General features: G+C 68.2%; 54 protein-coding genes and 1 tRNA gene (2 of these 55 running past the window's edge). 31 read left to right on the top strand and 24 right to left on the bottom strand.

The genetic code is table 11. From position 1 onward, the window contains the following. The 3 genes from HD596_RS13270 to HD596_RS13280 form a co-directional block, all read right to left on the bottom strand. Window positions 1-19, bottom strand: the start of a protein-coding gene (locus tag HD596_RS13270) for a glycosyltransferase family 87 protein (protein ID WP_313043852.1). The gene continues 1,304 nt to the left of window position 1, outside the view; only the first 19 of its 1,323 coding nucleotides appear in the window; it begins with the start codon at window positions 17-19; its stop codon lies beyond the left edge, outside the window. Next, window positions 16-2,421 (bottom strand): transglycosylase domain-containing protein, encoded by a 2,406-nt coding sequence (locus tag HD596_RS13275; RefSeq protein WP_185069547.1) that lies wholly within the window; start codon window positions 2,419-2,421, stop codon window positions 16-18. The genes HD596_RS13270 and HD596_RS13275 overlap by 4 nt, the downstream gene beginning before the upstream one ends. A 425-nt stretch (window positions 2,422-2,846) precedes the next feature. Beyond that, window positions 2,847-3,233: a DUF5318 family protein gene (locus tag HD596_RS13280; protein ID WP_185069548.1), complete on the bottom strand. Its 387-nt coding sequence runs from the start codon at window positions 3,231-3,233 to the stop codon at window positions 2,847-2,849. A 134-nt stretch (window positions 3,234-3,367) separates the two neighbouring features. On the opposite strand from HD596_RS13280, the gene HD596_RS13285 reads away from it, so the two are divergent. Continuing rightward, window positions 3,368-3,958 (top strand): PadR family transcriptional regulator, encoded by a 591-nt coding sequence (locus HD596_RS13285; RefSeq protein WP_185069549.1) that lies wholly within the window; start codon window positions 3,368-3,370, stop codon window positions 3,956-3,958. Between the two features lie 13 nt (window positions 3,959-3,971). Continuing rightward, window positions 3,972-5,051 (top strand): inositol-3-phosphate synthase, encoded by a 1,080-nt coding sequence (locus HD596_RS13290; RefSeq protein WP_185069550.1) that lies wholly within the window; start codon window positions 3,972-3,974, stop codon window positions 5,049-5,051. A 48-nt stretch (window positions 5,052-5,099) separates the two neighbouring features. Here HD596_RS13290 and idi read toward each other — a convergent pair whose 3' ends face one another. Then, window positions 5,100-5,684, bottom strand: coding sequence for an isopentenyl-diphosphate Delta-isomerase (gene idi / locus HD596_RS13295; protein WP_313043855.1), 585 nt, complete (start codon window positions 5,682-5,684; stop codon window positions 5,100-5,102). Between the two features lie 106 nt (window positions 5,685-5,790). Between idi and HD596_RS13300 the strand changes: the two genes are divergently transcribed. Next, on the top strand, window positions 5,791-7,095 hold the full coding sequence (locus tag HD596_RS13300; protein ID WP_185069552.1) for an MFS transporter: 1,305 nt from the start codon (window positions 5,791-5,793) through the stop codon (window positions 7,093-7,095). On the opposite strand, the gene HD596_RS13305 is transcribed toward HD596_RS13300, so the two are convergent. Continuing rightward, window positions 7,046-8,446: a CCA tRNA nucleotidyltransferase gene (locus HD596_RS13305; protein WP_376775843.1), complete on the bottom strand. Its 1,401-nt coding sequence runs from the start codon at window positions 8,444-8,446 to the stop codon at window positions 7,046-7,048. The two genes, HD596_RS13300 and HD596_RS13305, sit on opposite strands and share 50 nt — an antisense overlap. Before the next feature lie 153 nt (window positions 8,447-8,599). On the opposite strand from HD596_RS13305, the gene HD596_RS13310 reads away from it, so the two are divergent. From HD596_RS13310 to trxA, 8 genes are all read left to right on the top strand, one after another. After that, window positions 8,600-9,127: a YbaK/EbsC family protein gene (locus HD596_RS13310; RefSeq protein WP_185069554.1), complete on the top strand. Its 528-nt coding sequence runs from the start codon at window positions 8,600-8,602 to the stop codon at window positions 9,125-9,127. Between the two features lie 50 nt (window positions 9,128-9,177). Beyond that, the gene (locus HD596_RS13315) at window positions 9,178-11,307 is read left to right on the top strand and encodes a DUF6049 family protein (protein WP_185069555.1); all 2,130 of its coding nucleotides are present in this window, start codon (window positions 9,178-9,180) and stop codon (window positions 11,305-11,307) included. Further along, complete coding sequence (gene murJ, locus HD596_RS13320; protein ID WP_246554416.1) at window positions 11,304-12,911, top strand: murein biosynthesis integral membrane protein MurJ; 1,608 nt, start codon at window positions 11,304-11,306, stop codon at window positions 12,909-12,911. Before HD596_RS13315 ends, murJ begins: the two co-directional genes overlap by 4 nt. 166 nt (window positions 12,912-13,077) lie before the next feature. Then, window positions 13,078-14,589: a protein kinase family protein gene (locus tag HD596_RS13325; RefSeq protein WP_185069556.1), complete on the top strand. Its 1,512-nt coding sequence runs from the start codon at window positions 13,078-13,080 to the stop codon at window positions 14,587-14,589. Between the two features lie 15 nt (window positions 14,590-14,604). Beyond that, window positions 14,605-15,240 (top strand): RNA polymerase sigma factor SigM, encoded by a 636-nt coding sequence (gene sigM, locus HD596_RS13330; RefSeq protein ID WP_185069557.1) that lies wholly within the window; start codon window positions 14,605-14,607, stop codon window positions 15,238-15,240. Next, window positions 15,230-16,132, top strand: coding sequence for an anti-sigma factor family protein (locus HD596_RS13335; RefSeq protein ID WP_185069558.1), 903 nt, complete (start codon window positions 15,230-15,232; stop codon window positions 16,130-16,132). Before sigM ends, HD596_RS13335 begins: the two co-directional genes overlap by 11 nt. Window positions 16,133-16,264: 132 nt before the next feature. Beyond that, a complete protein-coding gene (gene trxB, locus HD596_RS13340) occupies window positions 16,265-17,197 on the top strand; it encodes a thioredoxin-disulfide reductase (RefSeq protein WP_185069559.1) in 933 nt (310 codons plus the stop codon). A gap of 14 nt (window positions 17,198-17,211) precedes the next feature. Then, window positions 17,212-17,526 carry a thioredoxin gene (trxA, locus tag HD596_RS13345; RefSeq protein WP_185069560.1) on the top strand — a complete coding sequence of 105 codons (315 nt, stop codon included), beginning with the start codon at window positions 17,212-17,214 and terminating at the stop codon, window positions 17,524-17,526. A 107-nt stretch (window positions 17,527-17,633) separates the two neighbouring features. On the opposite strand, the gene HD596_RS13350 is transcribed toward trxA, so the two are convergent. After that, window positions 17,634-18,251, bottom strand: coding sequence for a GNAT family N-acetyltransferase (locus HD596_RS13350; RefSeq protein WP_185069561.1), 618 nt, complete (start codon window positions 18,249-18,251; stop codon window positions 17,634-17,636). Window positions 18,252-18,406: 155 nt separating this feature from the next. Between HD596_RS13350 and HD596_RS13355 the strand changes: the two genes are divergently transcribed. The 3 genes from HD596_RS13355 to HD596_RS13365 all read left to right on the top strand — a co-directional run bounded on the left by HD596_RS13355 (window position 18,407) and on the right by HD596_RS13365 (window position 23,564). Next, entirely contained in the window at window positions 18,407-19,753 is a 1,347-nt protein-coding gene (locus HD596_RS13355) for an aminotransferase-like domain-containing protein (protein WP_185069562.1), read from the top strand. A 515-nt stretch (window positions 19,754-20,268) separates the two neighbouring features. Then, the gene (locus tag HD596_RS13360; protein ID WP_185069563.1) at window positions 20,269-21,225 is read left to right on the top strand and encodes a D-alanine--D-alanine ligase family protein; all 957 of its coding nucleotides are present in this window, start codon (window positions 20,269-20,271) and stop codon (window positions 21,223-21,225) included. A 1,292-nt stretch (window positions 21,226-22,517) separates the two neighbouring features. Continuing rightward, window positions 22,518-23,564 (top strand): threonine aldolase family protein, encoded by a 1,047-nt coding sequence (locus tag HD596_RS13365; protein WP_313043863.1) that lies wholly within the window; start codon window positions 22,518-22,520, stop codon window positions 23,562-23,564. A gap of 618 nt (window positions 23,565-24,182) precedes the next feature. Here the strand turns inward: HD596_RS13365 and HD596_RS13370 are convergent. The 9 genes from HD596_RS13370 to rpmH all read right to left on the bottom strand — a co-directional run bounded on the left by HD596_RS13370 (window position 24,183) and on the right by rpmH (window position 31,612). Then, window positions 24,183-25,145, bottom strand: a complete 963-nt coding sequence (locus tag HD596_RS13370; RefSeq protein WP_185069564.1) for a ParB/RepB/Spo0J family partition protein — start codon at window positions 25,143-25,145, stop codon at window positions 24,183-24,185. A gap of 248 nt (window positions 25,146-25,393) precedes the next feature. Continuing rightward, window positions 25,394-25,588 (bottom strand): hypothetical protein, encoded by a 195-nt coding sequence (locus HD596_RS13375; protein WP_185069565.1) that lies wholly within the window; start codon window positions 25,586-25,588, stop codon window positions 25,394-25,396. A gap of 1,730 nt (window positions 25,589-27,318) precedes the next feature. Beyond that, window positions 27,319-28,245: a ParA family protein gene (locus tag HD596_RS13380; RefSeq protein WP_221519306.1), complete on the bottom strand. Its 927-nt coding sequence runs from the start codon at window positions 28,243-28,245 to the stop codon at window positions 27,319-27,321. 137 nt (window positions 28,246-28,382) lie between these two features. Next, window positions 28,383-29,054: a 16S rRNA (guanine(527)-N(7))-methyltransferase RsmG gene (gene rsmG, locus HD596_RS13385; protein WP_185069566.1), complete on the bottom strand. Its 672-nt coding sequence runs from the start codon at window positions 29,052-29,054 to the stop codon at window positions 28,383-28,385. Between the two features lie 283 nt (window positions 29,055-29,337). Continuing rightward, a complete protein-coding gene (locus HD596_RS13390; protein ID WP_185078456.1) occupies window positions 29,338-29,826 on the bottom strand; it encodes a Jag family protein in 489 nt (162 codons plus the stop codon). Between the two features lie 20 nt (window positions 29,827-29,846). Continuing rightward, the gene (yidC, locus tag HD596_RS13395) at window positions 29,847-30,770 is read right to left on the bottom strand and encodes a membrane protein insertase YidC (RefSeq protein WP_185069567.1); all 924 of its coding nucleotides are present in this window, start codon (window positions 30,768-30,770) and stop codon (window positions 29,847-29,849) included. Window positions 30,771-30,774: 4 nt separating this feature from the next. Continuing rightward, entirely contained in the window at window positions 30,775-31,056 is a 282-nt protein-coding gene (gene yidD / locus HD596_RS13400) for a membrane protein insertion efficiency factor YidD (RefSeq protein ID WP_185069568.1), read from the bottom strand. Next, window positions 31,053-31,394, bottom strand: a complete 342-nt coding sequence (gene rnpA / locus HD596_RS13405; protein ID WP_221520410.1) for a ribonuclease P protein component — start codon at window positions 31,392-31,394, stop codon at window positions 31,053-31,055. Before rnpA ends, yidD begins: the two co-directional genes overlap by 4 nt. Window positions 31,395-31,474: 80 nt before the next feature. Continuing rightward, on the bottom strand, window positions 31,475-31,612 hold the full coding sequence (gene rpmH / locus HD596_RS13410) for a 50S ribosomal protein L34 (RefSeq protein ID WP_043614899.1): 138 nt from the start codon (window positions 31,610-31,612) through the stop codon (window positions 31,475-31,477). 447 nt (window positions 31,613-32,059) lie between these two features. Between rpmH and dnaA the strand changes: the two genes are divergently transcribed. From dnaA to HD596_RS13455, 9 genes are all read left to right on the top strand, one after another. Continuing rightward, the gene (gene dnaA / locus HD596_RS13415; protein WP_185069570.1) at window positions 32,060-33,637 is read left to right on the top strand and encodes a chromosomal replication initiator protein DnaA; all 1,578 of its coding nucleotides are present in this window, start codon (window positions 32,060-32,062) and stop codon (window positions 33,635-33,637) included. A gap of 523 nt (window positions 33,638-34,160) precedes the next feature. Further along, window positions 34,161-35,300, top strand: a complete 1,140-nt coding sequence (gene dnaN / locus HD596_RS13420) for a DNA polymerase III subunit beta (RefSeq protein ID WP_185069571.1) — start codon at window positions 34,161-34,163, stop codon at window positions 35,298-35,300. Between the two features lie 46 nt (window positions 35,301-35,346). Further along, complete coding sequence (gene gnd / locus HD596_RS13425; protein ID WP_185069572.1) at window positions 35,347-36,294, top strand: phosphogluconate dehydrogenase (NAD(+)-dependent, decarboxylating); 948 nt, start codon at window positions 35,347-35,349, stop codon at window positions 36,292-36,294. Window positions 36,295-36,329: 35 nt separating this feature from the next. Continuing rightward, window positions 36,330-37,574: a DNA replication/repair protein RecF gene (recF, locus tag HD596_RS13430; protein ID WP_185069573.1), complete on the top strand. Its 1,245-nt coding sequence runs from the start codon at window positions 36,330-36,332 to the stop codon at window positions 37,572-37,574. Then, complete coding sequence (locus tag HD596_RS13435; protein WP_313043869.1) at window positions 37,564-38,064, top strand: DciA family protein; 501 nt, start codon at window positions 37,564-37,566, stop codon at window positions 38,062-38,064. The genes recF and HD596_RS13435 overlap by 11 nt, the downstream gene beginning before the upstream one ends. Before the next feature lie 352 nt (window positions 38,065-38,416). Next, window positions 38,417-40,360: a DNA topoisomerase (ATP-hydrolyzing) subunit B gene (gene gyrB / locus HD596_RS13440; protein ID WP_185069574.1), complete on the top strand. Its 1,944-nt coding sequence runs from the start codon at window positions 38,417-38,419 to the stop codon at window positions 40,358-40,360. Between the two features lie 21 nt (window positions 40,361-40,381). Beyond that, the gene (gyrA, locus tag HD596_RS13445) at window positions 40,382-42,880 is read left to right on the top strand and encodes a DNA gyrase subunit A (protein WP_185069575.1); all 2,499 of its coding nucleotides are present in this window, start codon (window positions 40,382-40,384) and stop codon (window positions 42,878-42,880) included. A gap of 3 nt (window positions 42,881-42,883) precedes the next feature. Continuing rightward, window positions 42,884-43,639, top strand: coding sequence for a DUF3566 domain-containing protein (locus HD596_RS61665; protein WP_246554418.1), 756 nt, complete (start codon window positions 42,884-42,886; stop codon window positions 43,637-43,639). Window positions 43,640-43,766: 127 nt separating this feature from the next. After that, window positions 43,767-43,840: transfer RNA gene (locus tag HD596_RS13455), tRNA-Ile, on the top strand. Between the two features lie 78 nt (window positions 43,841-43,918). Here the strand turns inward: HD596_RS13455 and HD596_RS64750 are convergent. From HD596_RS64750 to HD596_RS13470, 4 genes are all read right to left on the bottom strand, one after another. Next, window positions 43,919-44,704, bottom strand: coding sequence for a site-specific integrase (locus tag HD596_RS64750; RefSeq protein WP_313043875.1), 786 nt, complete (start codon window positions 44,702-44,704; stop codon window positions 43,919-43,921). A gap of 361 nt (window positions 44,705-45,065) precedes the next feature. Further along, window positions 45,066-45,272 carry a helix-turn-helix domain-containing protein gene (locus tag HD596_RS13465; RefSeq protein WP_185069576.1) on the bottom strand — a complete coding sequence of 69 codons (207 nt, stop codon included), beginning with the start codon at window positions 45,270-45,272 and terminating at the stop codon, window positions 45,066-45,068. After that, the gene (locus HD596_RS61670) at window positions 45,269-45,610 is read right to left on the bottom strand and encodes a replication initiator (RefSeq protein ID WP_246554428.1); all 342 of its coding nucleotides are present in this window, start codon (window positions 45,608-45,610) and stop codon (window positions 45,269-45,271) included. The genes HD596_RS13465 and HD596_RS61670 overlap by 4 nt, the downstream gene beginning before the upstream one ends. Before the next feature lie 92 nt (window positions 45,611-45,702). Beyond that, on the bottom strand, window positions 45,703-46,749 hold the full coding sequence (locus HD596_RS13470) for a replication initiator (protein WP_246554429.1): 1,047 nt from the start codon (window positions 46,747-46,749) through the stop codon (window positions 45,703-45,705). A gap of 112 nt (window positions 46,750-46,861) precedes the next feature. On the opposite strand from HD596_RS13470, the gene HD596_RS13475 reads away from it, so the two are divergent. Further along, complete coding sequence (locus HD596_RS13475; RefSeq protein WP_185069577.1) at window positions 46,862-47,737, top strand: GntR family transcriptional regulator; 876 nt, start codon at window positions 46,862-46,864, stop codon at window positions 47,735-47,737. Window positions 47,738-47,827: 90 nt separating this feature from the next. Then, on the top strand, window positions 47,828-48,349 hold the full coding sequence (locus HD596_RS13480; protein ID WP_185069578.1) for a cytidylate kinase family protein: 522 nt from the start codon (window positions 47,828-47,830) through the stop codon (window positions 48,347-48,349). 514 nt (window positions 48,350-48,863) lie between these two features. Here HD596_RS13480 and HD596_RS13485 read toward each other — a convergent pair. Next, window positions 48,864-49,244 (bottom strand): hypothetical protein, encoded by a 381-nt coding sequence (locus HD596_RS13485; protein WP_185069579.1) that lies wholly within the window; start codon window positions 49,242-49,244, stop codon window positions 48,864-48,866. Between the two features lie 44 nt (window positions 49,245-49,288). Continuing rightward, on the bottom strand, window positions 49,289-49,624 hold the full coding sequence (locus HD596_RS13490; protein ID WP_185069580.1) for a hypothetical protein: 336 nt from the start codon (window positions 49,622-49,624) through the stop codon (window positions 49,289-49,291). Window positions 49,625-49,784: 160 nt separating this feature from the next. On the opposite strand from HD596_RS13490, the gene HD596_RS13495 reads away from it, so the two are divergent. Together HD596_RS13495 and HD596_RS63725 are read left to right on the top strand one after the other, a co-directional pair. Then, window positions 49,785-50,450 (top strand): DUF5919 domain-containing protein, encoded by a 666-nt coding sequence (locus HD596_RS13495; RefSeq protein ID WP_246554433.1) that lies wholly within the window; start codon window positions 49,785-49,787, stop codon window positions 50,448-50,450. 100 nt (window positions 50,451-50,550) lie between these two features. Then, complete coding sequence (locus HD596_RS63725; protein WP_185069581.1) at window positions 50,551-51,018, top strand: NUDIX hydrolase; 468 nt, start codon at window positions 50,551-50,553, stop codon at window positions 51,016-51,018. 995 nt (window positions 51,019-52,013) lie between these two features. On the opposite strand, the gene HD596_RS13505 is transcribed toward HD596_RS63725, so the two are convergent. Then, window positions 52,014-52,946, bottom strand: coding sequence for an NAD-dependent epimerase/dehydratase family protein (locus HD596_RS13505; protein WP_185069582.1), 933 nt, complete (start codon window positions 52,944-52,946; stop codon window positions 52,014-52,016). 235 nt (window positions 52,947-53,181) lie between these two features. Between HD596_RS13505 and HD596_RS13510 the strand changes: the two genes are divergently transcribed. Next, the gene (locus HD596_RS13510; protein ID WP_185069583.1) at window positions 53,182-53,820 is read left to right on the top strand and encodes a TetR/AcrR family transcriptional regulator; all 639 of its coding nucleotides are present in this window, start codon (window positions 53,182-53,184) and stop codon (window positions 53,818-53,820) included. A 140-nt stretch (window positions 53,821-53,960) separates the two neighbouring features. Here the strand turns inward: HD596_RS13510 and HD596_RS13515 are convergent, their stop codons facing one another. Then, window positions 53,961-54,155, bottom strand: a complete 195-nt coding sequence (locus HD596_RS13515) for a hypothetical protein (RefSeq protein ID WP_185069584.1) — start codon at window positions 54,153-54,155, stop codon at window positions 53,961-53,963. 134 nt (window positions 54,156-54,289) lie between these two features. On the opposite strand from HD596_RS13515, the gene HD596_RS13520 reads away from it, so the two are divergent. Together HD596_RS13520 and HD596_RS13525 are read left to right on the top strand one after the other, a co-directional pair. Next, complete coding sequence (locus tag HD596_RS13520) at window positions 54,290-55,204, top strand: alpha/beta fold hydrolase (RefSeq protein ID WP_185069585.1); 915 nt, start codon at window positions 54,290-54,292, stop codon at window positions 55,202-55,204. A gap of 9 nt (window positions 55,205-55,213) precedes the next feature. Further along, entirely contained in the window at window positions 55,214-55,822 is a 609-nt protein-coding gene (locus HD596_RS13525; protein WP_185069586.1) for a TetR/AcrR family transcriptional regulator, read from the top strand. Between the two features lie 29 nt (window positions 55,823-55,851). Here the strand turns inward: HD596_RS13525 and nhaA are convergent, their stop codons facing one another. Continuing rightward, window positions 55,852-57,132, bottom strand: a complete 1,281-nt coding sequence (gene nhaA, locus HD596_RS13530) for a Na+/H+ antiporter NhaA (protein WP_185069587.1) — start codon at window positions 57,130-57,132, stop codon at window positions 55,852-55,854. A gap of 258 nt (window positions 57,133-57,390) precedes the next feature. Between nhaA and HD596_RS13535 the strand changes: the two genes are divergently transcribed. After that, a protein-coding gene (locus HD596_RS13535) for a hypothetical protein (RefSeq protein WP_185069588.1) crosses the window boundary here: on the top strand, window positions 57,391-57,425 show its beginning. The gene runs 292 nt beyond the window's last position; only the first 35 of its 327 coding nucleotides appear in the window; it begins with the start codon at window positions 57,391-57,393; its stop codon lies off the right edge, out of view.

Raw genomic sequence — 57,425 nt, forward strand, 5'->3', positions numbered from 1 at the left:
GTACCTCCGTGCTCGTCACCGGTCCTCGGGTCTGGACATCGGCGACCATCCCGAGGGTCTCGGTTCGGGCGCCCGGCCGCCGCCGGGCCCGCCGACGTCGCCGGTCTGCGGGAAGCCCTGGTCACCGCCGTCGCCGTTGTTGCCGTTGCCGTTGTTGCCGTTGTTGCCCGGGTCGTCGATGGTGACGTCGTCGTCGGGGTTGGCGTTGTCGTCACACGGGCTGACGAGGCAGTCCTGGTTGCCCTGGTCGTCGAAGGGGTTGTCCCCGCTGTCGAACGGGTTGTCGGGCGTCTTCGTCGGCTTGGGCTCAGGGCTCGGCACGATGTTCTCGGCCAACCCCACATCGGCCTTCTGCGGGAACTGCTCGATCGGCAGACCCTCGTGAGCCGCCAGCATGAACCTCTGCCACGTGAGCGTGGGCGCGTCGGCACCCTCGAAGCCCAGGCCCACCTCGTACGGACTGCTGTAGGGATTCTGGATGTTGTACCTGGTGCTTTTCTTGTTGCGGGGCGTCACCGGGCAGGTGCGGTTCGCATTGGGCTTGACGACCGTGCCCGTCTTCGTCTTGCACACCTCGCGGTAGAAGCCGACCGCGGTGGAGATCTGCGGCGTGTAGCCGACGAACCAGGCGCCGTTCTCGTCGTTGTTCGTGCCGGTCTTGCCGGCGGCCGGCCGGTTGCCCAGGCCCTTGCCCCGCGCGGTGCCGCTCCGCAGCACCTCCTGCATGGCGACCGTGGCGTCGGCGGCGACACCGGGGTCGATGACCCGCTTGGAGGCGAGCTGCTCGCCGTAGACGACCTGCTTGCCCAGCCTGACTTCCTGCACCACGTGGTACTTGGTGTACTTGCCCGCGTTGGCGAAGATGGAGTAGCCGGCGGCCTGCTCGACCGGCGTCACCAGGGCGCTGCCGATGGCGAACTGGTAGTGGTGGTCTCTGACGTCGTCTTCCATGCGCTTCTGATTGAACCCGGCCGCCTCGACGAGGTTCTTCACGTCGTCGATCTTGCCGGGCAGCGCGTATGCCATCGACACGTACGCCGTGTTGACCGAATCGGCAGTGGCCTTGATCACATCGACGGCCGGGCCGACGTTGTGGCTGTTCTTGAATCCGCCCCGCGCCTGGCCCGGCAGCTCCTTCGGCACCGTCTCGTTGCCCGGCACGTAGCTCTTCAGCGAGTAGCCGGCCTGCAGCCAGGCCGCCAGCACGTACGGCTTGAACGCCGACGCGGCCTGCTTCTTGGCGTCGAAGGGCTCGTTGAACGGGTCCGTGACGTAGTTGCTTCCGCCGTAGAACGCCAGAACGCGGCCGTTCTTCGGGTCCACCGCGGCCAGGCCCGCGTGGTACTCCTTGGTCATGCTGTCCGTCGTGCTCTTCACGGCGGTCTCCGCGGCCTTCATGAGCTTCTTGTCGAAGGTGGAGATGATGTGGTAACCGCCGCTCCTGACCGCGTCGGGGCTGAGGCGGCGGCGTTCCTCCAGCTCCTGGAGGACCTGCGTCACCATGTAGCCCCTGAGGCCGCCGAGCTCGTTGCTGTCGCTGTCCTTGCGGAGCGCGGGGAACTTGGCGGTCTGCGGCAGCTTGCCGTATCTGTCCGGCCACTGCTCGGCCATGTACTGGATGGTGGTCTTCCAGCGGGCCTTGAGCTCGGGAGCATCGGGCGCCCAGTTGGGCTGCTGGATGCGCGCGGCAAGGTAGGCGCCCTGCTCGGGCGTCAGCTTGGCGGCGGTGGCGTCCTTGTCGAAGTACGCCTGCGCGGCGGCCTGGACGCCGTAGGCCTTACCGAAGTTGACGGTGTTCAGGTAGGTCTTCAGGATGTCGTCCTTGGACAAGGTCTCGTCGAGCTTGACCGCGACGAAGATCTCCATGATCTTGCGCTTGATGGACACTTCCTGGCTGAGGCCGTCGTAGTAGTTACGGGCCATCTGCTGGGTGATCGTCGACGCACCCTGGAGCTGCTGCCCGGTCGCGGTCATGTACAGCGAGCGGAACATGCCGGAGATGGAGATGCCGGAGTCCTCGTAGAACGTCTTGTTCTCGATGGCCACCGCGGCGTCCCTGACGCTCTGGGACATCTTGGAAATGTCATCGATGATCTCGCGCTTCGTGCCGAGCTTGGCGATCTCGGTCTTGCCGTCCCGGTAGTAGATGGTGCTCTGCTGCGCGAGCGCGTCGGACTTGGCCTGGTCGGCGGTCGGCACCGGCGTGTTGGCGTACGCGACCATGATCATGCCGAAGAGGCCGGCCGCGAGCACCACGAACCCGGCCACGACGATCTTCCAGCTGGGCACGAACCTGCGCCAGCCGCCCCTGCCGCCGCCGCCCTTCTTGGTCGGCGGACCGGGAGGCTCGGGCGGCCCGCCGTCGCTCCTCCTGCGCGAGCGCCGCGGCGTGTCGCTGACGATCGTCTCCTGGTTGCTCATCGAGCGCGCCTCCTGCCGGGCGCGCGTGCGCGGCCCCGGCTGGTCACCGCGCGTAGCCGGCACGTCGCCCCGCCCAGGAGGGCCGTCGCCGCGCGTGGGCGGTCCGTCGCCGCGCGTGGGCGGTCCGTCGCCCCGCCTGGGAGGGCCGTCACCGCGCCTGGGAGGCTCGTCGTACGGCTGCGCGGCCATGGCCCCGGTCTGCTCGTAAGCGGCTTCCGGACGACGCTGCGGCTGCGGCGGGCCACTCCAGCTCGACTCACCGGTTTGCGGAGGAGAACCCTGGGGCACAGAACGGGATGAGCTGGATCGACGGCGCCTTCCCGGGCGGGCCGTCCCCTCATTCATGCTGTTACTCACACGTCCTCGCATCGTCGTCGGAAACATAAACGGCGGTTGGGCGTGAGGTTTCTCGCCGCCCTCGGTCTTCACACTTGGCTGACGAGGTCAGGCGGTCCGTTTCCGAGGACGTATGAAACCGTCAGGTGGTTCCAGGAACAACCTTGGCAGACCTCGACAACGTACACGCGGAACTCATCGTAATCATGCGCCATTGCGACGAGTTCCGATGTGACCTTTGCCTGGCCGGCATGCCTACCGAGCGAATCGCCGTAGACGTAGGTCACATTGGTGACGTTCTCCCTTTCGCATACCGGGCAGAGGCGTTCGGTCGGCTCGCCGAAGTGGCGGGCCGCGCGAAGGAGGTAGGGCTGTGCGTCACACACGTCGCCCCGCGAGGTGCGCCCCATGCGCAGGGAGCGGACCACCGCCCGTTTCGCAAGGCCGTAATCCACCACCCTTCGCTGTGACCACATGGGCGCCAGACTACGGCGTTTTGCGGCTTCATCCCAACGACTTGGCAGATTCACAGATTGCCGCCATATAGCGACCCGACGTATCCTGAGGATGTATCGGCTCGATACATCGACGCGAGAGGGGGCGGGTTCCGATGGGCGGCGGACAGGGCAGGGTCTTGGAACTGGCCGTGCTCGGGTCGCTGCACGAGACGCCCCTACACGGCTATGAGCTGCGCAAACGGCTCAACGCCCTGCTGGGGATGTTCCGTGCATTCTCCTACGGGTCGCTGTACCCCTGTCTGCGATCTCTCCTGGCTCAGGGCCTCATCGCGGAGGAGCAACCCGCTCCCACCACGATCGTCGGCGGCAGATCGAAGATCGTTTACAAGCTGACGGCCGAGGGCAAGGAACGGCTGCAGGACATGCTGACGCAGGCCGGCCCCTCCGCCTGGGAGGACGAGAGCTTCGGCGTGCACTTCGCGTTCTTCCGCCACACGGAGGCGGAAGTGCGGCTGCGCATTCTCGAAGGCCGCCGTAGCCGGCTGGAGGAGCGACTCGACGCGGTGCGCACGGCTCTGGCGCGCACCAGGGAGCGCCTCGACAGTTACACGCTCGAGCTGCAGCGGCATGGGCTCGAGTCGGTCGAGCGCGAGGTGCGCTGGCTCAACGAGCTGATCGCGACAGAGCGTCGGGCCTCGTCGGAAGAGGGGCCCGCAAGAGATACCACGTCAACTGATGAGTAAGGGAGCGAGTGCGATGGGTTCGGTTCGCGTGGCCATTGTCGGTGTCGGCAACTGCGCGTCGTCGCTGGTCCAGGGCGTCCACTACTACAAGGACGCCGACCCGGACATCCGGGTGCCGGGCCTCATGCACGTGAAGTTCGGCGAATATCACGTCGGTGACATCGAGTTCGTCGCCGCGTTCGACGTCGACGCCAAGAAGGTCGGGCGCGACCTGTCGGAGGCGATCGTCGCCAGCGAGAACAACACGATCAAGATCTGCGACGTGCCGCCCACCGGGGTGACCGTCCAGCGTGGCCATACCTTCGACGGGCTGGGTGAGTTCTACCGGGAGATCATCGAGGAGTCCGACGAGACTCCCGTCGATGTCGTCCAGGTGCTGCGTGACAACCAGGTCGACGTCCTGGTCTCCTACCTGCCGGTGGGCTCGGAGGACGCGGACCGCTTCTACGCCCAGTGCGCCATCGACGCCGGCGTGGCGTTCGTGAACGCGCTGCCGGTCTTCATCGCCTCCGACCCGGAGTGGGCCGAGAAGTTCGCCAAGGCCGGGGTGCCGATCGTCGGCGACGACATCAAGTCGCAGGTCGGCGCCACCATCACGCACCGCGTGCTGGCCAAGCTGTTCGAGGACCGCGGGGTGGAGCTGCTGCGCACGTACCAGCTCAACTTCGGCGGCAACATGGACTTCATGAACATGCTGGAGCGCAAGCGGCTCCAGTCCAAGAAGATCTCGAAGACGCAGTCGGTCACCTCGCAGATCCCGCACGAGATGGGCAAGGCCGACGTGCACATCGGGCCGTCGGACCACGTGCCGTGGCTGGACGACCGGAAGTGGGCGTACGTGCGGCTCGAGGGCCGCTCGTTCGGCGACACGCCGCTCAACCTCGAGTACAAGCTGGAGGTCTGGGACTCGCCGAACTCGGCGGGGATCATCATCGACGCGGTGCGGGCCGCCAAGATCGCCCTCGACCGCGGGATCGGGGGGCCGATCCTGTCGGCGTCCTCGTACTTCATGAAGTCGCCGCCGGAGCAGTTCTCGGACGACGAGGCCCGGGACTACGTCGAGAAGTTCATCCGGGGCGAGGTCGAGCGCTGACCCCCCGTCGGCGCCGCGCCCGTGGACACGGGTGCGGCGCCGCGCCGGCTACGGCCGGGCCGCCGGGGGCAGCTCGGCGGGCGAGGCGGGATGCCAGGTCAGCGGGTCGGCGCCGAGGTCGGCCAGCAGCGGCACCTGCTCCTGGCACCAGGGCGAGACGGCCAGCAGCCCGTTGCGCACGCCCTCGGCGAACTCCTTCCACGGCATCCACATCGTCTCCCCCACCTCGGCGGGGTTGGGGACGGCGGGCGAGGTCACGGTGACGCGGTAGACCGGGCAGAGCTCGTGCTCGACGATCCCGTTGGCCATGACGGCGCGGTAGGAGAAGGCCGGCAGCATGAGGTCGACGCGGTCCATCGCGAGCCCCAGCTCGTAGGAGAGCCGGCGCTCGACGGCCCGCTCCAGCGGCTCGCCCGGCAGCGGGTGGCCGCAGCAGCTGTTGGTCCAGATCCCCGGCCATGTGAGCTTGCTGTCCGCTCTCCTGGTCAGCAGCACCCGGCCCTCGTGATCGAAGACATAGCTGGAGAACGCCAGGTGAAGAGGGGTCTCGCGACCGTGCACCGCCAGCTTGGGCGCTGTGCCGAGTGCGTGGCCGTCGCGGTCGACCAGCACAACGTGTTCCTCAGTCGTCACGCTATGAAGCGTACGAGACGCGGTGACCGTTCGGAACCCACGGCCCACCTGCCGCATCGTGACTCTCGCGCATCCTAGGCGATGAGGGGAGGGCTAGGCTGGCCGCGTGTCATTTGTGGCCGACCTACGCGTGGTCCTGCGGGGCAATGATTTCCGGCGGTTGTTCGCCACCCGCCTGATCTCCCAGTTCTCCGACGGGATCTTCCAGTTCGGGGTGGCCGGGTTCGCCTTCTTCAGCCCGGAGAGCCAGACGACGGCGCTCGCGGTGGCCGCCGGGCTGGCCGTGCTGCTGCTGCCGTACAGCGTGCTCGGGCCCTTCGTGGGCGTGTTCATCGACCGCTGGTCACGGCGGCAGATCCTGGTGGTCGCTCCGATCGTGCGCGGCGCGCTGCTGCTGGTGGCGGCGGCGCTGGTGGCCGCCGACGTGCCGGACCCGGTCTTCTACGGGGCGGCGCTGGCCGTGCTGGGCGTCAACAGGTTCTTCCTGGCCGCGCTCGGCGCCTCGCTGCCGCACGTGGTGCCGCCCGACCGGCTGATGGCCGCCAACGCGGTCGTGCCCACGTCGGGCACCGTGGTCACGTTCGTGGGCGTGGGGCTCGGTTACCTGCTGCGCAAGGTGTTCGGCGCCGAGGACCACGGCGTGGCGCTGCTCCTGGTCGTCTCGGGCGTGGTGTTCGGCCTGAGCGCGCTGGTCGCGCGGACGATGGACCGCGGCCTGCTCGGCCCCGAGTCCGACCCGAGCCGGCCGCAGGCGCGCGAGGCCCTGCGCAACGTGGTCGGCGGCCTCACCGACGGCGCCAGGCACCTGGTCAAGCACCGCGTCGCGGCCTCCACCATGGGCGCGATGGCCGCCCACCGGTTCTTCTACGGCATAGCCACCGCGCTCGGCATCATCCTCTACCGCTACTACTTCTACAACGGCGACGCCGACGCCGCGCTCGGCGGGGTGAGCCTGGTCGTGGCGACCTCCGGCGTCGGCTACGCCATCGCCGTGGTCATCACCCCGTACGCCACCGAGCGGTTCACGATCGAGCGCTGGGTGCCGATCGCGTTGAGCACGGCCGGGGTGCTGACGGCGGCGCTGGTGCTGCCGTTCCAGGAGTGGGGGCTGCCGGTGGCGGGGTTCGTGCTGGGCGTGGCCGGGCAGAGCGTCAAGATCTGCGCCGACACCACGGTCCAGCGCGACGTCGAGGACATCTACCTGGGCCGGGCGTTCTCGATCTACGACATGCTCTTCAACGGCATGTACGTCCTCGCCGCGGCCCTGTCGGCGGCCATCCTGCCCGCCGACGGCAAGTCCTACACGGCCGTCGTGATCGCCGCCGTCGGCTATCCCCTGGCCGCGCTCGCGTACCGGATGATCACGCGCCCGCGCCGCTCGACCTCGCCCACTCCAACAGCGCCTCGGTAGCCGCCTCCTTGCCGATCAGGCCCTTGTCGAGCCTGATCTCGAGCAGGAACTTGTACGCCCGCCCCACCACCGGCCCCGGCCCGACGCCCAGGACCCGCTGGATCTCGTTGCCGTCGAGCTCGGGCCGGATCTTGGCCAGCTCCTCCTCGTCGGCGAGCCTGGCGATGCGCTCCTCGAGCTGGTCGTAGGTCCGCGACAGCGTCACCGCCTTGCGCTTGTTGCGCGTGGTGCAGTCGGCCCTGGTCAGCTTGTGGAGCCGGTCCAGCAGGTGGCCGGCGTCGCGCACGTAGCGGCGTACGGCGCTGTCGGTCCACTCCCCCGTGCCGTAGCCGTGGAAGCGCAGGTGCAGCTCCACCAGCCGGGCCACGTCCGAGACCACGTCCTTGGGGAACTTCAGCTCCGTCATGCGCTTCTTGGTCATCTGCGCGCCGACCACCTCGTGGTGGTGGAACGACACCCGCCCGCCCGGCTCGTGGCGGCGCGTCTTCGGCTTGCCGACGTCGTGCAGGAGCGCCGCCCAGCGCAGGATCCGGTCGGGCTTGCCGTCCTCCTCCTGCGCGATGGCCTGGTCGAGCACGGTCAGCGTGTGCTCGTAGACGTCCTTGTGCCGATGGTGCTCGTCGATCTCCAGCCGCAGCTTGGGCAGCTCGGGCAGCACGTGCGCGGCCAGCCCGGTCTCGACCAGCAGCCGCAGGCCCTCGCGCGGGTTGGCGCCGCAGACGAGCTTGTCAAGCTCCTCGCGGATGCGCTCGGCCGAGACGATCTCGATGCGCCCGGCCATCGCGGTCATCGCCGCCACGGCCCCCTCGTCCACCGTGAACCCGAGCTGCGAGGCGAACCTGGCGGCCCGCAGCATGCGCAGCGGGTCGTCGCCGAAGGACCGCTCGGGGGTGCCCGGCGTGCGCAGCACCCTGGCCTTCAGGTCGTCGAGCCCGCCGTACGGGTCGACGAACTCGTGGCCCGGCAGCCGCACCGCCATCGCGTTGACCGCGAAGTCGCGCCGTTCGAGGTCCTCGTCGAGCGTCTCGCCGTACATGACCTCGGGCTTGCGCGACTTGGGGTCGTAGGACTCGCTCCGGTACGTCGTGATCTCGATCAGCCAGCTGCCCTTGCGCAGGCCCACCGTGCCGAAGTCGATGCCGATGGTCCATACGGAGTCGGCCCAGTCCCTGACGAGCTCCAGCACCCGCTCGGGGCGGGCGTCGGTGGTCAGGTCGAGGTCGTTGCCGATGCGGCCGAGCAGCAGATCGCGTACGGGGCCGCCGACCAGGGCCAGCTCGTGGCCCTGCGCGGCGAACAGGCGGCCGAGCTCGTCGGCCACCGGGGCGATCTTGCGGAACAGGTCCGTCATGGCCCGCCGTTGGCTGTCAGTCAGAGTTGAGTCGGACAAGCGGGTAGGTCCTTCTGGGAGCATTCCGGAACATATCCCCCGAGCCACACCAGGTCCGGGTTACCGTCGGTCCAAGGACCGTCGGGGGCCAGGGAACGAGGCAAGGAGGACTATATGAAGGACGCCCTCGCGATCCACCGCTGGCTCCTCGCCCACCAGGTCCATCATGAGATCGTACGCCTTCCGCGTCCCATGACTTGCGCGGCAGATCTGCCTGAGGCGGTCTCCGCGGCGCCGAGCAGGTGTCTGATGGTCACGGTGCTCGAGGTCGCCACGAGGGTCGGCCGCGAGGTCGTCATCGCGGTCACCACCCCCGTGTCGGCGCCGCCACCGGTGGGAGCCGTCGGCGGAGTCCTGGGCGTCCGCCGGGTCCGCCCCGCCCCGGCCCACGTGGTCAACGCGGCCACCGACTACGCCAGCGGGCTGGTGTGCCCGCTGCTCCTGCCCGACCCGCTGCCCAAGTTCGTCGACGACCGGCTGCCGGCCGACTTCCTGACCGACGACGGGCCGATCTTCACCGCGACCGGTGAACGGCATACCGCCCTGACCATGCGCGCACTCGACCTGATGGCACTCCTGCCAGGCAAGATGGTCGACCTCAGGGCGAAAGGAACACGTGAGGCGGTCGCGCGGCGGCACTGAGCCCGTACGATTGCGGGCGTGTGTCGTCGTCCTCCAGCTCGGGCATTCGCGTGATCCGTAAGGCCACGCTGCTCGCCGCGCTGCTCGCCCTCACCGTGGTGGCGACCGCGCCCGGCGCGGCTGCCACGAAGTCCGCGAAGGCGAGCAGGCAGACCCTGGCCGTGTCGATCTCGTCGATCTCGCCTCAGGTGCCGACCGCGCAGACCGATGTGATCAAGTTCACCGGCACCCTCCGCAACGACAGCGGCACGCCGCAGAGCAGCCTGCGCGTACGCCTGCGTTACTCCTCGCAGAAGCTCCCCGACCGCGCCGCCCTGGCCACCTACCAGAGCGACCAGAACCCCGCGACTCTGTGGGGCATCGGCTCCCAGAACTCGTTCATGGACATCCCGGCGCTGGCCGCCGGCGCCCAGGCGCGATGGGAGTTCACCGCGACGCCCGTGCAGCTCGGCTACCGCTCGTTCGGGGTCTACCCGGTGGCCGTGGAGGTGATCCAGAACGGCGTGCAGGTCATGACGCAGCGCACGTACCTCACCTACGCGCCGCCCACGGTGCCGAAGCTGCCGCGCAACAAGCTGGCCATCGCCCTGCCGGTCATCGACCAGCCCCATCGCGGGACCGACCGCGACGCGAAGAGCGGCGCGCCGCTGTTCGTGGACGACAAGCTGAGCCAGTCGATCACCGGCAAGGGGCGCCTGGCCGACCTGGCGCGCATCGCGCAGGCCGCGCCCAAGGCCGTCACCTGGTTCGTCGAGCCCTCGCTGCTCGACGACCTCGACGCGATGAAGAACAAGTACCTGGTCAAGGTCAAGGGCAAGGACGAGACGCAGGAGAAGCCCGCCAACCCCGAGGCCGCCAACTGGCTGACGACCATGCGCACCGCGCTGGCCGGCTCTCCCGTGGTCGCGGTCCCGTACGCCGATCCCGACGTGGCCGCGCTCGCGCACCAGGGGCTGGACACGCAGACCGGCCGGGCGATCGAGCTGGGCCGGCAGAAGGCCGCCGCGCTGCTCCAGCGCGAGGTCAAGACCAACATCAACTGGCCGCCCGCGGGCATGCTCGACGCCGACGCGCTCGACCTGCTCTCGGTCAGCAAGGACCCGGTCGACACGGTCCTGCTCAACTCCACCAACCTGCCGCCGCAGCCCCCCGTGCCGTTCACGCCCGACGCCGCCGGCACGCTCGACTCGGTGAACGGGCCCGTCACCGCGCTGGTCGCCGACGCCGAGCTGAGCAAGCTCTTCGAGCCCGCGGCGCCCACGTCCGTGCTGCTCAGCACGCAGCATTTCATCGCCGAGACGGCCATGATCGCCGCGGAGGCCGGCCAGACCTCGCCCAGGTCCATCGTCATCGCCCCGTCGCGCCGGTGGGACCCCAACCCGACGCTCGTCAACGCGCTGCTGAGGACCGCGAACAAGCTGCCGTGGCTGCGCCTGACCCCGCTGGATTCGATCAAGAAGTCCAAACTGTCGGTCCCGCGCGCCGGGCTGACCTACACCGACCAGGACCGCAAGGAAGAGCTGAGCGCGAAATACCTCACCCCGGTCAAGGACGTCACGTCGAAGGCGCAGCTCACCTCCCTGATCACGGCGGAGAAGACGCCGTCGAGCTTCGACGCGGCGGTCCTGCGGCTGACCTCCTCGGCCTGGCGCAACAGCACCCGCGCGGGCCGCGCGGTGACCAAGCAAGTAAGCATCGCGGTGACGGAGCAGACCGAGAAGATCGAGATCACCGGGTCGGGCCCCAACCGGACGCGCACGCTGGCGGGCAGCAGCGGCCAGGTCCCGATCAGCGTCAAGAACGAGCTGGGCGTGGAGATCGCCCTCTACATCGACGTCACGTCCAACAACCCCGAGCTGCTGCAGGTCGACTTCCCGCAGAAGGAGCCGATGAAGATCGGCCCCCGGCAGAGCGGCATGGTCCAGGTGAAGATGAACGCCGCCCCCGGCACCAGCGGCGACGCGACGGTGACCGTGCAGCTCAAGACCTCCGACAACCAGCCGTACGGCAAGCCGCAGCGGCTGACCATCCGCACCACCGGCTACACCGGGATCGCCTCGGTGATCGTGGGCGCCGCCCTGACCGTGATGCTCGCCGCCGTGGTGATGCGAGTGCTGCGGCGCAGGTCGGAGCGGAAGCTCGCGCACGCGGCCAAGACCCGGGAGAATGAGAACGTATGAGTCGCATGCTTCGGGCCAGCGCCATCATGGCGGCGGGCACGATGGTGTCCAGGGTCACGGGGTTCGTGCGGACCATGGTGCTGGCCTACGCCATCGGCACGAAGGCGCTGGGCGACTCCTACAACGCGGCGTACGCGATCCCGTACAGCATCCTCGACCTGCTGCTGCTCGGCGTGCTGAGCAGCGTCGTGGTGCCGATGATCGTGCGGGCCCAGCAGCACGACGCCGACGGCGGCCGGGCGTACGAGCAGCGGCTGCTGACGATCTCGGCGGTGGCGCTGATCGTGGTGGCGGTGCTGGCGGTGTTCGGCGCGCCGCTGCTGATCGACCTCTACACCGACTGGGCGCCGGGCAGCCCCAAGTTCGAGGTCGCGGTCACGCTGGCCCGCTTCATCCTGCCGCAGCTCGCCTTCTTCGGCGTGGGCGCGGTGGCGGGCGCCATCCTCAACACCCGCGACCGCTACGGCGCGCCCATGTGGGCGCCGGTGGTCAACAACCTGGTCGTCATCTGCGTGTTCCTGGCCTACGCCATGGTCGGCGGCGAGCGCGACAACATCGAGCAGATCAGCACCGGCGACATGGCGCTGCTCGGTCTCGGCACCACGGCGGGCATCGTGGCCCAGGCGGCCATCCTGATCGTGGCGCTCAAGCGGGTCGGGTTCGCCTTCGTGCCCCGCTTCGACGTGCGCAACGCGCGGCTGGGCGAGATGGCCAGGGCGGGCGTCTGGACGATCGGCTACGTGATCGTCACCCAGCTCGGCTTCATGCTGACCACCAACCTGGCCAGCGCGGCGGGCGACGCGGTCGAGGGGCACGGCATCAGCCCGTACACGCTGGCGTTCCAGCTCTTCCAGCTCCCGTACGGCGTCATCGGCGTCTCGGTGATCACCGCGATGCTGCCCAGGATGAGCCGGGCCGTCGGCGAGGGGCGCTTCCACGACGTGCGCAGCGAGTTCGGGTCGAGCGTGCGGCTGATCTGCTCGCTGATGGTGCCGGTCTCGCTGCTGCTCATGGTGCTCGGGCCGGCCATCACCGTGCCCATCTACGGCCACGGCGCCAACAGCGTCGCGGACGCCGTCTACATCGGCAACGTGCTGCAGGTCTACGGGCTCGCGCTGGTGCCGTTCGCGCTGTTCCAGCTGTTGCTGCGGGTCTTCTACAGCTTCGGCGACACCCGTACGCCGGTGTTCGTCGGCGCCGCCACCACGGCGGCCAACGCGGCCCTCATGCTGGTGTTCAACGCGTTGCTGCCGGCCCGGTACCTGGTGATGGGGCTGGCGCTCGCGTACGCCATCGCGTACGCGCTGGGCGCGGTCGGGGCGTGGCTGCTGGCCAGTCGCCGGGTCAGAGGGCTCGGTGGCTGGACCATCGGCATGGCGTTGACCAGGATGTACCTGGCGGCCCTGCCCACCGCTGTGGTGGCGCTCGCGGCGGTTTGGGTAGTCACGGGGGTGTTCGCCGGGCTAGGGTTCGTCAACTCGCTGATCGTCCTTGCGGTCGGCGGGGGCCTCGGGTTGCTGCTCTATCTAGGCGTCGCGCACAGAATGCGCATCCCCGAGGTCAATTCCATCGTTGGGATGGTCGCTGGGCGGGTAGGCCGGTAAAGAACGCGGGCCGAATCCACTCGGCACTAACATGGAGCCCGACACGCGCGAATGGAAGCAGGAGGGGCGTGGGCGGATCCACCCGGCATAGCGTGCCTTCGTGGGACACCACCACGCAGGTGAGTCGAGTCATGAACACGCCCGATCGGCCAAGCGGAGTGAACCTGTGAGCACGTCGGCCGTCGAACCCGGCACCCGTCTGGCCGAGCGCTTCCGGCTCGAGGACCGCGTCAGCGAGTCCGACGGAGCCACGCTCTGGAAAGCCATCGATGAGATCCTCGCGCGTCCGGTGGCCGTCCACACCTTCGCGCCCGACTTCCCCCGCGTCCACGAGGTGGTCACGGCCGCCCGCGCGGCGAGCAGGCTGACCGACCCGCGCCTGACGCAGGTGTTCGACGCCGCGGAGGACGACAAGGCCGCCTACGTCGTCAGCGAGTGGGTCACCGGCGAGTCGCTGACGGACCTGCTCGCCTCCGGCCCGCTGGAGCCCGAGCGCGCGGCCGGGCTGGTGGCCGAGGCCGCCGAGGCGCTCGCGCACGCCCACGAGGCGCAGCTCTACCACCTGTGCCTGCGCCCCTCCCACCTGGTGTGGACGACGGGCAACACGGTCAAGGTGCTCGGCGTGGCCGTCGACGCGGCCCTGTCCGGGCTCACCACCGACCAGCCGGCCCTCGACGACGCCGAGGGGCTGGGCCGGCTGCTGTACGCCGGGCTGACCGGCCACTGGCCGGGCGACGAGGAAGAGGGCGGCCTGCCCGCGGCGCCCATGACCGACGGCCACTTCTGCACGCCCCGGCAGGTCACCGCCGGCGTGCCGAGCTACCTCGACACGGTGACCGTGCGCGCGTGCCTGCCCGAGTCGCGCAAGGGCACGGGCGCGCTGGCCAGCCCGGCCGACGTGGCCGAGGCGCTGTCCGGCGTGGCCAGGCCCATGCCGATCCCGATCGCCTACCCCTCGACCCCCGCGGTGGCCTCCGCCTCCCACACCGAGGGCCTGGACCTCGTCCACCGCCAGCAGCTCACCGTCCCGCCGAGCCCGCCCCCGCAGCCGCGCCGCCCCTCGGGCGGTGGCAGCACGCTCAACCGCGTGCTGATGACGCTGGTCGTGCTGCTCGTCATCGCGGCCGTCGGCGTCGGCGCCTGGACGATCGGCCGCAGCCTGGGCAGCCCGACCAAGCCCGAGGCGTCGGGCTCCAGCCCCAGCACCTCCGCGTCCGCCTCGGCCGAGGTCCAGACCGTCAAGCCGAAGAAGGCCCAGGGCTTCGACCCGCTCGGCGACAACAAGGAGAAGCCCGAAATGGCCGACCTGGCCATCGACGGCAAGCCCGGCACGCTGTGGAAGACGGAGCGCTACGACAGCGCCGACCTGGGCAATCTCAAGAAGGGCGTCGGTCTGCTGCTCGACATGGGCAAGTCCATGCAGATCAGCGACGTGGTCGCTACGCTGTCCGATGCTTCGGGCGCGAGCGTCGAACTCAAGGTGGGCGACTCTCCCGATCTGTCGTCACTGAAGACGGTGGCGACCGAGAAGAACGCCGCAGGTAAGACGACTCTTACCCCTGGTGAGCCGGCAACTGGACAGTACGTTTTGATCTGGTTTACCCGGGTTCCGATGGATGGGGGCGAGTTTCATGGCACCATCTATGAAGTAGTGGTGCACTCTCCCGGATCGGCATAACCAGGAATCTCTCTTGTGAACTCCCCACCCGAGACACCCTCAGCAGCGGAGCGGCCGGCGGTCACAGACGCCGAGCTGCTGACCGCGCACATCAACGGGGATCCTCACGCCTTCAGCGAAATCGTCAAACGGCACCGCGACCGCATGTGGGCGGTCGCCCTGCGTACGCTCGGTGACCCCGACGAGGCCGCCGACGCCGTGCAGGACGCCTTCGTCTCCGCATATCGCAAGGCCGCCACGTTTCGCGGCGAGGCGGCCGTCACGACCTGGCTCCACCGGATCGTGGTCAACGCCTGCCTCGACAGGATGCGCCGTAAATCGGTCAGGCCTGTCGCCGACGACGAGCTGATCGAGGCCGCTGAGCGCGAGACCCCTCTGCCCGACCAGACCGTCGAACGCGAAGTCTCCATGGAGGTCTCCGCAGCATTGAAACTCCTGCCCAGCGACCAGCGGGCGGCTCTCGTCCTCGTCGACATGATGGGTTATTCGGTCGAAGACGCAGCTCAGGTGCTCCAGGTGCCGAGCGGCACGGTCAAGAGCCGGTGCGCTCGGGGGCGCGCGAAACTTGCCCCAATTCTTTCCCATCTGCGGAACCGATCGGACCTCAATCGCGTCTCATCCGCGAAGGGAGCAGAACTTCGTGACGGGTGATACGCACTACGATCTGGAAATCCTGGCCGAGCTGGCCGAGGGTCTCCTAGACGTCGACACGGCGCGCCGGGTCCGCGAGCATCTCGCGGTCTGCGACCCATGCGGGGAGCTACTGGCAGACCTGGCGGCGGTTCGCGAGGTGCTCGCGGCGACCCCCACACCGGCCATGCCGATGGGTGTCGCACTGCGCATCGACAAGGCCCTGGCCGCCGAGGCGGAGTCCCGGCGGGGAGGCGTCGGCCTCGTGGAGACGCCCGACTGGGACGAGCTCATGCGGGACGCCCCGTGGGAACGACCGGTCGAGGTGGCCGCTGAGGCGGCCCCCGAGCCGGTGCGCCTGGGCGTCGTCTCCGACGACGGCACGATCGTCCCGGCCAGGCCATCTCGCCGGCGCCGATGGGCGATGCCCGCGATCGCGGCCGCGGCGGCGGTCGCCGTGGTCGGCACCGCGGTGGCCTCGACCGGGCTGCTCGCGAGCGGCGGCGGAGGCGGCAGCAGCAGCATCGACGTGATGGCCGGCGGCGCCACCGAGACCTCCGCGGTCCCCTCGACCCCGGCCAAGGTCCCCACTATGGCCAGGTCCTACGGGCTGACCGACAGCGGTCACAACTACAGTGACCAGGACCTGCGCCAGCCGCTCGAAGGCATGTTCGGCTTCCAGCGCATGGTGGGTGGCGGCTCCGACGACGACGGCAAGGTCGACAAGTGCGTGAAGCGGGTCTCGAGCCGCTCCAGGCTGCCGGCGTACGCGGTCGACCAGGGCCAGTACAACGGCCAGGAGGCGCTCATCGTGGCCTCGTGGAAGGACAAGGCCAGCCAGAGGCTGCGCATCGACATCGTCGACCCGTTCAACTGCAAGAACCTGCGTAAGCCCACACTGGGCCGCTGGTAAAGGACCTACGCGTCAGAGCCCGCCTCGGCGGGCTCTTTCGCTTTGTGCGAGCGTTGTGTGCGGGGCCGGGAATCAGCGCGGCCTAGGATCTGTTGACGCCGGTGCAACACCAGACGAGGAAGGCGTGGAGCGTTGAGCGACGTTCGTAACGTGATCATTATTGGATCCGGCCCAGCTGGCTACACCGCGGCCGTCTACTCCGCGCGCGCCGAGCTCAAGCCGCTGGTCTTCGAGGGTTCCGTGACAGCCGGTGGCGCTCTCATGAACACCACCGACGTGGAGAACTTCCCGGGTTTCCCCGACGGCATCATGGGCCCCGACCTCATGGACAACCTGCGCAAGCAGGCCGAGCGGTTCGGCGCCGAGCTGGTCGCCGACGACGTGGTCGAGGTGGACCTGGAGGCGAACCCCAAGGTCGTCAAGACCTACACCGACACCTACTACGCCAAGTCGGTCATCCTGGCGATGGGCTCCGGCTACCGCGAGCTCGGCCTGGAGAACGAGAAGCGCCTGTCCGGGCGTGGCGTGTCCTGGTGTGCGACGTGTGACGGCTTCTTCTTCCGCAACAAGGACATCGTGGTCGTCGGCGGCGGCGACACGGCGATGGAGGAGGCCACGTTCCTCACCAGGTTCGGCCGCATGGTGACGGTGGTGCACCGCCGCGACGAGCTGCGCGCCAGCAAGATCATGCAGGAGCGGGCGCTCGCGAACGAAAAGATCCGTTTCGTCTGGGACTCCGAGGTCGTCGACGTGCTCGGCGACTCCCGCGTCGAGGCCGTGCGGCTGCGTAACGTCAAGACCGGCGAGGAATGCGAGCTGGCCACCGACGCGTTGTTCATCGCGATCGGCCACGACCCGCGCACCGATCTGGTCAAGGGGCAGATCGACCTCGACGCGGACGGCTACATCAAGGTGGCCTCGCCGTCCACGGCGACCAACATCGACGGTGTGTTCGCCGCGGGAGACGTTGTCGACCACACCTACCGTCAGGCCATCACCGCTGCCGGCACCGGCTGCGCGGCCTCGCTCGACTCCGAGCGCTGGCTGGCGAACAACGAGAAGTGAGTAAGGAGCGCACCGTGAAGGCTGTCACCGACGCCTCTTTCGAAGCCGACGTCCTCAAGAGCGACAAGGCCGTGCTGGTCGATTTCTGGGCCGAGTGGTGCGGGCCGTGCCGTCAGGTGGCCCCCATCCTGGAGGAGATCGCCAAGGAGCACGGCGACAAGCTGGAGATCGTCAAGCTCAACATTGACGAGAACCCCGACGTTCCGCGCCAGTACGGTGTGCTCCAGATCCCCACGATGAACGTCTACAAGAACGGCGAGGTCGTGAAGCAGATCATCGGCGCCAAGCCGAAGGCCATGCTGCTGCGCGAGCTCGACGGCATCATCTAGCCCGCTCTCCCGCGGCGCGCGCCCGGCCCCCCGCCCCTGGCGGGGGGCTTTCCGCGTTCTCCCGGTCGTACGGACCTGCGAGCCGCTTGTACGGGCCTGTGCGGTCGTCAGACGGGACGTAGCGCCCGTTCCGGACTCATGGAGCCCAGGAGTCGCTCCAAAGCCACCTCGACGTCCTCACGCCACGAGACGGCGGTCTTGAGCTCCAGCCGGAGCCGCGGAAAACGCAAATGCGGACGAACCGTCTTAAAACCAACAGAAAGGAAGTATTCCGCCGGAACTACGCAACTAGGCTCTTCCCACTTGAGGTCGCCAAAAGCTTCAATGGCTTTCACACCACGCCTGGTCAGGTCTTTGGCGACGCCCTGGATCAGCATCCGCCCCAGCCCGCCACCCGAGAACTCCGGAATGATGTGCGCGGTCATCAGCAGCACGGCGTCGGCGCTGACCGGCGAGGTGGGGAAGGCCACCGACCGGGGGCTGTAGAGCGGCGGGCTGTAGAGCACGAACCCGGCGGGCACCCCGTCGACGTAGACGATTTTCCCGCAGCTGCCCCACTCGAGCAGCGTGCCGGAGATCCAGGCCTCCTTCTCCAGCCCCGGATCCCCCGACCGAACCGCCCGCTCCCCGCTCATGGGGTCAAGCTCCCAGAACACGCATCGCCTGCAGCGATGGGGCAGATCTTCGAGATTGTCCAGGGTTATGTTGACCAGCCGGCGCGACAACTACGGCCCCCTGTCGTTGACCCGGAAAAGCCCGCGAAAACCGCGTCCACAGGTGGCATCGTAGCCCAGTGAAGATACCGCCAGCGGACACCACGACGGTCGAGCCCGTCACGGGCGACATGTCCGGTTAGCGTAATCTGGTATTTCAGTCCGATATGACACCTAGGAGGTGGGCCGTGACAGGAGAGCTGGATCACGGTCAGACACCCGCGACCCAAGGGTCGCGCATCGACGCTTACGTCGATCGGTACGCCGCGCGAGCTACCGGGATGGTCGCCTCCGAGATCCGAGCTCTTTTCGCCGTCGCGTCGAGGCCCGAGGTGGTCTCGCTCGCGGGCGGCATGCCGTACGTCACGGCTCTTCCCCTCGACATGGTCGGCGAGCTGGTCTCCGACCTCGTCACCAAGCGCGGCCCCGTCGCGCTGCAGTACGGTTCCGGCCAGGGCGACCCGCACCTGCGTGAGCAGATCTGCGAGGTCATGCGGCTGGAGGGGATCCACGCCGGGGCGGACGACGTGGTCGTCACCGTCGGTTCGCAGCAGGCCCTCGACCTGATCACCCGGATCTTCATCGACCCGGGCGACGTGGTGCTCGCCGAGGGGCCCTCGTACGTGGGGGCGCTGGGTACGTTCGCCGCCTATCAGGCCAAGGTCGTTCACATCGCCATGGACGATCAGGGCATCGTGCCCGAGTCCCTCGCCCAGACCATCTACGCGCTGGAGACGGCCGGGGCGCCCATCAAGTTCCTCTACACGATCCCGACCTTCCACAACCCGGGCGGCGTCACCCTGAACATCGCCCGGCGGCAGCAGGTGCTCGACATCTGCCAGCGGGCCGGGGTGCTGATCATCGAGGACAACCCGTACGGGCTGCTCGGCTTCGACGGGGAGCCCATGCGCGCCCTGCGCGCCGACAACCCGGACGGCGTGGTCTACCTGGGGTCGTTCTCCAAGACGCTCGCCCCCGGCTTCCGCGTCGGCTGGGCGCTGGCCCCGCACGCCATCCGCGACAAGCTCGTGCTGGCCATGGAGTCGGCCGTGCTGTCGCACTCCTCGTTCACCCAGCTCGCCGTGGGCCAGTACCTCGCCACGCAGCCATGGCGGGAGCAGATCAAATCGTTCAGGGAGCTCTACCGCGAGCGCCGCGACGCGCTCCTGGACGCGCTCGAATCCCTGATGCCGCCCGAGGTCACCTGGACCCGACCCGCGGGCGGCTTCTTCGTGTGGGCGACCCTTCCCGAGGGGCTCGACTCGAAGGCCATCCTGCCGCGGGCGGTGGCCGAGCGGGTGGCGTTCGTACCGGGGACCGGGTTCTTCTCGGACGGGAGCGGGGCGCGGCACATGCGGCTCTCGTACTGCTTCCCCGAGCCGGACCGGATCCGGGAGGGGGTGCGGCGGCTGGCCGGCGTGATCGATCAGGAGATGCAGCTGAGGGACACGTTCGGCACCAGCTCGGCCCGCGACCACCTGGGCGTCGACACCCCTGGCCCGGACCTGGCCTGACCAAGGGGGCCGGCGCCGCCTCACCCGCCCGCCGGCCCCACCTCCAGACCCGCCCTACCCAACCCTCTTGGGCCCACCAAGCCGCGCTCCACCCACCGGCTCTCCAGGCTTGGCTACCTGTACTCCACCTCCAGGACCAGCCACCCCTACCCCACTTATTCACCTCCAGGGTCAGCCACCTCTGCCCCACCTACTCACCCCGCGCCAGCCGCCCTTGCCCTACCCGTTCCCAGGACCACCCCCCCCTCGGCCCACCCAGTCACTTCAAGGCCCAGCAACTCCAAGGCCCAGCAACTCCCGCTCCTGCTGCACCCACCACGCTCTGCGGGCATACCCGCGACCCTGCATCGGCGCGCCTCGACCCGACCCGCGAACCTTCACCACCAGGACTCTCACCCGACCCCCGCGAAAGAGCAAATATCAGTCAGGCGCGTCGGGCGCTGGTGGCGTGCCGGGCCTCGGCGGCTTGGCGGTACGGTTGGACAGCGGCGCGTGCGATCAGCGGAGGAGATGTGATGAGCGATCTGGGCCACGTGCTCGTGCTGGCCGGAGGTCTCTCCTATGAGCGAGAGGTGTCCCTGCGCTCCGGTCGCCGAGTCAGCGAGGTGCTGCGTGCGGCGGGCATCGACGTGGAGGCCCGCGACACCGACGCGTCCCTCGTGCCCTCCATCCTCGCGGATCCGCCGGACGCGGTCTTCGTGACCCTCCATGGTGGCGCGGGCGAGGACGGCGCGATCCGTTCCGTCCTCGAGCTGCTCAACGTCCCGTACGTGGGCGCCGACCCGGACGCGTGCCGGGTGGCCTTCGACAAGCCCACGGCCAAGGCCGTCGTGCGCTCGGTCGGCCTGCAGACGCCGCAGTCGGTCACGCTGCCGAAGGAGACGTTCCACGACCTCGGCGCCACGGTGGTGCTGGGCCGCATCATCGAGCGCCTCGGCCTGCCTCTCTTCGTCAAGCCCGCCCGTGGCGGCTCGGCGCTGGGCGCCTCGATCGTGCGCACGGCAGAGGAACTCCCCGCCGCCATGGTCGGCTGCTTCGCGTATGGCGACACGGCGCTGATCGAGCGGTACGTGGAGGGCGTGGAGGTGGCGGTCTCCGTCGTGGACCTCGGCAACGGCCCGGAGGCTCTGCCGGCCGTGGAGATCGTCCCGGACGAGGGCGTCTACGACTACGCGGCCCGCTACACGGCCGGACACACCGAGTTCTTCGCCCCTGCCCGCCTCTCCGCCCAGGCGGCCGCGGCGTGCGCCGAGACGGCGGTGACCGCCCACACGGCTCTCGGCCTCCGCGACATCTCCCGTACGGACCTGATCGTCGACGCCGACGGCATCCCGCACTTCCTGGAAGTCAACGTGGCCCCTGGGATGACGGAGACCTCACTCCTTCCGATGGCCGCCGAGGCCGCCGGCCAAGACTTGGGCGACCTCTGCCGTACCCTCCTCCAAAACGCCGCCACCCGCGCCCACACCTGACCCTCACTCTCCAACACCTCCTCCACAGCGAACCCGTCACCGCGCGCCTGCCCCGGCCCCCAGGCGCGCCCTCCCACCCGTCGACGGCACCCGCATGCAAGCCGCTCTCATCGAGCCACAAGCACGGCCGACTCAGAACTCGCCTCGAGTCCACACACACCCGGCAGCACAGCCCTCCCGGAAGCCGACGTCGAAGACCGACTCGCGAGCAAGCGCGTCCACCGGCAAGCCAACTTGAGACCGAGCCGCCACCACCACGCCCCCGAAGGCAAACAACCAGCACCACCGCCGACTCGGCGACAAGCTCCCCGCCTGCACAGCCAACTTAGACTCACGCCCCCGACAGCACGCCACCCCAGAACGCTCGGTCGACGCCCCAGCCGACCCCCGAACAGGCGTCCGACAGCACGGCGAACGCGGACGCGAGCAACCGCCACCACGACCATCCCCAGAGCAGGCGGCCACCACCACATCCAACAGCACCGCCAACCCCGACGCGGGCACCCCCGGAGCGGACATTCAGGATCACAACTCACACCCACCTGGACGTCCAACACCACGACCAACCCCCACCCGAGCAACCGCCACACGACCACCCCCAGAGCGCACCGTCGGGACACAACCGACACCCAGGCGGACGCCCAACACCACGGCCAACCCGACGCGAGCAACCGCCACCACGCCCACCCCGGAACGGACCGTCAGGACCACAGCCGACACCCAGGTGGACGCCCAACACCACGACTAAGTCAGAGGCGAGCAAGCTGCCCGCCGGAAGACTAACGACCAGACCGCAGCGGACTCAGAGGCGAACATCCGAGAGCGCGGTCGGTTCGAGGGCCGTCCCATTTCCGGCGGAGGGGCCAAATCCTTGAGATAGCAAGCGGCTCAGATCGGGTTCCTCTCGACAGAGGCCGCAGCGGCGCGACACTTGCCGACGCGAAGCACCACGCGCCCTCGGGCAGGGAGACCCCGCCGCCCTCATAGCCGCCAGCGCTTCCCCGCCACCTAGCGCTTCCCCGCCGCTCTCCTTGCTACCTAGCGCTTCCCCGCCATCCTCACCTCTTCCCCCCCGCTGAGCCACCACGGACGCCACCATCCAGAGGAAGAGCGCATGCGTGCGAGCCAGCGCCTGCTGCATCCGGATCGCACGCCTCTCATTCCTCACCAGCCCATCCACAGAACAGGCGGAAGACAGCGGCCCTCACCTCACCGGATCCGCAGCCTACGGGACGAGATCGATCCCCGGACGCCCCAGCACCAGGTTGAGGGCAGATAAGTAGCCTTACCGTGTGCTGACCGATTCGATGTACCCCAAGAGCTTCGCCAGCGACAACCACGCCGGCGTTCACCCGACCATCCTCGAAGCCATCGCCTCAGCCAACCACGGAGACGCTCCCGCCTATGGCGACGACAGCTGGACCTCAGCCTTCGAGGACAAGGCCAAGGAAGTGTTCGGCGCGGAGGCCGAGGGCTTCGCGGTACTCAACGGCGCGGGCGCCAACATGGTCGGGCTGGCCCTCATGCTCGGCCGCTACGACGCGATCCTCTGCGCCGACAGCGCCCACATCGCCACGCATGAAGCAGGAGCCTCGGAACGCCTGCTCGGCGTCAAGCTGATGACGATCCCCACCGAGGACGGCAAGCTCCGCCCGGAAGACATCAAGTCCCGCCTGGGTGGAATCGGCAATCCCCACGAGTCCCAACCCACGGTGGTCTCCATCTCCCAAGTCACGGAGCTCGGCACCTGCTACTCCCCCGCCGAGATCGCCGCCGTGGCGGAGGCGGCACACGAGTCGGGTCTACGACTCCACATGGACGGCGCCAGGCTCGCGAACGCCGCCGCCTTCCTCGACTGCGACCTGAAGGCCATCACGACGGACGCCGGGGTGGACGTCTTCAGCTTCGGCGGCACCAAGAACGGCGCACTGGCTGCCGAGGCGGTCGTCGTCCTCGATCCCTCGCTGGCGCCCGCCGTCCCGTTCCTCCGCCGCCAGTCACTGCAACTCGCCTCGAAAATGCGCTTCATCTCGGCTCAGCTTTCGGCGCTTCTGACGAACGACCTATGGCGCGAGAACGCTTCTCACGCCAACAAGATGGCGGCCCGACTGGCGGACGGCCTGGCCGATGTGCCCGGCGTTTCCTTGGCGCACCCGGTCCAGTCGAACGCCGTCTTCGCCGTCCTCCCACCCGCCGTCGCGGAGACCCTCGGGGGACGCTACCTGTTCCACTACTGGAACGAGCAAGCCGGCATCGTCCGCTGGATGACTGCCTTCGACACGACGCCGGAGAACGTGGACGACTTCCTCGACGACATCCGCAAGGCCGCCGCCGCGTAGCCTCACTCCTTCACCAGCCGCCGTTTCACGTGAAACACGCCACCCTTCCGGCAGCGCGACTCAGCTCCATGTTTCACGTGAAACGCTCCCAGGAACTCACTCGACCCCAAGAGTCGCCGCCCTTGAGGCGATCTACCACCCCGCACCCTCGACCGCGCCAAGCCCCTCGTTTCACGTGAAACATCGACTACCCGAAGCGGGGCTTAGCGTCGGCTTCACATGAACAGCGCCCCGGCGAGCTGACTGCGATCGTTTCACGTGAAACAGCGAATTCAACCCGGGACGCGTCACCCCTTTCCCGCCCCCGCCACAGCGGCAAGCGAGAGCGGACAGCAGCGTCGGGGCTATGGGGGCCGACAGTGCCTGTTTCACGTGAAACAGCGACTCCGCCGCATCTGCCGCCGCGACGGTCTCAGGTGAACAGCGAATCCGGACCAAGCGCGCCAGTCGTTCGCCAGCCGTCACCGCCACAGGCGGCGGGACGGCGACGCGGCAGGACGACAGAGACGGCGAGACGGCGGGACAGCGGGACGGAAGGATGGCGGGACGGCGGGACAGCGAGGCGATCAGGGGCGATCAGCTGGCAAGCCAGCAGTGGCGGTTCACGTGAAACAAGCGTCAGCCTTCGGACTCTCGCATCGCGCGGACAGCTTCCGGCGCCATGGTGCCGATGATCCGCTCAAGGTCGTCGATCGTGGCGAACTCAACGACAATGCGTCCCTTGCGGCGCCCCAGATCCACCTTCACCTTGGTCTCGAAGTGGTCCGAGAGGCGGTCGGCGAGGTGGGTCAGACCGGGAGCGGTGGGCTTGGGCGCCTGGCGCTCACGCGCGGGCTTCTTGGCCGCCTTGGCGCTGCCCATCGCGACGATCTCCTCAACCGCCCGGACCGAGAGGAGCTCCGCCACGATCCGCTTGGCCAGTTCGATCTGCTCATCGGCGCTGGCGAGGCCGAGGAGGGCACGAGCGTGACCGGCGCTGATGATCCCGGCGGCCACCTTCTGCTGAACTTCGGGCGGGAGGTTCAAGAGGCGGAGGGTGTTGGTGATGTGGGAACGGGAGCGGCCGACCTTCTGCGCCAACTGATCGTGCGTCGCCTGGAAGTCATCGAGGAGTTGCTGATAGGCGGCGGCCTCTTCAAGAGCGTTCAGCTGCTCGCGCTGAAGGTTCTCGATGAGGGCATCCCGAAGGAGATCGGTGTCCTGGGTGTTGCGGACGATCGCCGGAACCGGGTCCAAGCCCACCTGCTGGCACGCCCGCCAGCGCCGCTCCCCCATGATCAGCTCGTACTGACCACCACCGACGGATCGGACCACGATCGGCTGCAGGAGCCCGACCTCCCGGATGGACGCCGCCAACTCCTCCAGGCGTTCCCCATCGAAGATCTCACGCGGCTGGCGCGGGTTGGGGACGATCGCGTCGAGCGCGACCTCCTTGAAGTACGCTCCAGCGATCGGCCTAGGGCCGGTCTCCCCCGTTGAACCGTTCGACGGGGTCGGCGCCGTTCCCGTTCCGTCACCGATGGGACCGGTCGGGATGAGCGCCCCCAGCCCCTTGCCCAATCCCCGCCGCTGCTGACTCACTGCGTCTCCTCATCCACCCGGCCGATTCCGGTCACTCCAGGAGAGGTTACCGTCGTGCGCGCGACGGGGCGCCCCCTCGCCACACACCACCCGGTTCTATTTACACCGACACGATCACAAACCAACCCAACGACGGACTTGAACCCATCTCACGCTCGAGACGATCGCCCCACCACCCGATCCGGCGCCACCACCAACGCCCCTCGCCGCACCTGAACGCAGTCCCCCACAGCGCCCACCTAACGCCCTCACCACCTTTCCACCACATCACTGCTCCACACCCGCGTGACCGCCTCACCGCTCCGCTCCACCACCTCGCTGCCCCACCGCTCCGCCACCTCGCCGTCCCACCGCTCCGCCACCTCGCCGTCCCACCGCTCCGCTACCCGCCCTCCCGCCTCGCTGCCCCACCGCGCCGCCGTCCTTCCACCTCGCTGCCCCACCGCTCCGCCGTCCTTCCACCTCGACGTCCCACCGCTCGGCTACCCGCCGTCCCGCCTCGCTGCCCCACCGCGCCGCCGTCCGACCGCCTCGCTGCCTCGCCGTCCCGCTACCTCGCCGTCCTTCCGCTTCGCCGTCCCATTGCCCGCCATTCCGCCGCTCCGCCGTCCCGCCATTCCCCCGTCCTGCCGTCCTTCCACCTCGCCGCCGGCACCTCGCCGTCCCGCCGTCCCGCCGCGCCGCCGTCCTTCTGCGCGCTGCCCCGCTGCCCCGCTGCCCCGCTGCCCCGCTGCCTCGCTGCCCTGCCGCTTCGCCCGCTACGCCGCGACATCAGAGGGGGCAGTTCCGCTTTGCGTGAGAGTCCCACAGCATCGCCGCATCGCCATGAGCCCAGGTGTCGAGGTGGCCGTCGAAGGGGGGTTCATGGGTGCCTTCGTCCGCCGGGTGGCGCGCTTAGACGCTGCGGCTTGGCGCCAGCCGCGCTTGCGGAAGGGCGCCTTCATCCACCGCACGGCACACTGAGACGCCGCAGCTTGACGCCTGCGGTGTTCGCGGGTGCGCTGGTGGTCGGCAACCCGAGCCTGCTGGGAAGGCGGAGCCGCGGGCGCCCATGCGGCAACACAGGGATGCGGTTGTCGAACGTTGGTCGGTTGTCCTCACTTTGCCGGCTCGCAACCGCATTCGCTGCGCCGCGCCGGGCCGCCCCCTGTGCCGCATTCGCTGTGCTGCACTCGCTCGTGGTGCCGCCCTCTGCGCGCACCCCTGTGCTGCCCCGCTGCGCCGCACCCCTGTGCGCATCTCTGTGCCGCATTCGCTGCGCTGCGTTCGCTGCGCTGCGTTCGCTGCGCTGCGTTCGCTGCACTGCGTTCGCTGCACTGCGTTCGCTGCACTGCGCCCCGGTGCCGCATTCGCTGTGCTGCATCCCGTGTACCCCCAGCCCCGCCGTGCCACGGTGCCTGCGCATCGCGGATCATGCCGACGGGTCCGGCCGCAGCGGAGGTCGCTGTGCCACAGTCGCGCGCTGCGGTGATCAGCGTCTCAGGGGCCTGCTGGCGCTCGGTCTCTTCGCCCTGTCCGTCCGGCTGTCCAGCGCCCTTGCTGGCCCGGACGCCCCCATCGTGGTACTCGGTTCCGTGCCGCCCTGGGGCTTCTTGCCGAGCGCGCAGGGCAGCTCGCATCCGGCCGCTTTCGTCTCGGCAGGCTCGGCTTTACCTCCCGTCGCATCGCCGTCTGCTGGTGCCGCTCGGGCGCAGGGGATCGGTGTCCCCTGTCTGGTTGTGCCGCCGGGACGTCGTAATGCCGCCTCGGGTCGGGCCGCTATGGGCGGCAGCTTGCCGTTCGCGCCGGTTTGTCGGCTCGGCGTGCCTGGGACGCCGCGGCAGGGGTTGTGTCTCTACGGCGGTCTTGCGATCGGTGGGAAGGCATGCTGGCGGGCCCTGCCTGGCTCGCTGCTGTTCGTGTCGAAAGCAGGAGGAGGTAGGTGGGGCGCCGGTGAGTTGGGCGGCCGGCGGGTGGGTCGGGCCTGAGGTGGGAGCGGTGGCTGGGGCCAGGGGTCCTCAGCGCTCTAGCGGGGAGCTAAGCGGCGGCAGGACCGTGTGGGACCGTGTGGGACCGTGTGGGGCTGAGTGAGGGCGTGGAATGGCCCCGTGTGTGGGCGTGGCTGGGTGAGGGGTTGGCGGCCGACGGGTGGTTGCGGTGGGGTTTGTGATTTTGGGGTGGGGAGGGGGAACGGTTAGGCGACGATGGCGCGGTGGGCGATTTCGCGGGCGGCGTCCATGTAGGCCATCGCTCCGCTGGAGCCCGGGTCGTACGTCATTACCGACTGCCCATAGCTGGGCGCCTCCGACAGGCGGACGCTGCGGGGGATGACCGTGTTGAGCACCGTGTCGCCGAAGTGTGACCGGACCTCATCTGCCACCTGGGAGGCCAGCCGGGTCCGTCCGTCGTACATCGTCAGGACGATGGTCGAGAGCTTCAGTGTCGGGTTGAGGTGTGCGCGGATCAGGTCGACGTTCCTGAGGAGCTGTCCGAGGCCCTCCAGGGCGTAGTACTCGCACTGGATCGGGATCATGACCTCGTCGGCCGCCACCAACGCGTTCACCGTCAGCAGGCCCAGCGACGGCGGGCAGTCGATCACGATGTAGTCCAGGTCGATCGCGTCGTACGCCGCCAGCGCGCGCCGGAGGCGGGCCTCCCGGGCCACCAGCGAGACGAGCTCGATCTCCGCGCCGGCCAGGTCGATGGTGGCGGGGGCGCAGAAGAGGTTCGGCATGTCGGGGACCTGCTTGACGATGTCCGCCATCGGGAGGTCGTCGACGAGGACCTGGTAGACGTCCGGCACGTCGCCGCGGTGTTCGGTGGCCAAGGCTGTGGAGGCGTTGCCCTGAGGGTCGAGGTCCACCACGAGGACGCGCTGGCCATGCATGGAGAGGGCAGCGGCGATGTTCACCGATGTGGTGGTCTTGCCCACTCCCCCCTTCTGGTTGGCCACCGCGATCACCCTGGTCTTGGACGGGCGCGGCCACGTGCCGTCCCCGCCGTCGGGAGTCTGGGCGGCCGTCGGGGTTGCGGATGTTTCACGTGAAACCACTGAGCTGAGCGCCTCTCGTACCAACGGCGAATCACCAGGATTCAGGGGGGTCTGGGTCACGATGTCCATCCTTTCAACCAGTGATGTGCCGGTGCCGGCGATTGACTGTCGCGACACGCCCGTTTCGGGCCAGCCAACCCCGCTTGGACTCTCGGACGGACGGCTGTCCGGCCAGCCAAGACCGCTTGACGCGACTGGCACGACCGTCACCTCCTTCGTCGACGCCTGGCTCGCTCCGGCGTGCGACCCGCTACCACCCGAACCAATGTTGCAGGCGGCTCGACCTTACCGTGCCCGACGGTCACAAGCTCGGCCGTTCGTGCCCCGATGGCCCGCAATTGGGGCTCCGCCTCGGCGAGCTCCTCGGCGGCGCGCTCCCCCTTCATGGCGATCAGCTCGCCACCCTCGTGGAGCAGCGGCATGGCCCATTTCAGCAGCCGATCGAGCGGCGCCACCGCGCGAGCGCTGGCGACGTCGAACTCCCGCTTGCCCGCCAGCTCCTCCGCCCGGCCGCGCAGCACCTCGACGTTGTCGAGCTTGAGCGCTTCGACGCACTCCTCCAGGAAGACGGTACGGCGAAGCAGCGGCTCCAGGAGCGTGACCCTGATGTCCTGCCGCACGATCGCCAGCACGAGCCCCGGCAGCCCGGCGCCGGAGCCGATGTCCACCAGGTGCACGTCCGGAGGCACGGCCTCGGCCACGACCGCGCAGTTGAGCAGATGGCGATCCCAGATCCTGGGCACCTCACGGGGACCCAGCAGCCCGCGGACCACGCCGGGCCCCGCCAGCAGCTGGGCGAACGCGTTCGCGCGCTCCCAAGCCTCCCCGGCGAAGACGTCCCGCGCTATGTCCGGCGGCGCCGGAAGCTCATCGCTCACTGGTCGGTGGCCCTTTCTGGGGCTGGTGGCCCTTGTTCGGTGGGAAGCCGGGTGGTCTCTCCCCAAGGCTAAAGGTGAGATCACAGTGGAAGACTAGCGGGCCGGTCTGAAGGCGACCTTTCAGCACGCCGCCGTCGGTCTGACCCGGGCCGGATGGAGAGCGTTAACAAGGGGCATGAGCGCATATAGGCGTACGTACAGGGATAAAAGAGCTTAAATGCGAAACGGCCGTCCACCACGCGTGCGTGCGGGCAGACGGCCGGATCGGATGGCGTAACACCCCTCAGGCGGGCAGGACCACCACGTAGCGGTGTGGCTCCTCGCCCTCGGACTCGCTGCGGAGCCCGGCGGCCGCCACCGCGTCGTGCACGATCTTGCGCTCGAAGGGCGTCATCGGGTGCAGCGACTTCGGCTCGCCGGCGTCCTTGACCTGGCTGGCGATCTCGGTGCCGAGCTTGGTCAGCTCGGCCCTGCGCCGCTCGCGGTAGCCCCCGACGTCGAGCATCAGGCGCGAGCGCTCGCCGGTCTGCCGGTGCACGGCGAGGCGGGTCAGCTCCTGGAGCGCCTCCAGGACCTCTCCCCCCGGACCGACGAGCTCGTTGCCCTTGAGCCCCACGACGGAGACCATGGCGCGGTCGCCCTCGACGTCCATGTCGATGTCGCCGTCGATGTCGGCGATGTCGAGAAGGCCCTCGACGTAGTCGGCAGCGATCTCGCCTTCCTGCTCCAGCGCGTTGATATCAGGAGCCTTCTCCTGCTCGGCCTCGGTCATGGCCGGCCTCTCCTTCATGTTCAGGACTTCTTGCTGCCGGTGCGCTTGCTGCGGGACTGGCGGCTTGGCTGCTGCCTAACGATCTTAGGCTCCGGCGGGGGCGGAGGCGCCTGCTCTTCGGGCGTGGTCTTGCGAAGCTTGGCGAACAGGCCGGACTTGGCCTCGATGGGGATCGCGTTGCCCTTGGCGTCGAACTGCGGCATCGGGTGCCGGCTGTAGAACCAGTGCTGCTGGCCCAGGGTCCACAGGTTGGTGGTGACCCAGTAGAGGATCAGGCCCAGGGGGAAGTTCAGGCTGAAGAAGGCGAACAGCGGCGAGATGTACATCAGGATCTTCTGCTGCTGCGCCATGGGGTTGTCCGGCATCTGGGCCATCGAGCGGGTGACGCTCTGCCGGACGGTGAGGAAGGTGGTGAGCGAGCTGATCGCGACGAAGCAACCGATGACGATCTTCTCACCGATGTGGGTGGCCTCGAAGAACGTGGCAGGAAGCGGGGCACCGACGATGAGCGCCTGCTTGGCGCTGTCGACCAGCTCCTGCGACATCCCGAACTTCGGCTGGTCCGCCGCGATCGCCCGCAGCACGGTGAACATCGAGATGAAGATCGGGAACTGGGCCACGACAGGGAGACAGCCGCCGAGGGGGTTGGCGCCCGCTCCTTGGTAGAGCGCCATGACCTCCTGGTTCATGCGCTGCTTGTCGTTCTTGTAGCGCTTGCGGAGCTCCTGGACCTTCGGCGCCAGCTCCTGCATCTTTCGCGACGAGCGCATCTGCTTGAGGAACAGCGGGAAGATCAGGATCCGCATGCAGATGGTCAGCGTGATGATGGTGAGTGCCCAGGTCAAGCCGCTGTTCGGGTCGAGCACCGTGCTGTATGCCTGGTGGATCCAGGTGATGACTTGGGCGACGGCTGTGTACAGCCAGTTGAGCCAGGACAGCTCCACCGAGCTATCTCCCTTGCGTTTCGTGGGACCGGACCGGGCGTGGGGGCACCGGGTCTATACCTCCGGGATGGAATGGGTGGCACCGCCCGATGCGCCGGACAGTCAGCCATATGCCGCGCAAAGCTCCGTGCGTGGCGATCGCCTCGAGTCCATACGCACTGCACGACGGGTAGAAACGGCAGCGTGGACCGAGCATCGGGCTGATGAACGCCCGGTAGAACCGGATCGGGATGATCAGCGCCCGAGCCGCGATGCTCGGCGTCACCCCTTGCGGCTGCTCCGTCATTTTTGTCCACCCGTCGAGGACTCGCGCCGCCTGAGCAAACGTTCCAGTGCGGAGTCGAGCTCGGCGGCCAGGAGCTCGAATCGCGCGGACGCGGCCGGTGGATTGGCGCGTACCACCAGCAGGCTACCTCGCGGCAGCCGGTCGAGACGGTCCCGCATCAGGTGTCGGAGCCGTCGCTTGACCTTGTTCCGGGTCACGGCGCCGCCTACGGCCTTGCTCACCACGAAACCCACTCGAGGGGACTCTTCCCCCGAAGTGGCGAAATGCACCACAAGGGTCGGGCGACCCGCGCGCTTGCCGCGCCTGACCGCCGCCTCGAACTCTTCCCCGCGCCGCATGCGGGATTCACGGGACAGCACCGTATACGCCTAACGCCCGCCGGCAAGACGCACCGGCGGGCCATATACGCGCGGAACGATCAGGCCGACAGCTTCTCGCGGCCCTTGCGGCGGCGAGCGGCGAGGATGGCGCGACCGGCCCGGGTGCGCATCCGCAGCCGGAAGCCGTGGGTCTTCGCGCGGCGACGGTTGTTCGGCTGGAAAGTACGCTTGCTCACGGGTGGGCTCCAGGCTTGATGGTACGCCGCAAGGGCGCTGTAAACACATGGATGGCCTGCCAGGGAAGCGAGGGCACGCGAAATAGCCGTCGCGTGACAAGCCGACCGTCGTACGTTACGGGTGAAGTACCCCTCAGGTCAAACTGGACGGGTTATCCACCTTTCCACAGGCGACTTTTCCACCGCCGACCCTGCGTCCACAGTATGTGCACCCAGGTGCCACTAGGCTGTGGACAATGCCTTGAACACAGCTGTGCACATAGATACTGTCGGCCCTTCCGAAGCCGCTCAAGGGCTGTGCACAACCTGTGGATCTCCTGTGGAGGGCCTGGGCACGGAGCCCGGCCGCCACGTTGTGGACGAAGGGGCCGCCGATCACCGCGGGCGGCCGCGCTTGTGGATAAACGATCGCGGGGGGCCGCGAGAGGAAGGAGGGGGAGCCGCACCATGAACGGTGTCGACCTCGGCACGGTATGGGCGAGGGCCCTGAGCAACTTCCTCAACGAGAACGTGCCGATCCAGCAGCGTACGTGGCTGTCGATGGTGCGCCCGATCGCGCTGGCGAACGACACGATCGTGCTCGGCGTCCCCAATGACTTCCTCAAGGACCTCATCGAGGGCAAACTGCGCCCGCTCGTGGCGCACGCGCTGTCACAGGAGCTCGGCCGGACCATGCGGCTGGCCGTGATGATCGACACCACGGCGCCGGAGCCGCCGTCGGTCGACTCTCATCAACAGCCTGTGACTCAGAGTTATCCCCAGAATGTGGAGAACCATCCGCTCTACGCACAGCCCGCGCCATCGCAGCACCAGCAGGCTTCGGAGCCTCCACAGTTCTATTCTCCACAGCCGGAGCAGCCCCAGATATCCACCGAATATCCACAGCCGGGCTTCTCTTTTGAACAGGCGCAGCCGTACACACCGCCTGTGGAAAAAGAGCCTGAGCCGGCGCCGAACCGGTGGGAAGCCAAGAGCAGCAAGCCCAGCGAACCGGCCAGACTTAATCAGAAGTACACGTTCGAGACATTTGTCATCGGGGCCAGCAACCGGTTCGCCCACGCGGCGGCCGTGGCAGTGGCCGAATCCCCCGCGAAGGCGTACAACCCGCTCTTCATCTATGGCGACTCGGGGCTGGGGAAGACGCACCTGCTGCACGCGATCGGGCACTATGCACAGAGCCTGTACGACGGCGCGCGGGTCAGATACGTGAGCTCCGAGGAGTTCACCAACGACTTCATCAACAGCATCCGCGACCACAAGGCCGACGGCTTCCGCGGCCGCTACCGGGCGATCGACATCCTGCTTGTGGACGACATCCAGTTCCTGGAGGGCAAGGAGCAGACCCAGGAGGAGTTCTTCCACACCTTCAACACTCTCCACAACGCCAACAAGCAGATCGTCATCTCCAGCGACCGCGCGCCGAAGCAGCTGACCACGCTGGAGGACCGGCTGCGCAACCGGTTCGAGTGGGGCCTGATCACCGATGTCCAGCCGCCGGAGCTGGAGACCCGGATCGCGATCCTCAGGAAGAAGGCCATCCAGGAGGGCCTGGCCGCGCCGCCCGAGGTGCTGGAGTACATCGCCAGCCGCATCTCCACCAACATCCGCGAGCTCGAGGGTGCCCTGATCAGGGTCACCGCGTTCGCCAGCCTCAACAGGCAGGGTGTGGACCTGCAGCTCGCCGAGGTGGTGCTCAAGGATCTGATCACCTCGGAGTCCGACACCGAGATCACCATCGCGGCGATCATGACGGAGACCGCCAACTACTTCGGCATCAGCATCGACGACCTGTGCGGCACCTCACGCAGCCGGGCGCTCGTCAACGCCCGGCAGATCGCCATGTATCTGGCCCGCGAGCTGACCGAGCTGTCGCTGCCCAAAATCGGCCAGCAGTTCGGCCGCGACCACACCACGGTCATGCACGCCGAGCGGAAGATCCGCTCGCTCATCGCCGAGCGCCGGTCGATGTACAACCAGGTCAACGAGCTGACTTTGCGTATCAAGCGGACATCCCGCGGGGCCTGAACATCATGCACAGCCTGTGGAAAACACTGTGGATCTGCGGAAACGCCGAAACCCACCGGCTCTTCGCCACACAATGCCCGGAAAAATCCCCCACAGGGCCTGGGGACAAGGTTGGGGACACCCTGGGGAGAACCTGGGGACTACTCGTGGATAACGTGTGGACGGCCTGTGAACAGGCGATCTGGGACTCCAGCCGTGTCCCTTTTACCCCGTGGACAACTTGTGGAAACCTCGTGGATAACCAGTGGATGAAGGCACCAAGATCTGGGGACGGCCTGTGTGCACAGAACCTTCATCCCCAGGCGCGCGAGTTCTCCCCAGGCGTCACCCACATCCCCAGTGGATGAAAACAGGACTGCTGACCAGCCAGAACGCCGGTTGTCCACAGTTTCCACAGCCCCTAGTGTGATGACCTCTTATCTCTCTAACAAAGAAACTCAAGACCCATAGAGGGGTTCTCCCGGAGCTCAGGTGCGGGAGAGTGAACACTTGAATCAACGACGAACCCAGGAGGCCGATCACCGTGATGTTCCGAATCGAGCGAGACGTTCTCGCTGAGGCGGTGGCATGGACGGCACGCAGCCTCCCGGCGCGCCCGTCGGTGCCCGTGCTCGCCGGCATGCGCCTGGAGGTCACCGAGCAGCAGCAGCTGAAGCTGTCCGGATTCGACTACGAGGTCTCCGCCGAGGTGACGCTCGAGCTCCAGACCGGTGAGGCCGGCGTCGTGCTGGTCTCGGGCAAGCTGCTCGCCGAGATCACCCGCGCGCTTCCCGCACAGCCTGTGGACTTCGTGGTGGACGGCGCCAAGGCGGTCGTCACCTGCGGCAGCGCTCGATTCACACTGCTCACCATGCCTGTGGAGGACTACCCGTCCCTCCCGGCCATGCCGCCGGCCGCCGGCCGGGTGGGCAGCGACGTGTTCGCCTCCGCCGTCGGCCAGGTCGCCGTCGCCGCCGGCCGGGACGACACCCTGCCGATGCTCACCGGCGTGCGGATGGAGATCGAGGGCGACACCGTGACCCTCGCCGCGACCGACCGCTACCGGCTCGCCGTACGCGAGCTGAAGTGGCAGCCGGGCCAGCCCGACTTCGCCGCCATCGCCATGATCCCCGGTAAGACCCTCGCCGACACGGCCAAGGCGCTCGGCACGACCGGCGCGGAGGTGGAGATCGCGCTCAGCTCCGCCGGCGGCACCGGCGAAGGCATGATCGGCTTCTCCAGCGCCGGCCGGCGGACCACCACGCGGCTGCTCGACCCCGAGTTCCCCAAGTACCGGTCGCTGCTGCCCACGGAGTTCTCCGCCCGCGCGGACCTGTCCACAGGGCCGTTCGTGGAGGCGGTCAAGCGCGTCGCCCTGGTCGCCGAGCGCAACACCCCGGTGCGGCTGGCGTTCAAGAGCGGCGAGGTCGTGCTGGAGGCGGGCAGCGGCGACGAGGCGCAGGCCGTCGAGGCCCTGCCTGTGGACTACGAGGGCGAGGACATGAACATCGCCTTCAACCACCAGTTCCTGCTGGAAGGACTGGGGGCCATCGACTCCGATGTCGCGCGACTTCAGATGACCACGTCGACGAAGCCCGCTATCCTCACGGGTGGCAAGCCTGTGGATGACGGAGCCGCTACGGACTACCGTTATCTGATCATGCCCATCCGCCTGTCAGGCTGATCCTGTCATCGGGGATGATGGAAGTCTGACAAGGGGGTAGGACAACATGCAGATCGGCATGGTCGGACTGGGCAAAATGGGCGGCAACATGGCCGAGCGCCTGCGGCGCGGCGGCCACGACGTCGTCGGCTACGACCGCGATCCCGCGATCAGCGACGTGGGCAGCCTCAAGGAGCTGGTCGAACGCCTGCAGAAGCCGCGGGCGGTCTGGGTCATGGTCCCCGCGGGCAAGCCCACCCAGTCCACGATCGACGATCTCGGCGAGCTGCTCGACCCCGGCGACATCGTCGTCGACGGCGGAAACTCCCACTATGTGGACGACCAGAAGCACGCCGCCGAGCTGGCCGAGAAGAGCATCGGGTTCGTCGACTGCGGCGTGAGCGGCGGCGTCTGGGGCCTCAAGAACGGCTACGCGCTCATGTGCGGCGGCGACCAGGCCCACGTCGACCGGCTCATGCCGATCTTCGAGACGCTCAAGCCCGAGGGCGAGGACGGCTTCGTGCACGCGGGCGAGGTCGGCGCCGGGCACTTCGCGAAGATGGTCCACAACGGCATCGAGTACGGCATGATGCAGGCGTTCGCGGAGGGCTGGGAGCTGCTCGAGGCCTCCGACGTCGTCAAGGACGTCAAGGGCTCGTTCAAGAGCTGGCGCACCGGCACCGTGATCCGCTCCTGGCTGCTCGACCTGATGGTCCGGGCGCTGGACGACGACGAGCACCTCGAGCAGCTCCGAGGTTATGCACAGGACTCCGGGGAGGGCCGGTGGACGGTGCAGGCGGCTGTGGACCACGCGGTGCCGCTGCCGGTCATCACCGCCTCGCTGTACGCCAGGTTCGCCTCGCGGCAGGACGACTCGCCCGCGATGAAGGTGGTGGCGGCGCTGCGCAACCAGTTCGGCGGCCACGCGACCACCTCCGCGGAGGGCGCCACCGAAAAGGGGGCCGACTCCCCGGGCGCCGACGTGGTCCCGCCGCGCGAGACCGAGCGTCGGTGACCACAGGCATCCCCGAGGCGCACTAACCTCGTGGGGTGCATGTCGCCCACCTCTCGCTGACCGACTTCAGGTCGTACGCGTCCGTGGAGCTCGGCCTGGAGCCGGGCGTCACGGCGTTCGTGGGGCCCAACGGCCAGGGCAAGACCAACCTGGTCGAGGCCCTCGGCTACGTCGCGACGCACTCCAGCCACCGGGTGTCGAGCGACGCGCCGCTGGTGCGCAGGGGCGCCACGCGGGCGATCGTGCGCTGCGCCGTCCACAGGGAGGACCGCCGGGCGCTGGTCGAGCTGGAGATCAACCCGGGGCGGGCCAACCGCGCCAGGCTCAACCGCTCCCCCGTGTCCAGGGCCCGCGACGTCGTCGGCCTGCTGCGTACGGTGCTGTTCGCCCCCGAGGACCTGTCGCTGTCCAAGGGCGACCCGGCCGAGCGGCGCCGATTCCTCGACGACCTGCTGGTGGCCAGGACGCCCAGGTTCGCCGGCGTCCGGGCCGACTACGACCGGGTGCTCAAGCAGCGCGGCGCGCTCCTGCGTACGGCCGCGCAGGCCCGCAGAGGCAGCAGGAGCGCCCGACGGGCCGAGAGCGACAACGCGTTCGCGGCGGCCGGCGCGGGCGACGTGCTGAGCACGCTGGAGGTGTGGGACGCCCACCTCGCCAGGCACGGCGCGGAGCTGCTGCGGGCACGGCTGGAGCTCGTCGAGGCGCTACGCCCGCTGGTGGCCGGCGCCTACTCCGCGCTCGCTCCCGGGAGCGACCCCGCGACGCTGGCCTACCGCAGCACGTTGTCCACAGGTGGGGATACGGATGAGGGTGTCCAGGAAGACGAAGCCGCCGGTGAGCGGGGATCTTTCGATACACAGACGTTATCCACAGACTTGGGGAAAACCCTTGAAGAACGGCTGCGGGAGCGGCTATTGGAGGTCCGCCCGGCGGAGCTCGAGCGCGGCGTCACGCTCGTCGGCCCCCACCGCGACGACCTGATCCTCGGCCTGGGCGACCTGCCCGCCCGGGGCTACGCCAGCCATGGCGAGTCCTGGTCGTTCGCGCTGGCGCTGCGGCTGGCGGCGTACGACCTGCTGCGGGCCGACGGCGGCGATCCCGTGCTGATCCTCGACGACGTGTTCGCCGAGCTCGACAGCCAGCGCAGGCGGCGGCTGGCCGAGATCGTCGCGCCCGCCGAGCAGGTGCTCATCACCGCCGCCGTGCCGGACGACGTGCCCGCGGAGCTGGTGGGAGGCCGGTTCGACGTCGCAGAAGGGAGCGTGACCCGTGTCCGCTGACGACAACCCCGCGGCCCGAGGGGCCGCGATGGCCAGGGAGAAGCTCGCCCAGGCCAAGGCCGACGCGGCCAAGCGCGGCCAGCTCCCCCGGCGCGAGCCCCGGCGCAAGGCGGCGGGGCCGCGCAGGGAGAGCGGCGATCCACAGCTTTTCGGACGTGCCATCGCCGACCTCCTGGCCGACCGCGGCTGGGAGCGTTCGGCGGCGGTCGGCGGGGTGTTCGGGCGCTGGATCGACATCGTGGGTCCTGACCTGGCCGCCCACACCAAACCCGAGTCGTTCGAGGACGGCGAGGTGCTGATCGTGGCCGACTCGACGGCCTGGGCGACGCAGGTACGGCTGCTCGCGCGCACCCTCGTACGCAGGCTGAACGAGGAGCTCGGCGACGGGACCGTCACAAAGGTCAAGGTCAGAGGCCCGCAGAACGGGCCGCGGCCGTCCGGAGGGTTGCGCGTGACCGGAAGCCGGGGCCCCGGCGACACCTACGGATAGCCTCGAACAGCGGTTTTCCGCAGCGGACGTTCTTGCCGCTTCGGTTGGGCCCCAGGGGCGATCAGAAAGCCACAGACGCGATAAGCCCCCTTTCCGAAGGGGGGATGCTTACCAGGGGGCAAAACGAGCTAGGAGCCATCACAGGCGCGTTCCTTGCCACCTTCGGCCTCCGGACCCGGTAGAATGAAGACGGATTCCGGACACGTCCGCTTGCGTGTCACCCCGGCGGTAAGCCGACTCCCTTGGGTGACCGCGCATCGGGGCACTCACGACGGTGACGGGCACGGTAGGGGCAGCTTTCGCAGGTCGATGGCCTCCCCCGCCGCGTGTCCGCGGCAGGAGGATTTCGCAGTTGTCCTACGACGCTAGCTCTATCACCGTACTCGAGGGGCTTGAGGCGGTTCGCAAGCGCCCGGGTATGTATATCGGCTCCACCGGTGAGCGCGGCCTGCACCACCTCGTCTACGAGATTGTGGACAACGCGGTGGACGAGGCCCTCGCCGGCTACGCCACCAAGATCGACATCACGCTCTTGGCCGACAACGGCGTACGCGTGGTCGACAACGGCCGTGGCATTCCCACCGGCATCATGCCGAAGGAAAACCGCTCGGCGGTCGAGGTCGTGCTGACCACGCTCCACGCGGGCGGCAAGTTCGACAGCCAGTCCTACGCGGTCTCCGGCGGCCTGCACGGCGTCGGCTCGGCCGTCGTCAACGCGCTGTCCACCGCCATGGACGTCGAGATCAAGCAGAACGGCCACTTCTGGCGCCAGCGCTACGAGATGTCCAAGCCCCTGGCGCCGCTGGCCAAGGGCGAGGGCACCGACGAGACCGGCACCACGATCACGTTCTGGCCCGACCCCGACATCTTCGAGACCACCGCCTGGAACTACGAGACGCTCTCGCGCCGCTTCCAGGAGACGGCCTTCCTCAACAAGGGCCTGACGATCACGCTCACCGACGAGCGCCCCGACCACGTCAACGGCGAGGTCCACACCGTCACCTACTGCTACGAGGGCGGTCTGACCGACTTCGTCCAGCACCTCAACACCAAGAAGGAGGCGGCGCACGCGTCGATCATCTCCTTCGAGGAGGAGGGCGACGGCATCGCGGTCGAGATCGCCATGCAGTGGAACAACTCCTACTCCGAGTCGGTCTACACCTTCGCCAACATGATCAATACCGCGGAGGGCGGCACCCACGAGGAGGGCTTCCGCGCGGCGCTGACGACGATCGTCAACCGTTACGCCCGCGAGCAGAAGTTCCTCAAGGAGGGCAAGGACGACAACCTCTCCGGTGAGGACGTCCGCGAGGGCCTGACCGCGATCATCTCGGTCAAGCTGGCCGACCCGCAGTTCGAGGGCCAGACCAAGGCCAAGCTGGGCAACACCGAGGCCAAGTCGTTCGTGCAGAAGGCCTGCAACGACCACCTGCGCGACTGGTTCGAGCGCAACCCCGGCGAGGCCAAGGACATCATCAACAAGTCGCTGCAGGCCTCGCGCGCCCGCCTCGCCGCCCGCCAGGCCCGCGACCTGACCAGGCGCAAGTCGCTGCTCGAGTCGGGCAGCGGCCTGCCGGGCAAGCTGGCCGACTGCCAGTGGAACGACCCGGAGAAGTGTGAGCTGTTCATCGTCGAGGGTGACTCGGCCGGCGGCTCGGCCAAGGGCGGCCGCGACTCGCGCTTCCAGGCGATCCTGCCCATCCGCGGCAAGATCCTCAACGTCGAGAAGGCGCGGATCGACAAGGTCCTGAAGAACAACGAGGTTCAGGCGCTGATCACCGCCCTGGGCACCGGTGTGCACGACGAGTTCGACATCGCCAAGCTGCGGTACCACAAGGTCATCCTCATGGCCGACGCCGACGTCGACGGCCAGCACATCAACACGCTGCTGCTGACGCTGCTGTTCCGGTTCATGAGGCCGCTGATCGAGGCCGGCCACGTCTACCTGTCGTGCCCGCCGCTCTACAAGATCAAGTGGGACCGCAAGGGAGAGGACGCCTCCTACGCGTACTCCGACGCCGAGCGCGACGCGGTCATCGCCGAAGGGATCGCCAACGGCAAGGCCGACCCGCGGCCGCGGGACAACGTACAGCGCTTCAAGGGTCTCGGCGAGATGAACGCGGGACAGCTCTGGGAGACCACGATGAACCCGGAGACCCGGCTGCTGCGCCTGGTCACGCTCGACGACGCGGCGCAGGCCGACGACCTGTTCAGCGTGCTCATGGGCGAGGACGTGGAAGCCCGGCGCGACTTCATCATCCGCAACGCGCGCGACGTCCGTTTCCTCGACGTTTAGCCAGAAAAAGGATCATCACCTGTGACGGACGTGAACACCACTCCCCCGGCTGATCGCATCGAGCCTGTGGACATCCAGTCCGAGATGCAGCGCAGCTACATGGACTACGCGATGTCGGTCATCGTGTCCAGGGCGCTGCCGGACGTCCGCGACGGTCTCAAGCCGGTGCACCGGCGAGTGCTTTACGCGATGTACGACGGTGGCTACCGTCCCGACCGCGGCTACTTCAAGTGCGCGCGCGTCGTCGGTGACGTGATGGGCACCTACCACCCCCACGGCGACACCTCGATCTACGACGCGCTGGTACGACTGGCGCAGCCGTGGTCGCTGCGCTACCCACTGGTCGACGGGCAGGGCAACTTCGGCTCGCCGGGCAACGACCCGGCGGCGGCGATGCGCTACACCGAGTGCAAGCTCGCGCCCATCGCCATGGAGATGCTGCGCGACATCGACAAGGACACCGTCGACTTCCGCCCCAACTACGACGGCAAGTCGCAGGAGCCCGACGTCCTGCCGGCGCGCTTCCCGCAGCTGCTGGTCAACGGCTCGGGCGGCATCGCCGTCGGCATGGCCACCAACATCCCGCCGCACAACCTGCGCGAGGTCGCCTCGGCGGTCAAGTGGGCCCTGGAGAACCCCGAGGCCAGTGACGAGGAGCTGCTCGAAGCCTCGATCAGGTTGGTCAAGGGGCCCGACTTCCCCACCAAGGCGCTGATCGTCGGGCGGCGGGGCATCGAGGACGCCTACCGCACCGGGCGCGGCTCGATCACCATGCGGGCCGTGGTCGAGGTCGAGGAGGACAAGGGGCGGCAGGCGCTCGTCGTCACGGAGCTGCCGTACCAGGTCAACCCCGACAACCTTGCCCTCAAGATCGCCGAGCTGGTGCGCGAGGGCAAGCTGACCGGCATCGCCGACGTACGCGACGAGAGCTCCTCCCGGGTCGGGCAGCGCCTGGTGATCGTGCTCAAGCGCGACGCGGTCGCCAAGGTCGTGCTCAACAACCTGTACAAGCACACCCAGCTCCAGGACACCTTCGGCGCCAACATGCTGGCGCTGGTCGACGGCGTGCCGCGCACGCTGCGGCTCGACCAGTTCATCCGGCACTACGTCGCGCACCAGATCGAGGTCATCGTCCGCCGGACGCGCTACCTCCTGCGCAAGGCCGAGGAGCGCGCCCACATCCTGCGCGGCCTGCTGAAGGCCCTTGAGCGGCTCGACGAGGTCATCGCCCTCATCCGGGCCTCGGAGTCCGCCTCGCATGCCCAGCAGGGCCTCATGACGCTGCTGGAGATCGACGAGGTGCAGGCTCAGGCCATCCTCGACATGCAGCTGCGCAAGCTGGCCGCCCTGGAGCGGCAGGCCATCCAGGACGAGTACGACTCCCTGATGACGCAGATCGCCGAGTACAACGCGATCCTGGCCAGCGAGGCCCGCCAGCGGGAGATCATCAACGAGGAGCTCGCCGAGATCGTCGGCCGCTACGGCGACGAGCGGCAGACCGAGATCATCGCCTACGACGGCGACATGTCGATCGAGGACCTCATCGCCGAGGACGAGATCGTCGTCACGATCACCCGGGGCGGCTACGCCAAGCGCACCCGTACCGACCTCTACCGGGCGCAGAAGCGCGGCGGCAAGGGTGTGCGCGGCGCCCAGCTGCGCCAGGACGACATCGTCGACCACTTCTTCGTCACCACGACGCATCACTGGCTGCTGTTCTTCACGAACAAGGGCCGGGTGTACCGGGTCAAGGCGTACGAGCTGCCTGACGCCGGTCGTGACGCGCGTGGCATGCATCTCGCGAACCTTTTGGCGATGCAGCCCGACGAAACAGTCATGGAGGTTCTCGACCTACGCGACTACGACGTCGCGCCCTACCTCGTGCTCGCCACCCGCAGCGGGCTGGTCAAGAAGACCCGCCTGGCCGAGTACGACTCCCCCAGGTCCGGCGGCCTGATCGCGATCAACCTGCGGGACGACGACGAGGTCATCGGAGCCCGGCTGGTCTCCGAGCAAGACGACCTGCTGCTGGTCTCCAAGGGGGCCCAGTCGATCAGGTTCACCGCCTCCGACGAGGCGCTGCGGCCCATGGGCCGCGCGACCAGCGGTGTGATCGGCATGAGGTTCCTCGAAGGTGACGAACTTCTCGCCATGAATCGGCTCGCCGATGGTCAAGATGTGCTTATCGCCACGGAGGGTGGGTACGCAAAACGGACGCCAGTGGAGCAGTATCCAGTTCAAGGACGTGGCGGTAGGGGCGTGCTTACTGCGAAAATCGTATCTTCCCGTGGCAAGCTGGTCGGTGCCGTCATGGTCAACCCAGAGGACGAGGTCTTCGCGATCACGTTCGCCGGCGGGGTGATCCGGACGAGTGCCGGTGAGATCAAGCAGTCCGGCCGCCAGACCATGGGAGTGCGATTGATGAATCTCGCTGAAGGCGACAGCGTGGTGGCCCTCGCCCGGAACGCGGAGTCGATGGAGACTTCGGTGGAAACTGAGGAAGACGGGGGAGGAGAGTAGTTCATGAGCGCCCAGGGTGGCACCGCCAGGACAAAGGCGGCTTCGGGTAACGGACAACAGCCGAAGAAGCCCAACGAAACCGAGATCTTCGGCGCGGTCGACGACGGCAAGGACACGTCGCCCGCGCAGGGCAAGCCAGGCCCGCCCAAGGAGGAGTCACGGTCGACGGCGCCCGCGCCGTCACCCACGCCCACGCCCACGCCGTCCGCCCCCGGCCCTGGCCCCGGCCCCGGTCGCGGTTCCGGTCCTGGTCCTGGTTCGGGCCCGCAGGCTCCGGAGGGCAACGACACGGTACGCGTCCGTCCGTCGCTCGCCACCGAGGCCCCGCCCGCCCTCGAGCTGCCCAAGAAGAAGTCGTCGAACTCCTCGGGATCCCGGCTCCCCCGCAAGGCCCACCTGGTCCTGCGCCGTGTCGAGCCGTGGTCTGCCATGAAGTTCAGCTTCGTGGTGTCCCTGGTCTGCTTCGTGGTGCTGTTCGTGGCAGTGGCCGTCCTGTACGGCGTGCTGTCGGCCCTGGGCGTGTTCGACTCGCTGGTCGACCTGGTCAACCAGCTCGGCCAGGGGGAGCAGGGGCAGAGCTCCATCCCCATCAACATCGCCTCCTGGTTCGAGCCGGTCCGCATTCTCGGCTACACGGCACTGATCGGCGCCGTGAACGTCGTACTGATCACAGCGCTCTCCACGTTGGGGGCGGTCATCTACAACATCGCCTCTGACCTGGTCGGAGGCGTCGAGGTGACCTTCAGCGAGGCCGAGTAGACGTGGCGCTCGCGCCGGCCCCGTGGGCGGGGACGGCGCGAGCAGCACGCTGGAGGCGGTAAGCTTTTCCTCGTCCGAACAACCGGTTCGCCTCCATCCTGCGGATGCGATAACGTTCGGTGTGCGCGGGGCTATAGCTCAGTCGGTTAGAGCGCTTCCCTGATAAGGAAGAGGTCCCAGGTTCAAGTCCTGGTAGCCCCACCCAGCTCAGAGGCCATTTCCCATCGAGGGAAGTGGCCTTTTTGATCTTCTGGGTGACGAAGTGAGTGACTATGCCTCTCAGTCCTCGCCGGGAAAGATCAGGTCCATGGTCTCGGCACCCTCCAGGAGGACCGGGCGGAGCTGCTTGCGGTAGACCTTCTCCGTGACGACGGTGCCCTTGTGGCCTACCAGCCGGGCGATGTCCTCCACGGCCACCCCGGCGTCCGACATGAGCGAGACGAAGCTGTGGCGCAGTTCTCGCGGTGTCCACTCATCCGGGTTGAGGTCCGTCCGCTTGAGGATCACGCGTAGCGCCCGACGGACATTGGCGGCGTCGAGCTCGGTCCCGTGCTTGCTCGCGAAGACGAGGCCGTTCTCCTGCCACAAGTCCCCCGCTTGCTCTTTCGCGATCGCCTGTCGGTCGCGGTGACGCGTTAACGCCTCCACGCACCGCCGAGGCAGGGCCAGAGTGCGACGGGACTTCTGGGTCTTGGTGTCTCCCCCGGCACGAACCGAGCGCCACACCATGATCGAGGGAGGAACCGGAGGGTCGGCGTCGGGCTGGCCTTCCAAGTCCACGTGTGACCAGGTGAGCGCCCGTAGTTCCTCCGTACGCGCACCGAGCAGGAGCGAACATAGGCATACAGGTTCGCGGACTCGGCGGCCTTGAGTACCGCCTCGGCCTGGGCGAGGGTCAAGGACTTGGAAGGCCGGCCTGTCGTGCCCTTGGGGATCTCGCACAGCATGACCACGTTGCGCTTGACCTTGTCTCGGGCCTGAGCGCGGGCGATCGACCGCTTGAGGACGGAGTGGATCTTTCGCAGCGTCTCGGTGCTCAGCGTCCGCGCCTTGGCCGCCAGCCACCGGTCCACATCATCCGCGGACAGCTCTCGGAGCTTACGAGCCCCGAGTGCCGGGATGACGTGCTGTTCGGCGAGGATGCGCCGGTTGTTGATCGTGGAGGCCTCCCGCCCGCTCAGGCCGAACTCCAGCCAGTCGCGTACGGCGTCGGCCACGGTGTAGTTGTCGTTCTTCGCGCTCAGGCCGTCCTCGTAGTCGCGGATGATCTCTCGGAGCTTGGCCTTGGCTTCGGTCTTGGTCTTGCCGCTGGCCTTCCTGACGATGCGCTTGCCCGCTGGGGAGTAGCCGACCGTCACCGAGGCGATCCAGCGTTGGCGATTCTCGTCCCAGTGCAGGCCGCCGTCTCCCTTGCTGCGACGTGCGGTCATGATGCTTGTGCCTCCTGTTCGAGTAGGGCGATGTAGTCGTCTATGGCCGAGGCCGGGATGAGCCTGGTCCGGCCTTGGGTGACGGAGCGGTCCCGTCCGGAGCGGAGGAGTTCGTAGATCACGCTGCGGCTCAGGCTGAGCAAGCGCATGGCATCGCAGACGCGGTAGAGCCGCCGTTCGTCGAGCGGTGTGGGTGGGGTCATCCGTCCTCCCGCTCTGCCGCGATCTTTCGGGCGGTCTGGACGCGCTGCCGGATTTGCTCGGCCATGATGGCTTCGCCTGGTGTGTAGCCGATTCCGGCGAAGCGCCAGTGGCCCAGGACGAGGGTGGTGGCGTCGCCCAGGGCGGGCAGGCCGTGGCGTTCGCGGGCTTCGGCTGCTCGGTGGGTGGCGCGGGCGTTGCGCAGGTCGGTGAGGTTGAGCGAGTAGGCACGGCTCTTGCTGGCGAAGTGGCCGCGGAAGCCGAGCATGTGCGCCCACGGGCGGAGCCGTAGCGCCCTGAACTCGGGGCGCGCGCCGAGGTCCCAGCAGGTACGGATCATGCGACGGCCATGGTCGGTGACGGGGAGGGCGTCGAGGTTCAGGCCGGGTTTCAGGCCGGTGCCATGGCAGTGGCCGCAGGAGACCGTCAGGCTCAGCCGTCCGCGTCCGGCAAGGCTCGGCAGGACAGGCGGTGGTCGATGGTGCCGGAGGCTTCGGCGCCCTTGGTGGCGTACTTGGCGATGTAGGAGGCGACGGCGCGTTCGCTAAGTCCGTCGGCGCTGGGGTCGAGCAGGATGGGGCGGATGTCGAGCTGGTCGCCCCAGGTGAGGGTCCACCGGCCGAGGCTGCTCGGCGGTGTGGTGACGGCGGCCTGGTGGACGGCGGGTGGGATGGCTTGAGTGAGCAGGTGGTGGCCTGCCCAGTCGGGTGGCGGCTCGGTCGGCCCGTTGGGACCGTCGAGGCGGATGATGGCGTGGAAGTGGATCAGGCCGCGTCGCTGGTACTCGGCGACCTTGGCGAAGGACACTTTCGCGTGCTGGGCGAAGGCGCGGCGGGTCATCCCGGCCTGGCCGGCGAGTTCCTGGCGTAGGGCCAGCGTGAAGCGATGCCACAGTCCGCCCGCGTGTGCCTGCCACAGGACCGCGCCGGTGTAGTCGTAGCAGTCGGGGCAGATCGGCTGGCCGAGCAGTTCGTCCTGGGGCGCGTGCCGCAGGTGGCAGCCGACCAGCCGCCCGTGCTCGCACAGCCGGTCTCGCTTGCGGGGACGGCAGGCGCGACAGTCACGGTGGGCGTGGACGGGGCCGAATGAAGGGGCGGTCAGGGTGACGAACGTCCGAGGGTGCGCGCTGACCGTCTCAGGCACGCCTTTGCCGCTCGACAGGCCCGCCCGGATGAGATGAAAGGTGTCTGCCTGGTAGGTCTGCGAGCAGGCCGGGCACACCGAGGCGCGCCGGTTGCCGCAGGCCACCAGCAGGTGTCCCGAGGGTTCGGCGTCGGTGGTGTAGGCGTGCAGGATCTCGCCTGTGCCTGCGTCCACGATCATCGATTGGCCGGCAAGGTGGACCGGGTGGCCGCATCCCCCGGTCGCCGCCACCATGGACTGCCACCGCTTGTAGCCCGGCGCGTTGACCAGGCGGGCTAGATCGGCCATCCACTCGTCGCTAGATGGCTGACCGTCGTGCTGTTCCTCCTTGCTCATAGGACACCACCTCCTTCACGAGACCACTTGTAGTACAGGTTGACAGACATGGCACTTGGTCGTCAACCTGTAGTACAAGTAGTCCTGAAGGCTTTACCGAGGAAGGCGCACCATGGAGACCAGCACTGACGACAAGGACGCCCGCTGGCGCGTCATCGCCACCGACCTACGGGCCGCCATCCTGGACGGCCGCTATCCCCCCGGCGGCGCACTGCCCAGCGAACCCGAACTCGTCAGGAAGTACGACGTCTCCCGTCCCACAGTCCGCAAGGCCATCGACACTCTCGTCTCCGAGGGACTGGCGTACGTCATGCGCGGACGCGGCTCGTTCGTCCGCCCCATGCCCGAGCGCCGGACCATCATCATCACCGACCACGACCGGCCCGACCTCGCCGCCCCCGGCAACCACCCCGACATCCAAGCCTTCGGCTGGGACCTCGCCCTACGCGACCGCGAACCCGAAAGCCCGCTCTTCACCGGCGAGAAGACCACCGCCGACCGAGACATCGCGATGATGCTGGGCGTCCGGCCCGGCCATCCGATCATCCACCGACGCAGCATGTGGCACCGGGGCCACGCCGCCGTCATCCACGGCGCATCGGCCCGCCTGGAGATCAACTCCTACGCCAACGCCGACATGCTCCCCGACTGGGACGACCCCAAGCGCTTCCATCAGTACCGCAAGCGTCCCGGCTTCTTCTACCAGTCACTCATCCGCGAGCACGGCCCCGTCCGATGGATGACGCTGACCACCGCCCGCATCGCCTACGAGGACGAACGGACCATGCTCGGCATGGACTACGCCGAAGCCGTCCTCATCATCCGGCGCACCATGGCCCACGCCAATGGCCACCCCATCGAGGTAACCGAGGTCAAGGCCCCCGCCAACCGCTACGAGGTCGGATACCACCGCGAGATCGCCGAAGATCCCGAAGCCGTCTTCACCGCGCAGGAACTCAGAGACAACGGCATAGACCTGGTGATCTAGAGAGCACGTAGGGTTCCCGGGAAAGCGCGGTTCCACCACAGAAGGAGAAGCGTGAACCCCTCGTCCCCAGGCCACAGCACTCATCAGCACGTGCCTGTGCTGATCATCAGTGGACCTGTCGGTGTCGGCAAGACCTCCGTGGCGGGAGAGATCTTCGATCAGTTGATCGCGCGAGACATCTCGCACGCCGTGATCGACCTGGACAACCTCGGCTTGTGCTGGCCCTTCGGGGAGGAGGACCCGTACAACGATCGGATGGCCATGCGTAACCTCGCCGACGTCTGGCGTAACTATGCCGCAGCCGGTGTAGAGCGGTTGGTCATCGCACGGGTGGTCGAGACGCGGGACGAGTTGGCGGCCTATCGCGCCGCAGTACCGGGGGCCGACGTCGTCGTCTGCCAACTCATGGCCGACAAACAGACATTGCTCGGGAGGGTCGCCCGCAGGGAAGCAGGCTCCTCACAGGAGGCGCTTGCACGCCGTGCGGTGGAACTCGCCGACAGCCTGGCAAAGAGCGATGTCGCCGATATCGTCGTCAGCACCGCCGACCGAGAGCTGACCGATATCGCCCTGGAAGTCCTCCGCACGGCGCACTGGATTGAGAGCGACTAGCAAACTGGCTCAGAGTTTCTTTACTGGTTCAAGGGCTCGCTTCGCTCGCCGCGCCGCCGCCCGCTCCGGGCGGCCAGCGCGCCGGGCTGCGGCCTGGGGGCCGGTCCCGGCGCGCGCCGCCTCCGCTCCGAGGCGGCGCTACCACAAACGCAGGTGATGACCTCAGAACGATGGCCATTCCGCCGCCGGCCGCTCCACTCCGATCACACATGGCTTTGCGGGCTGGGGTCCGTACCCCCGCCCCCGATACCGCATTGTTCGTGTCCCTCGGTCGGCGTCAACTCCATCTGTGCGGCATGGGTTGTGGGCCGCGTGGAACGCCGACGGGTGACGGCATCGGAAGACGGAGTTGACCCCTCGGTCGGGACACACAATCGGGCAGCTATCGGGGGCGGGGGAAGAGTGGCCGTGGGATGCACCGGCCGCTGAGGGCGACGACGCGAGGTCGGGAAGCTTTCGGCACACGCAGTAGCGCCGGGCGTTGATCCCGCCCTGGCCCGTCTATGGGTCGCGATCAGTGGATGCAGGCCGGACATGCCCTTGTGGCCGTCGCGCTGAACGACAGGGACCACCCCATGACCGGCAGAGGGTAGGCCCGCTGTCCGCAGAGGCCCGTCTCTCGACCTTGAGGCACCGCATGGTGCACCGCATCGCGGCCGGAGCCGGACAGCCCGAGGCGGTAGGCGTCGGCCGACTCGGGGCGAGGTGCTGGTTGGCTCAGCTCCAGGTCGTCCCAGTGGACGGGCCAGCGCCGTATGCCGCCCGGAAGTTCGCCGGGTTCGCCGTCGAGTTCGACCATGGCATAGGTGCCGTTGCGCAGCAGGCCCGTCACGCGCCCGCTCCGCCCGACCAGCGACGTGGCGAAGTCCCGAGTGCATGCGGGACTGTGCAGCATGTCCACGATCGTGGCAAGCGAACCGATGGCGTGATGTAGATCTCTCACGATCCGGCCTCGGCGATCACAACGGACGGCGCGTGCTGCTCCTGAAGATCGGCATACCGGAAGGCGACCCGACGAGCCGCACGCGCCGGTTCAGCCGCTGGATGACGCGCATACAGGACTCGCCTGTGATCCCCGTTCCATCCGACGCGCCACCAGAACCAGGCGCCGTCACACCATACGACCAGGCCGACGCTGACCGACACGAGAGCGAGCCGGTAGCCGTCGTGCACATCGCTTGCGATGCCCTGCTGAGACAGCTCCTGCTGTAGCTGCTCTGCAGCGAGCAGCGGGTTCAACGGCGCAAGGCGTGGCGCCGTGAGCTGCGAGGTCATCGCCCACCTCCTGAGGCCCGTGGTTGACTGGCAGTTCAGTGAAGCCGGGTGGACGGGACCTTTGAACTTCGCCGACGAGCGTTGTCGGGACGTGTTGGGGGACGAGGAAACGTCCCAAGAGAGTCTTGAAACGTCCGGGGATGTTCGGTGCACTGGATCCGTGAACGAGCGTCTACGGACAGCGATGTTGCGCCATGGGGTGGCCCTGGAGGATCTGGCCGAGACATGCGGGGTCGAGCCCAAGACCGTCGAGCGGTGGATCAACACCGGCCGCGTTCCGCATCGCCGGCACAGGTGGGCGGCGGCGAAGTTACTCGCCGCTGACGAGACGTACTTGTGGCCCGACGTGCTGGAGACGAGCCATGAGCGCAGGGGCCGGGCGAACCGGTCCGAGCTGGTCGAGATCTTCCCGGACCGGGCGAGCGTGCCCCGTGAGCTGTGGCTACGACTGCTCAGCGAGGCCCAGGAGCACGTGGACGTGCTGGTCTTCTCCGGAACGTTCTATGCCCAGACCCAGCCGAAGGTGGCGCGAATGCTGGCCGAGGCAGCCGGACGCGGAGTGACGGTTCGGCTGTGCTTCGGCGATCCCACGGCCCAGGCCGTGGACATCCGCGACCGGGAGGAGGGCTTGGGCGGCACCCTGGCGGCCAAGATCCGTTCGTCGCTGACGTGCTACCGGGCATTGCCCGATCTCGACGGCTGTGACGTGCGGCTGCATCCCACGACTCTGTACGCCTCGTTGTTCCGCTACGACGATGACATCCTGGTCAACCCGCACGCGTACGGCGAACCGGCCTCGGCCAACCCGACCTTCCACTTCCGCTGACTCGACGGAGGGACGATCGCGGAGCACTACATCACGTCATTCGAGCGCGTGTGGGCCGGGGCGATGCCGTGGTCCGGCGCGGAGATCTGAGGAGCATCCCGTGGGACGAGTCGAGTACTGGAACGACCCCAACGCACCGAAGGCGAACAGCTTGGTGCCCGCGTGCGGCACGATCACGGTGGACGAGGCGGGACGCATCCTCATGCAGCGCCGACGCGACACCGGACAGTGGGCGTTGCCGATGGGCAAGATGGAGATCGGCGAGACCCCCACCGAGTGCGCCGTGCGCGAGACCGAGGAGGAGACCGGTGTCCGGATCGAGCCGGTGGGCTTGCTGGGCGTCTACTCCGATCCGGGTCACATCGTGGCGTACACGGACGGGGAGATCCGGCAGGAGTACGAGGTGATGCTGATCGCCCGCCCCGTCGGTGGTCGGCCGGGAGCCAACGACGAGGCGAGCGACGTACGGTGGGTGACGCCGGAGAACCTGTCCGATCTCGACATCCATCCCACGCAGTGGCGCCAGCTCCGGGATTATCTGGAGGGACGGCACTCCCACGTCGATTGACATGCCGGAACTTCCTTGGGTGAAGGTCCCCGGGGTGAGTGACGAACTGAGTGACAATCGCCCTGGATCAGCCCGGACCGCTGTGGATCTCTGCGGACTGTTCTCCCAGGTAGGAGCAGGAGTTAGTCACCGTCCCGCTCCTACCGTGGTTGCCTGATAAGGAAGAGGTCCCAGGTTCAAGTCCTGGTAGCCCCACACAGTTTCACCAGCTCAGAGGCTAGATCCGAGGTCGCGGATCTGGCCTCTTGATCGTTTGCCATCAATTTGCCATCAAGATCTCCTGGCATCAGGTGACAGAGATCAGTCCACATCGACAGCAGGCAGACGTTCGAACGGTGCCGACCGAGATCGAGTTGAACGTCGAGCTGCATCTTGCTCGTGCTGTGCACTCGGATTTGACCAGCCCGTGGGCCGGCGTACCGCTTCGCGTGCGTAGCCGAGTAGGCCTGACAAATGCTGTCACCGATCTTGTGTGCCGTGGCAATGCGCATGCGGGTCGCGTAGGAAGAAGGATGGTCGGTTATCTGGGGTGCTGAGAAGGCGTCAGGCATGTAAGGCACGTGGGCTCCCGACGAACGTGCCTGAGATGTCCCCTTCTCAATGATCTCCGTCAAGTCCAGTCGTACGTGTCGTACGTCAGCGTTGCAGCGGTCACCCACCGGGCTCGATGCCGTGGGCCGGTCTGGGAAACGCCTGACATCCTGGGTGTCCTGGTCTGAGGGGCGCGGGCGTCTGGACCTTCGAATCTCCAGCTCCAGGGCTTCGGCCACGGCTAGGGCCTGGCTGGCCCGGGGTCTTGCAGATCTCAGCCATCAAGATGGCTCGCCGCAACTGACCTCTGCTGCACACTGGCGCGGCTGCCTACTTGCCTTAGACGCCTTAACGACCTTCAAGCGGCTGACCAGCTACTTCCCTTGGGAACCCACATTACGATGGCGTCCCGGCATTGCGGTTAACGTGACCCGAGTGAGGGCGGCGTCGGGATCGGCGTGGAGTCATGACACGTGGAGGCCCTGGCGCCAGGACGGGTGTGCCGGGCGCCAGCCCAGCTCGCGCTTGGCCTTCGCGTTCGACGCACCGCGAAGCTCGGTCATCAGCACGACGCCGGCCTCCCCGGCGGCCAGCCGCCCGACGAACCGCGGCACCCGCATCGGCTTCTTGGCGCCCAGCTTCCGGGCCAGCTCCGGCAGCCACTCGGTGACTGGGGCGGGGTCATCGTCGACGATGTTGTAGACCCCGCAGGCGCCGTTCTCGATCGCCGCGACCGTCGCCTCGGCCGCGTCGGCGATGTGGATGAACGACCACACCCCGCCGCCCTCGCCGACGACCGGAAACCTCCCCTTACGGATCATCTCGAGCTGCTCGGAACCCGGCTCCATCGAGGTGCCCGGTCCGTAGAAGGCGCCGTAGCGAAGCACGATCCCCTCGGTCCAGTCGGCACCCAGCACAGCCCTCTCCAGATGCCCGATCGCGGCGATCATCGGGGCCATCTGCCTGATCGGCGAGGGGTCCAGTGGGTCCTCTTCGGTCTTCACCGGCCCACCCGTTCGGGCATAGGTGAACGCCCCATTGCTCTGCGCCACGAACCGCCGCACACCTGCCACGCGCCCTGCCGCGAGGAGATTGTCGGTGCCCTCGATCCGCAGCCGGTCGGTGGCGGCGAAACTGCGATCGAAATGGCGTGTGTCGACGTGCCCGATAGCGGTCAGCTGATGAACGATCACATCCGGATTCGCCTCGAGCACGGCCGCCTCGGCCTGGCCGCGATCGAGCGCATCGGCGACGATCGGCACCGCGCCCAGCTCCGACAGCCTGGCCTTGCTCGACTCGTTCCGCGTCATGGCGAAGACCTCGTGCCCCGCGCCGGTCAGACGTGGCACCAACTGCCGGCCCATCGCTCCGGTCGCTCCTGCTACCAGCACTCTCATGGTCAGCTCCTGGTTCACCTGATCTTGTCTTCAAGGGCGGTGCCGCTCAAGCGCCACCCGCACCTGCGTGCAGCTCTTGAGCCGAGCCGCGAGCCGGGTCGCCGCGGTGGCTCAATGACTGCCCTCATGTGCATTCGTTGCACTCATGTGCAACTAATGCACAACGGTATACTCGGGTGGGAAACGCCGTCAAGACGGCTGTGACCACCAGACCCGAGGAGGGGCCAGCACCCCGATGACCACTGACAAACCAGCCCGCGGCGGCGGCCGGGAGGCGCAGCGCCGCCGTACCCGCAAGGCGATCGTCGATGCGGCGGTACGCCTCAGCACCGGCGGAGCGACGCCAACCATCGACGAGATCGCGGCCGCCGCCGACGTGTCGCGACGCACGATCTACATGCACTTCCCGGCCCTGGACCAGCTGCTCATCGACGCGACGGCCGGCGCGCTCAACGAGCCACCGGTCGAGGCGGCGCTGTCCGATCCCGCGCTTGCCGACGACGCGGCGGGCCGGGTCGACGTCCTCATCCAGACGCTGCTGAAGTACTCGCCACAATCGCTACCCCTGGGACGCCGCATGATCCGCTTGACCGTCGACCCGCCCCTGAACGGCGCCCCGGAGCCGATCGGCCCACGCCGCAGCCAACGCCGGATCGAATGGCTGGACAAAGCCTGCGAACCACTGCGCGACACCCTGAGCGAGCAGTCCTACCAGCGCCTCATCTCCGCGTTGACCATGGTGGTCGGCTGGGAGGCGCAGATAGCCCTGCGTGACGTCCGCGGACTCGACCCCCAAGCCGAGCAGGACACCATGACCTGGGCCGCCCGCGCCCTCGTGGAGGCCGCGATCAGGGAACACGATCATCAACAGTGAGCGTTCACGGGGTACGCGCTGCGGTAAACCCTCCCCGCCATGTCAGCCGCTCCAACACCTGCATACCAGTAGTCGCCTGATCACTACGGAGGGGGAATCGCCGCATGGACGCTGGTACCGCTGCCCTCGCCGGGAGCGGGTCACAGCGTGCTGTCGGGGGTGACTGCGCGTGCCTTCGACGACGTGTGGGCGGTCGGGTACGCACCCAGCCGTACCAGTGGCCACCAGATCGAGCCGTACGTCGTGCACTGGGACGGCCGGTCGTGGACCCGCGTGGGCACCCCGAACGGCGGCGCCAACGGCACCTGGCTGACCGATGTCGCGGCCGCGTTCATGGCCGAGGGCTACGGTAGCGCGAGCTTCTCAGAGATCGCCCAGCAGACAGCGGTCCGCGCGTCTCCAGCGGGATGGTGGCCTCGCCCATCACTTGTTAGGATACGACTGTATCCATACGGGAGATGGGGGCACCATGCCTGACCGGCCGTCCGCCTTCACCAGCGACTCTGCCCGTGACAAGTACTACGCCGTCTATGACCAAGTGCTCGGCGAACTGTGGCCGGTGCCCGTGGACGCCATCGACGTGGAGACCCGCGCCGGCCTGGTGCGCATCTACCGGGCCGGGCCCGTCGAGGGGAATCCCGTGGTCCTCCTGGCCGGTGCCGGTGCGAACGCGTTGGCCTGGTACCGCTACATCGAGCCGCTGGCGCGCACGCGCCCGGTCCTTGCGGTCGACCCTCTCGGCGAGCCGGGCCGCTCGGTTCAGAGGCGGCCGCTCGCGACCGGTGCCGAGGTCGGCGGCTGGTTCACCGACGTGCTGGCCGCAGTCGGAGCCGAACGTGCACACGTGGCGGGCTTCTCCTACGGCGGCTGGACCGCGGTGGAACAGCAACTCGGCGGGGGCGGCCGGGTCGCGGCGCTGACGCTGGTGGACCCGGGCGGCTTCGCGCCGTTACCCAGGCGGTTCGTCCGGTGGGCCCTTGCCGGCGCCGTCGCCTCCATGCTTCCTCGTACGCTGCGACACCGCATGGCCGGCTTAGCGGACAACGGGGCGCTGCGCGAGGATGGGCTGATGAGGCTGATGCAGGCCGGATGGTTCTTCCGCCGGCGTCTGCCCCTTCCGCCCGCCTACACCGACGAGCAGCTACGCGAGCTGTCCGTGCCCGTACAGGTGCTGCTGGGCGCCCGCAGCGCGCTGCTCGACGCGGAAGCGGTGGCCGTACGGCTGGCCGACATCGTGCCGTCCTGGCGTGTGGAGATCGTGCCCGGCACCGGACACGGGTTGCCCGTCGAAGCTCCGGACCTGGTCGCCGAGCGGATCCTCACCTTTCCCCGCCAAGTGGGGCCCGGGACCGCAACGCCGAAGCACAACACGAACAACAGGTAGGAACCGGGCATGCCCCGACAGGTGGATCACGATGAGCGGCGGCGTCAGCTGACCGAGGCGCTGCTGCGCATCGCCAGCACCCGCGGCCTGCAGGCAGTGTCGATGCGTGAGATCGCCGCCGAGGCCGGAGTCTCGCTGCGCGTCGTCCAGTACTACTTCACGAACAAGCAGGCCCTGCTCGAGTCCGGTCTCACCGAACTGGGCGCCCGCATGGACCGCCGGGTCAAGCAGCGGGCCGCCGCTGCCGCGGGCGAGCTGACACCGCGAGGCGTCTTCGCCGCCGTTCTCGGCGCGATCCTGCCCTTCGACGAGCAGAGCAAGCTGGACTCCATGGCCTGGACGGCCTACTACACCGCCGCCCTCACTGACCCGGCGCTCGCCGCGGTCGGGCTCACCCTGCCCAACGCGCTGGAGAACTTCCTCACCGTACGGTTGACCGCCGCGCAGCAGGCCGGGGAGATCGCCCCCGATCGTGACCCGCGTACCGAAGTCGCCGGCCTGCTGGCTCTCGCCAACGGCCTGACCTCCAGTGTCCTCAGCCGGCAGCGCAGCCACGAGGCCGCCATCAAGATCATCGACTACCAGCTGGACCACCTGTTCGGAACGGGAGCGGCTTGACCCAGCGGGACCGCTGCGGGGTGAAGGGGTTAGGGCTGCTGGTAGAGGTCGGGGATCCCGTCATGGTCGGAGTCGGCGGTCTCGGACTGGTGGATGCGCCGGTAGACGCGGGCACGCAGCCGGAGGATCACGGTGGCCAGCAGGGCCGCGGACAGGGAACCGGCCAGGACCGCGATCTTGAACCGTGCGCCGGACTCGCCGAACGCCAGTTCTCCGATCAGCAGCGACACGGTGAACCCGATGCCGGCCAGGATCGCCAGCCCGATCATGTCGATCCAGGCCAGTCCTTCGTCCAAGGTGGCGCGGGTGAAGCGGGCCACGAGCCAGGTGGCGGCCAGGATGCCGACGGGCTTGCCGAGCAGCAGCCCCGCCACGATCCCCATCGCCACGGGGTCGCTCAAGGCTCCTGCCAGCCCGCCGAGGCCGACGCCGGCGGAGAAGAACGCGAAGACAGGCACGGCCACGCCGGCGGACAGCGGGCGGAACCGGTGCTCGAAATGTTCGGCCGGTCCGGGCCCCTCCGTGCCGCCCGGCGGTGTACGGGACAGGACGGGGACGGTCAGAGCCAGCAGTACGCCGGCCACGGTGGCGTGCACCCCCGAGGCGTGGACCAGCGCCCAACAGGCGAACGCCTGTGGCAGCAGCAGCCACCACGCACGCACTCCTCGCCGTACCAGCACGGCGAAGACCGCCAGCGGCACCGCGGCCGCCAGCAGTGGGAGCACCGACAGGTGCGAGGTGTAGAAGGTGGCGATGATGACGATGGCGATCAGGTCGTCCACCACCGCCAGGGTCAGCAGGAACGTGCGCAGCGCGTCCGGCAGGGAGCGGCCGATCACCGCAAGCACCGCCAGCGCGAAGGCGATGTCGGTGGCCGTCGGGATCGCCCACCCCTTGGCCGCCGTTCCGCCGGCGACCGCCAGATACACCAGCGCGGGCACCACCACGCCGCCGACAGCCGCGGCCACCGGAACCACGGCCCGGCGCAGGTCGCGCAGATCGCCGGCGACGAACTCCCGTTTGAGCTCCAGACCGGCCACGAAGAAGAAGATTGCCAGCAGCCCGTCCGCGGCCCAGGTGGCCAGGTCGAGGTTCAGGTGCAGCGCGGCGGGGCCGGCCTCGATGGCGCGCAGGTCCTGGTAGGTCTGCGCCCACGGCGAGTTGGCCCAGATCAGCGCGGTGAGCGCGGCGGCGAGCAGCAGCGCCCCGCCGATGGTCTCCTTGCGCAGGATGTCGGCGATGCGGCGCGCTTCGGGCCAGGTGCTCCGGTTGAACAGGCGGGGAACGCGGGTGGCGGTGGGGCCGGGCATGGAACTCCGCTTCTTCAGCAGGGGTCGGGTCGCTCACTCGCCGACCAGACTTCCCGGCACACCTATCAATAACGTATCAGGACACGTAAAGAGTCACATAACGGATTCTGGGAGCGCTGGGCGTGCTCGTCCGTGGGCACAGGTGCGCCCCTGTGCCCGACGACTCCCCCGGCGTGTCAGGTGATCTGCCGTTTCAACGTCATTTAAGCGCCATTTCAGAGCGGACTGAAAGCCTGGGTTCGAACGGAAGGAATTGAGATGTCACTGATGAAACGCGCGGCAAGTGCGCTGCT

The sequence above is a fragment of the Nonomuraea jabiensis genome, assembly GCF_014204795.1.
Taxonomy (GTDB): Bacteria; Actinomycetota; Actinomycetes; order Streptosporangiales; family Streptosporangiaceae; genus Nonomuraea; species Nonomuraea jabiensis.

What these genes read in the sequence shown, in the direction of transcription:
- HD596_RS13285 (WP_185069549.1), top strand. Translation starts at nt 3,368, where the DNA reads ATGGGCGGCGGACAGGGCAGGGTCTTGGAACTGGCCGTGCTCGGGTCG.
- HD596_RS13515 (WP_185069584.1), bottom strand. Translation starts at nt 54,155, where the DNA reads ATGAACGCGGCCGCGACATCGGTCAGCCAGGTGCCGTTGGCGCCGCCG.
- HD596_RS13275 (WP_185069547.1), bottom strand. Translation starts at nt 2,421, where the DNA reads ATGAGCAACCAGGAGACGATCGTCAGCGACACGCCGCGGCGCTCGCGC.
- HD596_RS13390 (WP_185078456.1), bottom strand. Translation starts at nt 29,826, where the DNA reads ATGACCGAGGCCGAGCAGGAGAAGGCTCCTGATATCAACGCGCTGGAG.
- HD596_RS13490 (WP_185069580.1), bottom strand. Translation starts at nt 49,624, where the DNA reads ATGACCTCGCAGCTCACGGCGCCACGCCTTGCGCCGTTGAACCCGCTG.
- HD596_RS61670 (WP_246554428.1), bottom strand. Translation starts at nt 45,610, where the DNA reads ATGATCCGTACCTGCTGGGACCTCGGCGCGCGCCCCGAGTTCAGGGCG.
- HD596_RS13525 (WP_185069586.1), top strand. Translation starts at nt 55,214, where the DNA reads ATGCCCCGACAGGTGGATCACGATGAGCGGCGGCGTCAGCTGACCGAG.
- HD596_RS13380 (WP_221519306.1), bottom strand. Translation starts at nt 28,245, where the DNA reads ATGGACATCGTGACCCAGACCCCCCTGAATCCTGGTGATTCGCCGTTG.
- rnpA (WP_221520410.1), bottom strand. Translation starts at nt 31,394, where the DNA reads ATGCGGCGCGGGGAAGAGTTCGAGGCGGCGGTCAGGCGCGGCAAGCGC.
- HD596_RS13505 (WP_185069582.1), bottom strand. Translation starts at nt 52,946, where the DNA reads ATGAGAGTGCTGGTAGCAGGAGCGACCGGAGCGATGGGCCGGCAGTTG.
- HD596_RS13475 (WP_185069577.1), top strand. Translation starts at nt 46,862, where the DNA reads ATGGAGACCAGCACTGACGACAAGGACGCCCGCTGGCGCGTCATCGCC.
- murJ (WP_246554416.1), top strand. Translation starts at nt 11,304, where the DNA reads ATGAGTCGCATGCTTCGGGCCAGCGCCATCATGGCGGCGGGCACGATG.
- dnaA (WP_185069570.1), top strand. Translation starts at nt 32,060, where the DNA reads ATGAACGGTGTCGACCTCGGCACGGTATGGGCGAGGGCCCTGAGCAAC.
- HD596_RS13290 (WP_185069550.1), top strand. Translation starts at nt 3,972, where the DNA reads ATGGGTTCGGTTCGCGTGGCCATTGTCGGTGTCGGCAACTGCGCGTCG.
- HD596_RS13360 (WP_185069563.1), top strand. Translation starts at nt 20,269, where the DNA reads ATGAGCGATCTGGGCCACGTGCTCGTGCTGGCCGGAGGTCTCTCCTAT.
- HD596_RS13280 (WP_185069548.1), bottom strand. Translation starts at nt 3,233, where the DNA reads ATGTGGTCACAGCGAAGGGTGGTGGATTACGGCCTTGCGAAACGGGCG.
- HD596_RS13310 (WP_185069554.1), top strand. Translation starts at nt 8,600, where the DNA reads ATGAAGGACGCCCTCGCGATCCACCGCTGGCTCCTCGCCCACCAGGTC.
- nhaA (WP_185069587.1), bottom strand. Translation starts at nt 57,132, where the DNA reads ATGCCCGGCCCCACCGCCACCCGCGTTCCCCGCCTGTTCAACCGGAGC.
- HD596_RS13510 (WP_185069583.1), top strand. Translation starts at nt 53,182, where the DNA reads ATGACCACTGACAAACCAGCCCGCGGCGGCGGCCGGGAGGCGCAGCGC.
- HD596_RS13305 (WP_376775843.1), bottom strand. Translation starts at nt 8,446, where the DNA reads ATGACGGACCTGTTCCGCAAGATCGCCCCGGTGGCCGACGAGCTCGGC.
- HD596_RS13470 (WP_246554429.1), bottom strand. Translation starts at nt 46,749, where the DNA reads ATGAGCAAGGAGGAACAGCACGACGGTCAGCCATCTAGCGACGAGTGG.
- HD596_RS61665 (WP_246554418.1), top strand. Translation starts at nt 42,884, where the DNA reads ATGAGCGCCCAGGGTGGCACCGCCAGGACAAAGGCGGCTTCGGGTAAC.
- yidD (WP_185069568.1), bottom strand. Translation starts at nt 31,056, where the DNA reads ATGACGGAGCAGCCGCAAGGGGTGACGCCGAGCATCGCGGCTCGGGCG.
- HD596_RS13355 (WP_185069562.1), top strand. Translation starts at nt 18,407, where the DNA reads ATGACACCTAGGAGGTGGGCCGTGACAGGAGAGCTGGATCACGGTCAG.
- HD596_RS13465 (WP_185069576.1), bottom strand. Translation starts at nt 45,272, where the DNA reads ATGACCCCACCCACACCGCTCGACGAACGGCGGCTCTACCGCGTCTGC.
- HD596_RS13485 (WP_185069579.1), bottom strand. Translation starts at nt 49,244, where the DNA reads ATGCTGCACAGTCCCGCATGCACTCGGGACTTCGCCACGTCGCTGGTC.
- HD596_RS13520 (WP_185069585.1), top strand. Translation starts at nt 54,290, where the DNA reads ATGCCTGACCGGCCGTCCGCCTTCACCAGCGACTCTGCCCGTGACAAG.
- gnd (WP_185069572.1), top strand. Translation starts at nt 35,347, where the DNA reads ATGCAGATCGGCATGGTCGGACTGGGCAAAATGGGCGGCAACATGGCC.